General features: G+C 53.3%; 57 protein-coding genes and 3 tRNA genes (2 of these 60 running past the window's edge). 32 read left to right on the top strand and 28 right to left on the bottom strand.

Annotated features, from left to right (window positions below; genetic code table 11):
- The 5 genes from PED39_08205 to PED39_08185 form a co-directional block, all read left to right on the top strand.
- Nucleotides 1-1316, top strand: partial view of a helicase-related protein gene (locus PED39_08205; protein ID WII07563.1) — the 3' portion only. It extends 235 nt beyond the left edge of the window; only the last 1316 of its 1551 coding nucleotides appear in the window; its start codon lies off the left edge, out of view; the stop codon is at nucleotides 1314-1316.
- Nucleotides 1317-1351: 35 nt separating this feature from the next.
- Nucleotides 1352-3118, top strand: coding sequence for an ATP-dependent DNA ligase (locus PED39_08200; protein ID WII07562.1), 1767 nt, complete (start codon nucleotides 1352-1354; stop codon nucleotides 3116-3118).
- A gap of 146 nt (nucleotides 3119-3264) precedes the next feature.
- Entirely contained in the window at nucleotides 3265-6051 is a 2787-nt protein-coding gene (gene mgtA, locus PED39_08195) for a magnesium-translocating P-type ATPase (GenBank protein WII07561.1), read from the top strand.
- Between the two features lie 64 nt (nucleotides 6052-6115).
- Complete coding sequence (locus PED39_08190) at nucleotides 6116-6343, top strand: KEOPS complex subunit Pcc1 (protein ID WII07560.1); 228 nt, start codon at nucleotides 6116-6118, stop codon at nucleotides 6341-6343.
- A 34-nt stretch (nucleotides 6344-6377) separates the two neighbouring features.
- Nucleotides 6378-6450, top strand: a tRNA-Pro gene (locus PED39_08185).
- Between the two features lie 52 nt (nucleotides 6451-6502).
- On the opposite strand, the gene PED39_08180 is transcribed toward PED39_08185, so the two are convergent.
- Nucleotides 6503-7000, bottom strand: coding sequence for a hypothetical protein (locus PED39_08180; GenBank protein WII07559.1), 498 nt, complete (start codon nucleotides 6998-7000; stop codon nucleotides 6503-6505).
- 59 nt (nucleotides 7001-7059) lie between these two features.
- On the opposite strand from PED39_08180, the gene PED39_08175 reads away from it, so the two are divergent.
- Together PED39_08175 and PED39_08170 are read left to right on the top strand one after the other, a co-directional pair.
- The gene (locus tag PED39_08175; GenBank protein ID WII07558.1) at nucleotides 7060-7404 is read left to right on the top strand and encodes a hypothetical protein; all 345 of its coding nucleotides are present in this window, start codon (nucleotides 7060-7062) and stop codon (nucleotides 7402-7404) included.
- Between the two features lie 149 nt (nucleotides 7405-7553).
- Nucleotides 7554-8399, top strand: a complete 846-nt coding sequence (locus PED39_08170; protein ID WII07557.1) for a DUF6293 family protein — start codon at nucleotides 7554-7556, stop codon at nucleotides 8397-8399.
- A gap of 65 nt (nucleotides 8400-8464) precedes the next feature.
- On the opposite strand, the gene PED39_08165 is transcribed toward PED39_08170, so the two are convergent.
- The 5 genes from PED39_08165 to PED39_08145 all read right to left on the bottom strand — a co-directional run bounded on the left by PED39_08165 (nucleotide 8465) and on the right by PED39_08145 (nucleotide 13229).
- Nucleotides 8465-9976: a bifunctional UDP-sugar hydrolase/5'-nucleotidase gene (locus tag PED39_08165; protein ID WII07556.1), complete on the bottom strand. Its 1512-nt coding sequence runs from the start codon at nucleotides 9974-9976 to the stop codon at nucleotides 8465-8467.
- Between the two features lie 82 nt (nucleotides 9977-10058).
- Nucleotides 10059-10145, bottom strand: a tRNA-Leu gene (locus tag PED39_08160).
- 45 nt (nucleotides 10146-10190) lie between these two features.
- Nucleotides 10191-11243, bottom strand: coding sequence for a uroporphyrinogen decarboxylase family protein (locus PED39_08155; GenBank protein WII07555.1), 1053 nt, complete (start codon nucleotides 11241-11243; stop codon nucleotides 10191-10193).
- Nucleotides 11244-11290: 47 nt separating this feature from the next.
- On the bottom strand, nucleotides 11291-12271 hold the full coding sequence (locus PED39_08150; protein ID WII07554.1) for an isocitrate/isopropylmalate family dehydrogenase: 981 nt from the start codon (nucleotides 12269-12271) through the stop codon (nucleotides 11291-11293).
- 4 nt (nucleotides 12272-12275) lie between these two features.
- On the bottom strand, nucleotides 12276-13229 hold the full coding sequence (locus PED39_08145) for a deoxyhypusine synthase (GenBank protein ID WII07553.1): 954 nt from the start codon (nucleotides 13227-13229) through the stop codon (nucleotides 12276-12278).
- Nucleotides 13230-13381: 152 nt separating this feature from the next.
- Between PED39_08145 and PED39_08140 the strand changes: the two genes are divergently transcribed.
- From PED39_08140 to PED39_08070, 15 genes are all read left to right on the top strand, one after another.
- A complete protein-coding gene (locus PED39_08140) occupies nucleotides 13382-15592 on the top strand; it encodes a sodium-translocating pyrophosphatase (GenBank protein ID WII07552.1) in 2211 nt (736 codons plus the stop codon).
- Nucleotides 15593-15708: 116 nt separating this feature from the next.
- The gene (locus PED39_08135) at nucleotides 15709-16281 is read left to right on the top strand and encodes a DNA-directed RNA polymerase (GenBank protein ID WII07551.1); all 573 of its coding nucleotides are present in this window, start codon (nucleotides 15709-15711) and stop codon (nucleotides 16279-16281) included.
- The gene (locus tag PED39_08130) at nucleotides 16281-16472 is read left to right on the top strand and encodes a DNA-directed RNA polymerase subunit E (GenBank protein ID WII07550.1); all 192 of its coding nucleotides are present in this window, start codon (nucleotides 16281-16283) and stop codon (nucleotides 16470-16472) included. The genes PED39_08135 and PED39_08130 overlap by 1 nt, the downstream gene beginning before the upstream one ends.
- Entirely contained in the window at nucleotides 16472-16975 is a 504-nt protein-coding gene (locus PED39_08125) for a DUF359 domain-containing protein (GenBank protein ID WII07549.1), read from the top strand. Before PED39_08130 ends, PED39_08125 begins: the two co-directional genes overlap by 1 nt.
- Complete coding sequence (locus PED39_08120) at nucleotides 16972-17301, top strand: 30S ribosomal protein S24e (protein ID WII07548.1); 330 nt, start codon at nucleotides 16972-16974, stop codon at nucleotides 17299-17301. Before PED39_08125 ends, PED39_08120 begins: the two co-directional genes overlap by 4 nt.
- A gap of 5 nt (nucleotides 17302-17306) precedes the next feature.
- Nucleotides 17307-17492, top strand: a complete 186-nt coding sequence (locus tag PED39_08115) for a 30S ribosomal protein S27ae (protein WII07547.1) — start codon at nucleotides 17307-17309, stop codon at nucleotides 17490-17492.
- A 96-nt stretch (nucleotides 17493-17588) separates the two neighbouring features.
- A tRNA-Arg gene (locus PED39_08110) sits at nucleotides 17589-17662 on the top strand.
- A 120-nt stretch (nucleotides 17663-17782) separates the two neighbouring features.
- Nucleotides 17783-18007 carry a DUF6290 family protein gene (locus PED39_08105; GenBank protein WII07546.1) on the top strand — a complete coding sequence of 75 codons (225 nt, stop codon included), beginning with the start codon at nucleotides 17783-17785 and terminating at the stop codon, nucleotides 18005-18007.
- Nucleotides 18004-18270 (top strand): type II toxin-antitoxin system RelE/ParE family toxin, encoded by a 267-nt coding sequence (locus tag PED39_08100; protein ID WII07545.1) that lies wholly within the window; start codon nucleotides 18004-18006, stop codon nucleotides 18268-18270. The genes PED39_08105 and PED39_08100 overlap by 4 nt, the downstream gene beginning before the upstream one ends.
- Nucleotides 18271-18442: 172 nt before the next feature.
- Entirely contained in the window at nucleotides 18443-18946 is a 504-nt protein-coding gene (locus tag PED39_08095; protein ID WII07544.1) for a GNAT family N-acetyltransferase, read from the top strand.
- A 149-nt stretch (nucleotides 18947-19095) separates the two neighbouring features.
- Nucleotides 19096-19557, top strand: a complete 462-nt coding sequence (locus tag PED39_08090; GenBank protein WII07543.1) for a hypothetical protein — start codon at nucleotides 19096-19098, stop codon at nucleotides 19555-19557.
- Nucleotides 19554-20666 carry a histidinol-phosphate transaminase gene (locus PED39_08085; GenBank protein ID WII07542.1) on the top strand — a complete coding sequence of 371 codons (1113 nt, stop codon included), beginning with the start codon at nucleotides 19554-19556 and terminating at the stop codon, nucleotides 20664-20666. Before PED39_08090 ends, PED39_08085 begins: the two co-directional genes overlap by 4 nt.
- 4 nt (nucleotides 20667-20670) lie before the next feature.
- Nucleotides 20671-21678, top strand: coding sequence for an adenosylcobinamide-phosphate synthase CbiB (gene cbiB, locus PED39_08080; GenBank protein WII07541.1), 1008 nt, complete (start codon nucleotides 20671-20673; stop codon nucleotides 21676-21678).
- Nucleotides 21679-21735: 57 nt separating this feature from the next.
- Nucleotides 21736-22572 (top strand): adenosylcobinamide-GDP ribazoletransferase, encoded by an 837-nt coding sequence (locus PED39_08075; GenBank protein ID WII07540.1) that lies wholly within the window; start codon nucleotides 21736-21738, stop codon nucleotides 22570-22572.
- Nucleotides 22572-23177, top strand: coding sequence for an NTP transferase domain-containing protein (locus tag PED39_08070; GenBank protein WII07539.1), 606 nt, complete (start codon nucleotides 22572-22574; stop codon nucleotides 23175-23177). Before PED39_08075 ends, PED39_08070 begins: the two co-directional genes overlap by 1 nt.
- Here the strand turns inward: PED39_08070 and PED39_08065 are convergent, their stop codons facing one another.
- The 3 genes from PED39_08065 to hypF form a co-directional block, all read right to left on the bottom strand.
- Entirely contained in the window at nucleotides 23178-24290 is a 1113-nt protein-coding gene (locus PED39_08065) for a TIGR00303 family protein (protein WII07538.1), read from the bottom strand.
- 5 nt (nucleotides 24291-24295) lie between these two features.
- Complete coding sequence (locus PED39_08060) at nucleotides 24296-25306, bottom strand: phosphoglycerate mutase (protein WII07537.1); 1011 nt, start codon at nucleotides 25304-25306, stop codon at nucleotides 24296-24298.
- Nucleotides 25307-25419: 113 nt separating this feature from the next.
- The gene (hypF, locus tag PED39_08055) at nucleotides 25420-27582 is read right to left on the bottom strand and encodes a carbamoyltransferase HypF (GenBank protein WII07536.1); all 2163 of its coding nucleotides are present in this window, start codon (nucleotides 27580-27582) and stop codon (nucleotides 25420-25422) included.
- Between the two features lie 92 nt (nucleotides 27583-27674).
- On the opposite strand from hypF, the gene PED39_08050 reads away from it, so the two are divergent.
- Nucleotides 27675-28142, top strand: a complete 468-nt coding sequence (locus tag PED39_08050) for an aminoacyl-tRNA deacylase (protein WII07535.1) — start codon at nucleotides 27675-27677, stop codon at nucleotides 28140-28142.
- 40 nt (nucleotides 28143-28182) lie between these two features.
- Here PED39_08050 and PED39_08045 read toward each other — a convergent pair whose 3' ends face one another.
- The 5 genes from PED39_08045 to PED39_08025 form a co-directional block, all read right to left on the bottom strand.
- Nucleotides 28183-28968: an ABC transporter ATP-binding protein gene (locus PED39_08045; GenBank protein ID WII07534.1), complete on the bottom strand. Its 786-nt coding sequence runs from the start codon at nucleotides 28966-28968 to the stop codon at nucleotides 28183-28185.
- Complete coding sequence (locus PED39_08040; GenBank protein WII07533.1) at nucleotides 28965-29759, bottom strand: ABC transporter permease; 795 nt, start codon at nucleotides 29757-29759, stop codon at nucleotides 28965-28967. The genes PED39_08045 and PED39_08040 overlap by 4 nt, the downstream gene beginning before the upstream one ends.
- Nucleotides 29759-32032, bottom strand: a complete 2274-nt coding sequence (locus tag PED39_08035) for an ABC transporter substrate-binding protein (GenBank protein WII07532.1) — start codon at nucleotides 32030-32032, stop codon at nucleotides 29759-29761. Before PED39_08035 ends, PED39_08040 begins: the two co-directional genes overlap by 1 nt.
- Before the next feature lie 176 nt (nucleotides 32033-32208).
- Nucleotides 32209-33015 (bottom strand): hydrogenase nickel incorporation protein HypA, encoded by an 807-nt coding sequence (locus PED39_08030; GenBank protein WII07531.1) that lies wholly within the window; start codon nucleotides 33013-33015, stop codon nucleotides 32209-32211.
- A complete protein-coding gene (locus tag PED39_08025; GenBank protein ID WII07530.1) occupies nucleotides 33012-33614 on the bottom strand; it encodes a GTPase in 603 nt (200 codons plus the stop codon). The genes PED39_08030 and PED39_08025 overlap by 4 nt, the downstream gene beginning before the upstream one ends.
- Nucleotides 33615-33781: 167 nt before the next feature.
- On the opposite strand from PED39_08025, the gene PED39_08020 reads away from it, so the two are divergent.
- Entirely contained in the window at nucleotides 33782-34192 is a 411-nt protein-coding gene (locus tag PED39_08020) for a universal stress protein (GenBank protein WII07529.1), read from the top strand.
- Nucleotides 34193-34243: 51 nt separating this feature from the next.
- On the opposite strand, the gene PED39_08015 is transcribed toward PED39_08020, so the two are convergent.
- Genes PED39_08015 through PED39_07995 form a run of 5 tightly spaced genes read right to left on the bottom strand, consistent with a single transcriptional unit; the run spans nucleotide 34244 to nucleotide 42978 of the window.
- A complete protein-coding gene (locus PED39_08015) occupies nucleotides 34244-35815 on the bottom strand; it encodes an Hsp70 family protein (protein WII07528.1) in 1572 nt (523 codons plus the stop codon).
- On the bottom strand, nucleotides 35812-36672 hold the full coding sequence (gene grpE / locus PED39_08010) for a nucleotide exchange factor GrpE (protein ID WII07527.1): 861 nt from the start codon (nucleotides 36670-36672) through the stop codon (nucleotides 35812-35814). Before grpE ends, PED39_08015 begins: the two co-directional genes overlap by 4 nt.
- Entirely contained in the window at nucleotides 36669-37931 is a 1263-nt protein-coding gene (locus PED39_08005; GenBank protein ID WII07526.1) for a zinc ribbon domain-containing protein, read from the bottom strand. The genes grpE and PED39_08005 overlap by 4 nt, the downstream gene beginning before the upstream one ends.
- Nucleotides 37932-40934, bottom strand: coding sequence for a hypothetical protein (locus PED39_08000; protein ID WII07525.1), 3003 nt, complete (start codon nucleotides 40932-40934; stop codon nucleotides 37932-37934). It lies immediately after the preceding gene.
- A gap of 13 nt (nucleotides 40935-40947) precedes the next feature.
- A complete protein-coding gene (locus PED39_07995) occupies nucleotides 40948-42978 on the bottom strand; it encodes an Hsp70 family protein (GenBank protein WII07524.1) in 2031 nt (676 codons plus the stop codon).
- Between the two features lie 181 nt (nucleotides 42979-43159).
- Here PED39_07995 and PED39_07990 point away from each other — a divergent pair, with 181 nt between their 5' ends.
- Nucleotides 43160-43312 carry a hypothetical protein gene (locus tag PED39_07990; protein ID WII07523.1) on the top strand — a complete coding sequence of 51 codons (153 nt, stop codon included), beginning with the start codon at nucleotides 43160-43162 and terminating at the stop codon, nucleotides 43310-43312.
- An 86-nt stretch (nucleotides 43313-43398) separates the two neighbouring features.
- Complete coding sequence (locus tag PED39_07985) at nucleotides 43399-44328, top strand: tetratricopeptide repeat protein (protein ID WII07522.1); 930 nt, start codon at nucleotides 43399-43401, stop codon at nucleotides 44326-44328.
- Here PED39_07985 and PED39_07980 read toward each other — a convergent pair whose 3' ends face one another.
- Nucleotides 44329-44466 (bottom strand): rubredoxin, encoded by a 138-nt coding sequence (locus PED39_07980; protein WII07521.1) that lies wholly within the window; start codon nucleotides 44464-44466, stop codon nucleotides 44329-44331.
- 130 nt (nucleotides 44467-44596) lie between these two features.
- Here PED39_07980 and PED39_07975 point away from each other — a divergent pair, with 130 nt between their 5' ends.
- Complete coding sequence (locus PED39_07975) at nucleotides 44597-45763, top strand: hypothetical protein (GenBank protein WII07520.1); 1167 nt, start codon at nucleotides 44597-44599, stop codon at nucleotides 45761-45763.
- Between the two features lie 163 nt (nucleotides 45764-45926).
- Here the strand turns inward: PED39_07975 and PED39_07970 are convergent, their stop codons facing one another.
- The 6 genes from PED39_07970 to PED39_07945 all read right to left on the bottom strand — a co-directional run bounded on the left by PED39_07970 (nucleotide 45927) and on the right by PED39_07945 (nucleotide 50429).
- A complete protein-coding gene (locus PED39_07970) occupies nucleotides 45927-46118 on the bottom strand; it encodes a hypothetical protein (protein WII07519.1) in 192 nt (63 codons plus the stop codon).
- Nucleotides 46115-48277 carry a ferrous iron transport protein B gene (gene feoB / locus PED39_07965; protein WII07518.1) on the bottom strand — a complete coding sequence of 721 codons (2163 nt, stop codon included), beginning with the start codon at nucleotides 48275-48277 and terminating at the stop codon, nucleotides 46115-46117. The genes PED39_07970 and feoB overlap by 4 nt, the downstream gene beginning before the upstream one ends.
- Nucleotides 48278-48305: 28 nt before the next feature.
- Nucleotides 48306-48527: a ferrous iron transport protein A gene (locus PED39_07960; GenBank protein WII07517.1), complete on the bottom strand. Its 222-nt coding sequence runs from the start codon at nucleotides 48525-48527 to the stop codon at nucleotides 48306-48308.
- Nucleotides 48528-48536: 9 nt separating this feature from the next.
- Complete coding sequence (locus tag PED39_07955; GenBank protein ID WII07516.1) at nucleotides 48537-48815, bottom strand: FeoA family protein; 279 nt, start codon at nucleotides 48813-48815, stop codon at nucleotides 48537-48539.
- 573 nt (nucleotides 48816-49388) lie between these two features.
- Nucleotides 49389-49829, bottom strand: a complete 441-nt coding sequence (locus tag PED39_07950; GenBank protein WII07515.1) for a transposase — start codon at nucleotides 49827-49829, stop codon at nucleotides 49389-49391.
- Nucleotides 49830-49838: 9 nt separating this feature from the next.
- Complete coding sequence (locus PED39_07945; GenBank protein WII07514.1) at nucleotides 49839-50429, bottom strand: transposase; 591 nt, start codon at nucleotides 50427-50429, stop codon at nucleotides 49839-49841.
- A gap of 293 nt (nucleotides 50430-50722) precedes the next feature.
- Between PED39_07945 and PED39_07940 the strand changes: the two genes are divergently transcribed.
- The gene (locus PED39_07940) at nucleotides 50723-52399 is read left to right on the top strand and encodes a formate--tetrahydrofolate ligase (protein WII07513.1); all 1677 of its coding nucleotides are present in this window, start codon (nucleotides 50723-50725) and stop codon (nucleotides 52397-52399) included.
- 47 nt (nucleotides 52400-52446) lie between these two features.
- Here PED39_07940 and PED39_07935 read toward each other — a convergent pair whose 3' ends face one another.
- The gene (locus PED39_07935) at nucleotides 52447-53124 is read right to left on the bottom strand and encodes a tetratricopeptide repeat protein (GenBank protein ID WII07512.1); all 678 of its coding nucleotides are present in this window, start codon (nucleotides 53122-53124) and stop codon (nucleotides 52447-52449) included.
- Between the two features lie 171 nt (nucleotides 53125-53295).
- On the opposite strand from PED39_07935, the gene PED39_07930 reads away from it, so the two are divergent.
- From PED39_07930 to PED39_07915, 4 genes are read left to right on the top strand one after another with little or no spacing between them, the layout of a single operon-like run.
- Complete coding sequence (locus tag PED39_07930) at nucleotides 53296-54705, top strand: tetratricopeptide repeat protein (GenBank protein ID WII07511.1); 1410 nt, start codon at nucleotides 53296-53298, stop codon at nucleotides 54703-54705.
- A gap of 19 nt (nucleotides 54706-54724) precedes the next feature.
- Nucleotides 54725-55450, top strand: coding sequence for a tetratricopeptide repeat protein (locus PED39_07925; protein ID WII07510.1), 726 nt, complete (start codon nucleotides 54725-54727; stop codon nucleotides 55448-55450).
- On the top strand, nucleotides 55447-56682 hold the full coding sequence (locus PED39_07920; GenBank protein WII07509.1) for a phenylacetate--CoA ligase: 1236 nt from the start codon (nucleotides 55447-55449) through the stop codon (nucleotides 56680-56682). Before PED39_07925 ends, PED39_07920 begins: the two co-directional genes overlap by 4 nt.
- 5 nt (nucleotides 56683-56687) lie before the next feature.
- Complete coding sequence (locus tag PED39_07915; protein WII07508.1) at nucleotides 56688-57479, top strand: inositol monophosphatase; 792 nt, start codon at nucleotides 56688-56690, stop codon at nucleotides 57477-57479.
- Here PED39_07915 and PED39_07910 read toward each other — a convergent pair.
- A protein-coding gene (locus PED39_07910; protein WII07507.1) for a replication factor C small subunit crosses the window boundary here: on the bottom strand, nucleotides 57454-57671 show its final stretch. Its footprint extends 742 nt past the window's final position; the window shows 218 of its 960 coding nt (coding positions 743-960); its start codon lies off the right edge, out of view; its stop codon occupies nucleotides 57454-57456. The two genes, PED39_07915 and PED39_07910, sit on opposite strands and share 26 nt — an antisense overlap.

The raw sequence follows: 57671 nt of genomic DNA, 5'->3' as shown, positions 1-57671 counted from the left end.
TCATGGTCGGGCATTCCCTGTGCATCATAAGCGGAGAGACGGCCCCGGAGAAGAGGGCAGAGATGATGGCTCAGAACGACGTCATAATCGCCACCCCCCAGACAGTAGCCAACGATCTGAAGGAGGGGAGGTACAGCATGGACCCGTTCTCCCTGGTCATCTACGACGAGGCTCACAGAGGAGTGGGGGATTACGCTTACGTCACCGTCGCCGAGTACTGTTCTAACAGCATCCGCTCGATAGGCATGACCGCATCTCCCGGAGCGAACATCAACAAGATCAAGGAGGTCTGCGGCAACCTGAATCTCAGGAGGATCGATGCCAAGACTGAGGACGACCCCGATGTGTCGCCTTATGTTCATGATACATACATCACCGAGGTCAGGTTGAAGCTCCCGGAGGACCTTCTCAAAATCGATTATCTTCTGAAGAAGCAGCTAGGAGTCTATGTCAACAATCTAGTAGCCTTGAAGCTCATGAATCCGGCCAGACCTCCCACCAGAGGGCATTTCCTGGATGTGCAGAGGATGCTGCAGGCGAGGCTGAACTCCGGAGAGAAGACATCCACGGTATACAGAGGCCTGTCCCTGACCGCCAAGGGGATCAAGATCCTGCACGCCATGAAGCTGGCAGAGACGCAGGGTATCACCCCTTTGAGGATCTATCTGGAGAAGATCGAAGCGGAATCCGAGCAGGAGCGCGGCGGCAGGAGCGCCAAGGAGATCATCGGTACTCCAGAGTACCAAGAGATGAGGAAGATCGTGGACACCACGAACGTGGAGCATCCGAAGGTGTCCAAGACCATGTCCATCGTAAGCAGGACCATCAATGACGATCCCGGTTCCAAGGTGATGGTCTTCACAGAGCTCAGGGACACCTGCGAGATGATGGTCGCCAAACTATCGACCATCCCCGGAGCGAAGGTCGCCAAGCTCATAGGCCAGTCCAAGGAGGGGATGTCGCAGAAGGAACAGGTTGCCCTTCTAGACAAGCTCCGCAGCGGAGAGGTCAACGTCATCGTGGCCACATCTGTCGGAGAGGAGGGACTCGACATTTCCAGCACCAATGCCGTCATCTTCTATGAGCCGGTGCCTTCAGAGATAAGGACCATCCAGAGAAGAGGGCGTACCGGCAGGAAGAACGACGGTGACGTTTACGTGCTGATAGTCGAGGATACCATGGACGAGGGTACCGAGGCTGCAAGCAAGCGCAAGGAGCAGACCATGCGCGATAACATCGAGAGGCTCAACGAGGAGCTGAAGAGGGGCAGGCCCATAAACCCCCATGGGACTCAGCGCGGTCTCGACGATTTCTGAAAAGTCTTATTACGTTACCGCCCGATTAGGCGGGCATGTTGTATTCCGAGCTAGCGGACACCTTCGACAGACTGGAAGCTACAGGCAGCCGTCTGGAGATGACCACGATCCTTGCGGATTTCATCCGTACGGTGGACAAGTCCGAGCTCAGGAACATCATCTATCTCTCCCAGGGAAAGCTCCATCCGGACTTCATCGCGAAGGAGCTCGGGATGGCAGATAGGCTGGTTCTGAAGGCGATATCCTTCACATCCGGAACACCCGAATCCGTGGCAGAGGAGCTGTGGATCAAGACCGGCGATCCCGGGGAGGTGGCTGAGAAGCTGATCTCCAAGAAGAAGCAGATGACGCTGTTCGCCGAGGAGCTCACCGTCGATAGGGTCTACAAGGGGCTCACAGCGATCCAGGATGCCGAAGGTAAAGATTCCCAAGACAAGAAGATGAAGCTCTTGGCCAACATGCTACACGACTCCGGACCAGTAGAGGCAAGGTACCTTTGCAGGATCGTCACAGGAAGGATGAGGGTCGGTGCAGGAGACATGACGATACTCGACGCTCTGGCGGAGGCCTTCGCCACGAAGGAGGACAGGCCTGCCATAGAGAGAGCGTTCAACATCACATGCGACATAGGATTCGTAGCGGAAACCATCGCCGAAGGCGGAATGGACGCGGTCAACCAGATCAAGGTGACAATCGACAATCCGATCAAGGTCATGCTCGCGGAGCGTCTCCCCTCGGTATCCGAAGTCGTGGCAAAGATGGGCGGTAAGTGCGCCATCGAATACAAGTACGACGGCATCAGGGTCCAGGCACACATCGGGAAGGATTCCGTCAGGCTGTATTCCAGAAGACTGGAGAACCTCACCACCAATTTCCCTGATATCGCAGAAGCCCTCAGGGAGAGGTGCAAGGCAGGGGAAGCGATCATCGAGGGCGAATGCGTGGCCATCGATCCCGAGACAGGATACATGCTGCCCTTCCAAGCTGTCACCCACCGCAGGAAGAAGCACGGAATGGACGAGGCGGTCAAGGAGGTCAGCGTCAGGATATTCATGTTCGATATCCTCTACCGCGACGGTCAGGACATGACCAACATCCCCTATCTGGAGAGGAGATCCGAACTGGAATCGACCTTCGACATCGGGGACAAGATTCAGATGACCACCATGAGGCTGGTCAACAGTCCCGAGGAGGGAGAGGAGTTCTTCGCCCAGGCCGTGGCGGCAAGGTGCGAGGGAATCATGGCCAAATCCGTGGCTCCAGAATCCATATACAGAGCAGGATCGAGAGGATTCCTGTGGATCAAGTACAAGAAGGACTATCAGCAGGCACTCACGGATTCATTCGACCTTTCCGTCGTGGGAGCGTTCTACGGAATGGGAAAGAGGGCCGGGAAGTACGGCGCTCTCCTGATGGCCGCGTTCAACGAGGACACGGGAAGGTTCGAGACCGTATGCAAGCTCGGTACCGGATTCGACGATGCCTTCCTGGACTCCATGCCAGAACTCCTCAACTCAGGACTGTCTGAGAAGAAACCCTCCATGGTCGATGCAGAGATGATACCTGATGTTTGGTTCAATCCCACCACAGTTCTTGAGGTCGTGGCCGCAGAGATAACCCTCAGTCCGATCCACACCGCTGCCAAAGGCATCCTCAAAGAGGATTCAGGTCTCGGGATAAGGTTCCCCAGGTTCACCGGAAGGGTAAGGGACGACAAGTCCCCGGAGCAGTGCACAACAGTCGGCGAGATCATCGAGATGTTCGAGATGCAAGCTCACGATTCTGACGGCCTAGCGGAGTGATGTGTCTCCACACTTTCGGTTTGTTTCCCTAGGGACATGGATGAGCTCTAAGAAACAAATAGTAACACATTCCAAAGGTCACATTTAAGAACAGAACATGATACGAGTTTTTTGTGGCAACGGATATGCTCTCACCAGAGCAGAGAATGAAGGATGCAGCGTCCAAGGATGTGGATGCTATCATCGAGCAGTACAACACCAGGATCGAAGGTCACTACAACGAGGAACTGACAACATCCCGTATCAAGTACGGGGAGAATTTGGTCTCTAACCACAACACCCACGTGGTCCTCAAAAGACTGTATCATTCATTCTGCAACGTATTCATAATCGCACTGGCAGTCATAGATGTCCTGTGGATGATTTTGGATCCCGATATCATCTACTGCATCATCCTGACCACTCTGATCATGATCAGCGGAACCATGACCTTCATCCAGGAGACCCGCAGTGGTAAAGCTGCGGCGAAGCTGGTGAACATGGTCACGACCATTATCACAGTCCGCCGTGAGGGCGTCGAGACAGAAGTCGATTCTTCAGATCTAGTGGCAGGAGACATACTTATCCTCGATATGGGGGACGTCATCCCTGCGGATGTCAGGATCATCAAATCCCATCATATGAAGGTGGACCAGTCGGCTCTCACTGGGGAGTCCGAGGCTGCCACCAAATTCTCGGAGCCCGTGAAGTGTGACGGGAGCATCCTGGAATGCAACAATCTCGCATTCATGGGCACCAACGTGATGGCTGGATCCGCCGAGGCCGTCGTCATCGCAGTCGGTGACGACACTGTCATAGGATCCATGGCCGAAAAGCTCTCGACAAAGGCCACCAAGACGACATACGACAGGGGCAGCAAGGACATCGTCAACGTTCTGCTCAAGCTGATGATCTACACGGTTCCCCCTGTGTTCATCATAATGGTCCTGAAGGCCTATTTCAACGCAGGAGCGTTCCTGATGGAGGATGTGCTCGAGGCCCTGATCTTCGCCATCACCTTGGCCATCGGCCTTATGCCAGAGATGCTGGCCACAATAGTCTCGACCAATCTGGCCAAGGGTTCCATCGACATGTCCAAGAAGAAGGTCATCGTCAAGGACGTCAACGCCATTCAGAACTTCGGAGCTATGGACATCCTCTGTTCCGATAAGACCGGTACCCTCACGGAGAACAGGATCTCAGTCGAGGAGAGCTGCGACATCTACGGGGTTCACAGCTCATTGGTCGAGAAGCTCGTGTGCCTGAACAGCACCAAACTCAGTTCCGCCACCAATCAGATAGATTGGGCCATCCAGGAGCATGCGGAGAGAGAGTACCTCATGGAGGAGCTCGACGAGTATGAGCTCATAGGAGACGTCCCCTTCGATTTCATCAGGAGAAGGGCCACCGTCGTGGTCAGAAGGAAGAACGATGTGAACCTTATGATTACGAAGGGGGCAGTCCCCGAGATACTGTCCATCTCCACAAGGTATCTGGATGAGGCAGGGGAGATGAGGGATCTCGACGAGGAGACAATCCACAAGACCCTCGGTCTCGTAGAGTGGTACAGCAAGAAGGGAATGCGCGTTCTCGGTGTGACTCACAAGTACTTCCCCGTGGGGAAGACAGACTACTCTCCGTCCGACGAGATGGATCAGATCTTCGCAGGATTCGTGGTGTTCACGGATCCGGTCAAGAAGACCGCCAAGAAGGCGATCGAGGACCTGGCCGAGTACGGCATAAAAGTCAAGGTGCTGACCGGTGACAACGAATACGTATCGCGTTTCGTCTGCGATCAGATCGGTATCAACTGCAAGGTGTGCGAGAAGGATGTGTCATCCGTCGAGGATTTTGAGCCGGAGACGGGCAAATCGCTGATCTTCACCGGACCACAGATTGATGAGATGGACGATGAGACCCTCCGCAGCGTGGTTGAGGACAACGATGTGTTCGTGAGGCTCACCCCTGACAACAAATCCCGTATCGTAATGGCGCTCCGTGACAATGGGCACTGCGTCGGATTGATGGGAGATGGAATCAATGACGTATTGGCGATGAAGAACGCCGACGTCAGCATCTCTGTCGACACCGGAACCGACATTGCGAAGGAGACCGCCAGCATGATCCTCCTCGAGAAGGACCTAGGCATCCTGAAGGATGGGGCAATCGAGGGAAGGAAAGTATACGCGAATTCGATCAAGTACGTCAAGATGATCGGTTCCATCAACCTCGGTTACATGTTTTCGATCATCATAGCGACCATGCTGTTCAATTTGGAACCGCTGGGAGCGATCATGGTCCTGATATTCAACCTGATCAACGACTTCGCATGCATGATCATCCCATGGGATACGGTCGAGGATGAGTTCGTGAGAGAACCCAGGAATTGGGACGCGAACAATCTGAAGAACGTCATGTTGCATTACGGTATGATGTGCCCTCTGACGGATCTGTGCACATGGGCATTCATGGTGTTCGTGGTGTTCGCATCCCTTTCGCTATCGGATATCACCGTGTTCAACGCAAATGGAGAAGCACTCACGTTCGCTGGTTACTCCACCGTATCTGATCTGATACTGGCCAGGGAGAATCTTAGGGGAACGAACGTGGAGGCCTGGTTCCAGGCGATCTGGGTGATAGAGCAGTATTGGATGCAGGTATGGGCCATCCACATCGTGCGTACCAACAAGCTACCATTCTTCCAGACATGGTCCTGCAAGGCACTGGTCGTCTCGGCAATAGTGGCGCTCATAGTCGGAACCATTCTGCCGTTCAGCGGAGGGCTCTGGGAGGTCATATCGACATTCCCGACGGTACTCTTCCAGGGCGTGTTCATCAACAACATCGCAGGAATCGCAATGATCTGGATGCCGTTCATCGCCGTCGTGTACTTCTTCGGTAGCCATCTGGTGAAGAAGCGCATGCTGAGGAAGTACGGATATTTCGCCTGTTGAAACCTTTCAGCCGGGGACATCCCCGGCATCATTATTTTATGGTCTTTCCCGATACTCAGGAATCATGCTCTCATTGGAACTGAGGTTCGATTATCCCGATGCGGAGACTGCCAAGACAGTCATGGATGCCTTGGGGCCGGACAACGACGGATATGTTGATTCCAGGATCGAGGGCAGCAAGCTTATCTTCTCTATGGAAGCGGAGAACGCAGGTACCCTGAGGAACACCGCCGATGATCTTCTGGCCTGCATCAAGACCGCTGAAGAGGCCATCGGTATCGGCAAGCATTAAGGTTTATATCCGACGATTATTTGTCAGACCCTGTGGGCCTGTGGGGTAGCTTGGTATCCTTGTGGCTTCGGGAGCCATTGACTCCGGTTCAAATCCGGGCAGGCCCACTCATCATTCTAGAACGGATGCAGATTCAGCTCATGCTGAATTTCTCGGCTCTCATTCTAAGATCGGGAATCTTTTCACTATCGACAGTCCCTTCCACTTCTCATACAACGAGAAGTGCTCGAATCCTCCCAGGTAGTAGCATGCTATCAGACCCGTTACCAAGACAATACGGTGATCGATGATCGGATTGTCTGCAGGCGGGACGCATAACAAATACATCACTATCAGGAACACGGATGTTCCGATGGTGGAGATCTTGGAGGCAATCCCCAGAATAAGGGCCACTCCTCCCAAAAGGAGCGCAGCCAGCAGAATTATGTCGATGACAAAGTTACCAGCAAGGCTGTTGAATAGGTCCGCGAAGATTCCTGTGGTCACATAGCTGACGAACGATGAGGGCGAACCGCCATCAATGAATCCGCTCCCGGCAGGTGTTTGGAATCCAAGTCCAAACATCTTGTCCAGGAAAGGCCAGAATAACAGCCACCCCAAGAGTATACGGAAGATGGCCAGCATCTTCTCCCCCACGATCCTCTTCTCTGCTTCCATGGATGTCACCAGATAACTGTCCCGAATACCTTTTTGATGGATATAGTCATTACCAATCGATGACAGCGAATCCAGCGGACATCATGAGGTCTTACATCATCGATGCGGAGACATACAGCCTGGCCGAACAGGCAGGGAAGTTCTGTGAGGTCCTTCGGGAACAGCTGTCCGATCTATCGCTCTTCGAGGATTTCGAGTTCACATTCTATTCGGACGAGCCTTACGAGCTATCATTCATTTGGGATCGCGGCGATATCAGGTCCAAGCTGACATTCCTCGGGGACAAGGATGATTCCACTTGGTCGGTAACGTCTTCGAGAAAGAGGTTCAGAGGAGCTATCGGAAACGACATGGCTTCATCGTGTAGAACCTTCCTTTCGTCAATGAACGAAATCATGCAGTAACGTATGAATAGGTGTATCCATGCATCCAGATGCATTTAGTTGGATGGATTATCTGTCATCCATCACTATTTATATGTTCTTCTATTATTTATTAAGTTAAACATTACTTTTTTATACCTAACAGGGTGCTGTTATTAACGGTGATATCAATGAATCAGACCGGTAAGAAGGAAAGGGTCTTGATATGCTGCCTTACAACGGAGGTCGTGAAGGTTGTCAAACCGATCGATTTCTATGAGGCCACTCGCGTGCATATCATAGCCTATCCGAACACCAACGAGTCGGATCCCACGGCCAGGTTCTATAACACCTTCCTGAAGGAGGCGAGGGCCAGGATCGAGGCGAGCGGAAAGGTCGAAGTGATCGTGCATTACGCCAACATCCTCGATTATCAGGAGATGCTGCGCACGATCGTCCGTACGGTGGCCGAGGAGAAGTCCAAGTCCGGCGACTTTGTGGACATCTATGTCAACATCTCATCAGGTACGCCCGAGTACATCGCCGGTGCGATGCTGGCCTCGATGCAGGACGAATCTCTGATATCATTCAGCGTCAGGACCAAGACCAGAAGCATGAACCTCGAGCAGGCCATGGAGGCCTACACCGTTGACGGGAGACCCGTCGGAAGGACTTCTGAAGTCTACGATCCTGCGATGATTATGACCTTCGGAGCCGAAGCTCCCGATGACAGGCTGGTCGCCTGCTTGGGAATCCTGAAGGGGATGAACGAGAACAAGCGCTACCCCTCGTTCAACGATGTCATCCTTGCGTTGAAGAACGACAACGAATGGGATTACGTTCCCGAGTCCAAGAAGACACGCACGGACGACGCCCAGAAGGAGCGCATGTACTTCAGGAGGAACTACATCGACCCGATGCTGAACAAGGGCTGGATCGTGGAGGACCACATCAAGAGAAACCGTTACATACTTACGAGGAAAGGGGAAGCCGTCGTTTCGGTATACTCGAAGGAGGGATCGGTCGTTCTCGACTGACCCTCCAACCCCCACTTTTCTTTCACTCGGGGAGTCGCCCAGAGTTTCTCGTAAATATTCCATTTTCATGAAATAGGGACGATTCTGCCTCCATCGATGGTCGATTCGGTGATGTTCCCGATCTCCGTGATGTATTGGATTAGCGCCTCGATATCGGCACACACCATCTGCGTCGGATAATCCGCGAAGTAAATGTTCCCGTCTCCACCCTGAGCGATGAAGTTGACGGTGGCAAAGGTGTATGTTCCGTTCTTGTCAAGTTCGGAGCCGTTGATCATTATCGAAACGACCCTCGAACCAGCTTCCTTAGAGGGGTCGTAGGTGACCGTTATTCCCGAGACCTGCACGAATCCTCCGAAAGGAGTGGGTTTTCCAAGGGAGAATTCTATCGAGTCATAGATCGAGGATCCTGAGACCGTCATCACAACCATATCATTCAGGAACGGAAGGAGGTCGAAAGCGTCCTTCAGAGTGATGTCTCCCTCCTCTATCGATGTGCGGATACTGCCTCCGTTGATGAAAGCGATGTCTGTTTTGGCGCACCATCTGAAGCTGTCGGTTATCAGGTCAGCGAGATTGGTCTCTTGAGAGCGAACCTTCGAACGCTCCCCTTCCAGATAGATGTCTGTATGGCCGATGACCTCCATTAGTTTGGTATTCACGTCCTCCTCCACAGCTTCGATCAGATCTTCTATGGTTCCGTTATAGAGCTTATCGCGGTGTAATTTGGCGGTTATGTCCCCATCTGCGGTAACTGTGATGACCCCCACAGTATTCAGGTTGCTGCCTGTGCTGGCGATGATCGTATCGCTTGGGATCAGGTCTATCGAACCATCACACAACTTGCCGTCCTCCATCTCAACGTGGCTGTGTCCGTCGATGAATATGTCTATTCCCGGTACTTTGCTGCATATGTAGTCCGATGTGACCGGCAGGGACCTGGCGACCCCTATGTGGCCGATGGCGACGATGTAATCCACATCCATAGTGCTGAGCAGAGATACCATGCGTTCGGCCGCCTCCACGGCATCCGTTACAGTCGTGTTCTCCATTTTTCCCTGCGAAGTGGCCACCGGAGTTTCCGGAGTCAGGATGCCGAAGCATCCCAATCTGATGTTGCCTTTCTCAAGTATCATGTACTGGGGGAACACGCTCCCGCCCTGGTCAGTGTAGTACAGGTTGGCGCATATCAAAGGGAAGTTGAGTTGGGATACTCTGTCCATCATCACCGTGAATGTGTAATCGAATTCGTGGTTGCCGGGCACACCCACATCGTATCCGATGCTGTTCATGATCCCAATGGAGGATTCCCCTTCAGTCATGGTTCCGTAGGCATTGCCCTGCAGGAAATCCCCGGCATCTATGGTGAAGACAATCTTTCCGTCAGCCTCCATCTGATCCTTGAGCGATTTCAAGGTGGCGAATCCGAGTTGGTCATCATAATGGCAGTGGGTGTCGTTCGTATGGAGTATCACGAATTCCTGAGGCTCATCCGAGCTGTTCGATAATACAAAGGAGCACCCCAATATCAGAACGATCGACAGTGCCGCAATGACGAGGACCTTCGATGTGCGCATGCAGAGGTATCGGCGGAATCGGATTTAATGCTGAGTCCAGACATCACGAGAGCCTTCGCTGAAGAGAAATCAATGGAATAAATGGTGCAAGGGACGAGATTTGAACTCGCGGACCACTAAGGACTAGCCCCTCAAGCTAGCGTCGTTGGCCATGCTTGACTACCCTTGCACTCAGTACCCCAGAGATATAGATGATGTTAATAAAGATTGTCCTTCAGTGGGTCCAGTAGGTCCTAGCAGCTTCTCCCATCGCCAGCACGTTCTCGTCCTTGGTGGATATGGGGGTCTCGCATCCGGGAGCCAGAATGAATCCTCCGCTGTCGTTGCCCGCGGCATCGATGACTCTGTAGCATTCGTCCCTTATCGTATCGGGGTTGCCCATCATCATGGTCTGCACGGGATCTACGTTTCCCATGATCGAGATGTTCCTTCCAGCGGTCTCTTTGGCCTTGGCTGGATCCACCGCATGGTCGAAGCTGAGGCAGTCAGCTCCGGTACCGGGCATCTGCTGGAGTATGTTCAGAGTCTTGCCGCATATGTGAACGAAGGTCGGGACATCAGAATCCATCGCGTTGACGTCGCTCACCACCCTCTTGATGTAAGGTGCCGAGAACTCGGCGAACATATCAGGGGATATCAGGTCCTCGGACGATGTGGGGTCCGCCATCCACATGACTGTAGCTCCCGCCTCGATCATGCGCTTCTGCATGCCGGATACGAATCCGGTGATCTTAGAGATCAGTTTCTTTACGGTGTCGGGCTCGACGAGAGTTCCCATGACCATGTTCTCTACGCCCATCACGTATCCCGCGGATGTGACCGGCCCCCAGGACAGACCGCAGATGTGCAGGTCCTCAGGAAGGATCCTTGCTGTCTCTTCAAGAGCATCCACGAAAACTTTCTGGAAGTTAGGGCATTCCGATGCTACGCTTGGGTCGAATATGGCGAGATCATCAATCTGCTGTGCATCGGTAGCGATGGGTTTCATGATCTGTCCGTAATCATCCTCGGGGAAACGGACCTCCATGCCCAGGTCGATGAAGGGGACCTGGGAGTCGAGTACGGGTTTGACGAAATCCGATTTTGTCTTCACCGCATGGTCGACCGACACCTTGGCCGAGATCTCAGGGTTCCATCTGGCCGTCTCTACGCTGACGCCGGCGCTGCGTGCGGCCGTTGCCAGAACGAAATTGTTGACGGGTGTCCTGTCAGTCTTCTCATGGTTGAGCGCTGCTTCGACGCAGCTCCTGTGCCCGGCATCGATCATGAGCACTGAAATCCGATAAAGGGATAAAAGGTCTATCTAGGAAAAGCTCAGACACGGCTGATGATCTTCTCCACGAATTCATCGGTGGTCAGGTTCCCGCCTACGTCTGGGCATCTCTCCCCGGCCACATAGGTTTCCTTGACTGCGTTGACGATAGATTCCGCCTCATCCTTCAGTCCGAGGTCCCTGAGGATAGTGGCCGAGGAAAGTATGGATGCTGTGGGGTTGATGTATTTGTCCTCAAGACCTTCGATTGTGGCCTTGTGACGGGGCTGGTAGAGTCTGTACTCGTCACCGATGTAGCAAGTGGGGCAGAGGTGGTCGTAGCCTGTGAGTCCGCCCAGTATGCCCGATACCACGTGGCTGTACATGTCCACGCAGATTATGCACTGGTCCAGTGAAGGGGTCTTGAGAAGATGGGATGCCCAGTCCTTGACGTTCAGAATCCTTGTTTCGTATACGTCCGCCGGGAACATGGTCTGGAATGTGTCCGCGAACATCCCGCTGCTGATGGGGAAGAAGTCGGGCCTTGTCAGGCAGGTCACCCTTTCGAGCTTGCGGATCTCCACGTCTGACAGCGCGAGGCTCATCATCCTGCTGTAAGAGGTGCTCTTGATGTATTTCGATATGGTGACCCCATCGAGTTCGGTGACCTCGGTTATCTCCGAGGAGACGTTGTTGTTGCTTCCCCAGAGTACCATCTCAAGGCCGTCCACGCCCAGGTCGGGTGCGAGTGTCCTGAAGTACCTGGCCCTTGCGTAAAGGTCCAGCTGGACCTTGAGGGTCTTCAATGGGTCGACGCCGGATTCAGGAGTGAAGACGGGACCGCTTAGGATTATCTTGCATTCATCCAGGAGGTCCATGGTCTCGTGCGGAAGGTACTGTCCCGTCTCCTCGAATGCGGATTTGCCGATCATGCCGTGAACTATCTCAACGGAGTCGGTTGCCATGCTGAGCACCTTCTCCGCAGCCGCAGTCACAATCGGGCCGATCCCGTCACCGGGCAGGAGCAGTACCTTCTCGCTCATTCACTCACTCTAGCCTGTCTACCAAGGATGCGTAGATCATTGGGAGGGTGATGGTGGCATCTCCCTCGACCGTCATCTTCTTCGCTTCGGGCTTGACCTTTCCCCAGGAGATTGCTTCTCTGAGCCTAGCTCCCGAGAGGGATCCGTCATATTCCTCGGCGGTCGTCAGGTAGACCGCGTAGTCCAGTCCTCCGCGGAACTGGTTCCACCAGATGACGTGGTGCTTGGAGATTCCTCCGCCGATCATCAGCGCGCCGGTGTTGGTGGCGTGGTTCGTCATCTCGGACAGCATCTGCTCATCGCCGAACAGGTCGATCCTGAATTTCCTGTGCGTCTGGTAGTACATCCAGAGCTGGCATCCGAACGAACCATCCGTGATACCGGGGACGACGATGGGGATCTGGTTCTTCCAGGCCCAATACATGAGCGAGTTCTCATCGTTCATCCTCTTACCGACCTCCCAGATGATCTCATGGGTGGTCATGGAATCTGTATTCTCGAAGATCTCGTCGAACATCGGAAGGATCTCTCCCTCGAGGACCTCTCCGTAGCAGTCGTCGGGGACCAGGACGTTACCGAGCCTGGAGATCTCGTACTCCTCCCTCAGTTTCGCATCGTCCATCATGAAGTCGCCGTGGTAGTAGTGCTCGTAGGTCCTGGAGATATCATGGTCCAGGCATCCGCAGGTGGTGATGATCAGGTCGACTCTCTTGTTCTTGACCATATCGACCAGCACACCGCGGGTTCCGGTGGCCATGATGCATGCGGGGAACGAGAGGATCTTGAGACAGTCCTTGTCCTTCTCCATCCTCTCGAGGATGTCAGTGGCATCGGCCAGCTTCTGTGCTGTGAATCCGCCGGCTCCGCTCATGTATCTCATGAGTTCGTCCACTGTCATGCCTTTCTTGACCTTTATGTCCTCAACTTCGATGAGTTCGAGTTCTGCTTCCTTCGACATTGTATCGTCTCTAAGCCCCGGCTAGAGGGGACGGGGATTAAAAGGGTATTGCTGATCGGGACTAAGCTGACCCTTATTTTCTAGTACTCTTTTTACGCACGTCATTATATAGGACTTCGAGCATGGGTCGGTCAACAAATGGAGTTATGATCATGATTGACATGTTCAATTTCGACAATCTGCTGTTCATGATTCCGATTGCAGCAATTGTAGCGCTGATCTTCGCAGCATACTTCTACAAGAGCGTCTGGTCTGTTGACAAGGGCACTCCTGAGATGCAGAAGATCTCCAACGCCATCGAGACAGGTGCAATGGCCTATCTCAGGCGCCAGTACAAGACAATCGGTATTGTGATCATCGTATTGGCGATCATTATTGCAATTGTTGGATTCGCGGTGGAGGATTTCGCCGAGTATCTCAATTGGAAGGTCTCGATCGCCTTTATCATCGGAGCAGCATTCTCGATCCTCTCTGGATACATCGGAATGAAAGTCTCCGTCAACTCGAACATCAGGACAGCTTCCGCTGCAAGGAACAACCTCAACGACGCCTTCAAGACCTCGTTCAGGGGAGGAGCCTTGTCCGGAATCGCAGTGTCCACACTGAGCCTTGTTGGACTCTTCATCGTCGTCTTCGTCTACAACATCTGTTTCGGAGCTGACGATGAGTCACTGAAGTCCACACTCCGTCTCGTTGTCGGATACGCATTCGGAGCTTCGTTCGCAGCCCTCTTCGCCCAGCTGGGTGGAGGAATCTACACAAAGGCCGCGGATGTCGGAGCTGACCTCGTAGGAAAAGTCGAAGCAGGAATCCCTGAGGACGACCCCAGGAACCCTGCGGTAATCGCCGACCTTGTCGGAGACAACGTCGGAGACTGCGCTGGACGTGGAGCAGATATCTTCGAGTCCACCGCCGCCGAGATCATCGGATCGATGGTCATCGGTACAGCCGTCGTCGCGACCGGAATGAGCACGAACTGGGTTTTCCTCCCTCTCGTCCTCATGGCATTCGGACTCATCGCGTCACTCGTCGGAATCCTCATCGTGAGGCTCAAGGACGATAACGCTGACGTCTGCGGATCGCTCAACGTCGGATACTACCTTACAATCGCACTCAACCTCGTGTTCCTCGGAATTACAACATACATGCTTCTCAGTCCCGAGACTGACAGCTGGTTGAACTTCTTCGGAGCAGGAGTAGTCGGAATCGCACTCGGTCTCGCGATCGTTTACATCACACAGTACTACACTGGCGACCACAAGCCTGTCAAGGGAATCGCAGCAGCATCCCAGACCGGAGCCGCCACCAACGTCATCGAGGGAATCTCCATCGGTATGGAGTCCACGGTTCTGCCCGTCGTCTGTATCGTCATCGCAATCATCTCGACATACCTGCTCGGATTCTCCGCAGCACCCACTGTCGATGACCAGATGATCTACGGATTCTACGGAACCGCTATCGGAACCATCGCCATGCTCGCTTCCTCAGCCTTCATCCTCGCAGAGGACACATTCGGACCCATCACCGACAACGGTGGAGGAATCGCTGAGATGTCCAACCAGCCCGAGGAGGTCAGGAACAGGACCGACAAGCTCGATTCCGCCGGTAACACCACCAAGGCCCTTACCAAGGGATACGCAATGGCATCTGCAGCTCTCGCAGCATTCCTGCTCTTCGCAAGTATCGCGGAGGTTATCGCTGACGTCAAGAACGTCAACGAGGGACTCTTCCCCGGAGACGCTGGATACCACACCATCACCGAGATCTTCAACATCAACATCGGTGACCCCCTCATCTTCGTCGGAGCGCTCGTCGGAGCGGTCCTTGTGTTCTTCTTCGCATCTCTCGCAATCCGTGCCGTCTCCAAGGCTGCCGGTGAGATGATCGAGGAGGTCCGCAGGCAGTTCCGTGAGAAGAAGGGAATCATGGAGGGAACAGAGGAGCCCGACTACGCAAGCTGTGTCGACATCGCAACCCGCGGTGCACTGCGCGCAATGGTCGTTCCTGCACTCTTGCCTATCCTTGTCCCCATCGCGTTCGGTCTCATCTACAAGTTCGCACTGTCCGGAATGGACGGCTTCGAGAACATCGCATACACCGGTGTTCTGGCACTTGTGATCGGTGGTACCATTGTCGGTATCCTGATGGCTAACTTCCTCAACAACGGAGGAGGAGCTTGGGACAACGCCAAGAAGTACATCGAAGAGGGTAACTACGGCGGAAAGAAGTCGCCTGCACACGCAGCGGCAGTCGTCGGAGACACCATCGGAGATCCCTTCAAGGACACCGCAGGACCTTCAATCCACGTTCTGGTCAAGCTGCTTTCGACCATCTGTTTGGTCATGGCAGTCCTGTTCGTGTGAAAACAAGTTAATCAGGGAGGGGGAGACCCCTCCCATCCAGTATTTTATCCTTATATTACGCGTGGATATAATTTATATAAGAGTCCTCACTAACGTGGGTTATCAGAGGGCACGCTATGTACATGCTTACAGAAGTCGAAAAGGTCGTCCGCATCCCGCCGGTTGAACTCAAAGAGGACATCGATGACGTCATCGACAGACTCACATGGGACGCATACGAGGGCAGATTCGGAGAAGACAAGACCTTCACGGTACTGATCAGGAACGTCAGGACGGAAGGCCCGGGACGCATCGTCCACGGTGACGGAGCAGTCTACCAGACAGTCAAGTTCGATCAGATCGTCTTCAAGCCCAGAGAGAACGAGGTCGTCGAGGGAGTGGTCGTGGAGATCCTCAAGTTCGGCGCATTCGTCAGGTTCGGACCCCTTGACGGACTCCTGCACATCAGTCAGGTAATGGATGATCGTGTGGATATCGATGAGTCCAACCAGAGGCTCGTAGGCAAGGACAGCGGAAGGTTCCTGGCAGTCGGAGACATCGTCAGGGCCAGGGTCGTCAGCATCGATCTCAACGAGAAGAACCCCCAGGACAGTAAGATCGGACTCACCATGAGGCAGCCCGGACTGGGAAAACTCCAGTGGATCGAGGAGGACGCCAAGAAGCACAAGGATTCGGATGGTGATGAGTGATGGCAGTTATCGTGCAGAAAGCATGCAAACAGTGCAGTTTCATCTCCGAGGAGGATGTGTGCCCCCGCTGCGGCGGTCAGACCTCTAAGGAGTGGCAGGGATACCTCGCGGTTCTGGACTTCGAGAAGTCCGAGATCGCAAAGAAGATGGGAATCTCCGCCAACGGAAAGTACGCTCTCAAGGTACGCTGATGTTCGAGAGGGACCTTGTGCTGCCCGAGAAAGACAGGCAGCTGTTCAAGGAACCGATAGGAATCGAACTGTACGACAGTGACCTCGAAACGTTTCACGCTCAAACAACCTTAATCACCGTCGGGGACGTGGTATCCCTGACGTTCAGGAAACGCGGAATGACACCGTTCCTGTCTATCTATGACGGGATGACGGAGCGCCGCGAGATGACCGAATTCGCCAAACTCGTGGAGAACGAGGAGAAGAAGGAGGTCGTCAACCCCGCAGGCAGGATAACCAGGGAACTGGTGGAATGCATCCGCGGGTGCATGGAAGGGTCCGGTGGACTGATAAAGGTCGACGGAGAAGAGGATCTGGCGTTGTTGCCGGCAATCCTCCTGGCTCCGATCGGTGCCGATATCATCTACGGGTGGCCAGGGAAGTGCATGATGCGCGTCACCACGGACGAAGGTATCAGAACCAAAATCGAACAGCTACTGTTCAAGATGGAGGAAGAAGAATGAAGATGGAAATCACAAAGAAGAAAGAGAACCCTCTCTCCAAGAGGGTCGAGGTGTACTTCACACTCAACCACGAGGGCGAGAGCACACCCGGAAGGAACGCAGTCGCAGAGGCTATCGCAAAGGAATGCAAGTCCAAGAGGGAGTGTGTCGTCGTCGACAACATCGAGTCCGTCTACGGAAAGGGCATGTCCAAGGGATACGCAAAGGTCTACGACAGCAAGGAAGCAGCACTCGAGTTCGACAGAGAGTACCTCCTGAAGAGGAACGGAATCGAGGCAAAGGCCCCTGAAGCACCTGCAGACGCAGAGGCACCCGCAGCGGAGTGATTACGATGGCAAAAGCAGCAGCACCCAAGGCGGCAATCAAGAAATCTAACGCTTATCAGGTCGACGGAGACAAGATCTCCAGGACCAAACAGTTCTGTCCCAAGTGCGGACCCGGAACATTCATGGCAGTCCACAAGGACCGTGTGTCCTGCGGTTGCTGCGGATACACCGAGTTCACCAAGAAGGACTGAGAAAGGTAACTCTTCATTCGCCTCCTCCCTCTCAAAAGGAGGCACAGGATCGCCGGGGAGTATCTAACCCCGGCAAATACCTTCCTTTCCCATCCTGGGCCCGTAGTATAGCTTGGATAGCATAGGGGCCTCCGGAGCTCCGGACTCGGGTTCGAATCCCGACGGGCCCGCGTAATTTTATATATTATAGCAATAAGATTATTCAATGTTTTGAAAGTTGGGTTTATATTTAATATATAAATAAACCGACAATCGTTAGCTTTATATGTAGTACAAATGTATTACTACACATGGCAGTTTCAGTCAGATTCAACGACTCTGAGCTTGGATTACTCAAGGAGTACGCATCCCTATACAATGTGAGCGTTTCAGATGTCATCCGTAAGGCCACCATGGATATGATTGAGGATTCTATGGATGTGGCAATTTTAGAGGCTGCTATGGAACGCATATCTAAGGAAGGTTCCAAGATGTATACCTTCGAAGAGGCCGGGAAGGAACTTGGATTCCTATGACGTATCGCGTTATTATCTCTCAGGATGTCATTGACACTTTGAAGAAGATGGATCGGCCGATGGCCGCTCGCATATATTCGTGGATAGGTAAGAATCTTGAGGGGTGCAGCAATCCCAGGAGGACGGGAAAGGCACTTCAGGGGAACCATGTTGGTGAATGGAGATATCGTGTCGGTGATTACAGAATCCTGGCAAGAATCGAGGATGAGGTCGTTACCATATACATTATTGAAGTTGGTCACAGATCAAAAGTATATGATTGAAACTCAAGAAAATCATCAATGCAATGTACCATATCCTCTCTCATAAAGAGGCATAATGTACCATTTTTCAAAGTGTCTGGCTGGCGTTTTAAGCTAGTCCCGACGGGCCCGCTCGTACAACAATTGATTTTTTGGGCTTTGTCCTTATAGTATAGAGTAATAAGGAGGGCCGATGTCGAACATAGCTCTTGAGAAGTTGAAAGATTCTGACCGTGATCAGTTTGTTAGAGACAATCAGGAAGCTTTCAGATATGGGGCCACTGAAGAGTTCGGTCTTCGCGATGACCATTTCGAGGAGCCGGGCGAGATAATCTCCAGGGATACGATAGAGAAATCAATAGACAGCGGTGAGGCCTACAGGATCGTTTCAGACGGGAGATACGTGGGCGGCGTCATCGTATCTATCTCAGACGACCGCGGCGATTTGGAGATTCTTTTCGTATCGCCGAAGGAACATAGCAAAGGGATTGGCTACGAAGCTTGGTGTTCTGTTGAGAAGATGTTCCCACAGGTCAGAGTGTGGAGCACGTGTACTCCTTATTTCGAGAAGAGAAACATCCATTTCTATGTGAACAGGTGCGGTTTCCATATCACCGAGTTCTTCAACGAACATCACCGTGACCCGAATGACCCTGAAGATAGCGAGATGTTCCATTTCGAGAAGGTCATGTTCTGATTCAATACGATTGTATTATTGAGGATATGGTCATTAGACGAGTAGTTCGATGGCCAGCTACATGTTTAATCAAATCAGCTTGTAGCTTCCATAATCGATCCATTGTCTTCTGTAATTCAAACTATATAGAGTCGAAATGATAGCGATTCATGGACTTCGGCAGTGAGAATGAGACAAGGGGGTTTGTCAGCGGCATGGACGAGCTAGACGCTGCCGTGAAGATGATGACCGCCATGCTCAACCGTTTCAACAAGGCCGAGATCTACATTGGCGTTGGAAAGGACGGCAAGATCCTGGATAGGGAATTCTCAGAGGAAGACGTGTCCAAAGTTTCCCAGAGGATGGGTGAGCTGATCAATCACATGCCGCAGACCGCCGTATCATTGGAAAGGACGGAGGATGGGAAGGGATACATACGCATATCCGCCACGGGGTTCGAGACACCCTATTCCTTCGGCAGTTGGTTCTACGTCAGGAGGTACCGCTACGTTGACCGGGATGGCTCCAAGTCTGTGGAATGGGTAGAGAACCTCACCTGCGGTATGAAGAGGCACCGATCGTTCTCGCCCGTTAAACGTATTATACTGTATAGCGATACTGGAACATTATGAAAGGTCGCATACTACCCCGCAAGGAACTGTCCGAATTGCCGAAGACCGTCCATGGCGGTCAGGCCTGGAGGATGGAGGGAATCGAGGACTACAGCCATAACCTCAACCCGTTCGGACCTCCGGAGAACCTCGCGGAGATCGTCGCGACCGCTATCGCCGAAATAGGTCATTATCCCGACGACACCTGTGCTGAGCTTAAGGACACGGTGTCGAAGACATTCAACATCGATCCCGAATGCATCACGATAGGGGCGGGGTCGTCTGATATCATCAGGAACGTCCCCAACACCTTCTTCTCACCGGGGGACAAAGTCATAATCAACAGACCGAGCTTTGCCGAATATGCCCAGCAGTGCAGGCTCGTCGGAGCTAACATAGTTTGGAATGAATTGCTTCCGGAGAATGATTTCCGCATCGATCTGGATTCGCTGATGTACAACGTCGGTGACGACACCAAGGCGCTGTACATCTGCAACCCGAACAATCCTACGGGAAGAGTGGAGCCCAGAGACAAGATCGTCAGCATAGTGAGGGAATGCGAGGACCGCGGAGTCCTTGTGTTCCTAGACGAGACCTTATTGGAGCTCGTTCCCGGATACGCCGACATAACCTTGACCGGAATGGTCGACAAGTTCACCAACCTGATCATTGCCAATTCCCTGACGAAATCCTTTGCCATACCCGGCATCAGGATCGGTTTCGGTCTCTCGAATCCCGACATCATCTCCGAGATGGAGAAGGTCAGGATGACATGGAATGTCGGCCAGATCGAACAGACGGTGGCCAACATCCTCATCAGAGATTATCTGGACTATGTAGACCAGGCAGCAGCAGTGATGGGCGAGGAATCGGAGATAATGAACTCGTCGCTCAACAACGTGGGATTCCCCGCTGGACCGGTATCGGATTCGTTCTTCTACTTCAACGACCTGAGCCCGCTGGGGATGGACTGTGCGCTCTTCCAGAAGAAGATGCTCTCCCATGGTATAATGGTCCGCGACTGCTCGTCTTTCGGGCCCGAGTTCAAAACGTATGTGAGGTACAGTGTGAAGGACAGGGAGCGCAACTGCAGATTCCTGGCCGCTGTGGATTCGGTTATCAATGGGTGATCCGATGGAGCTCTGGATGGATGCGCTGTCGATAATCGTTCTGGCCATCCTGATAGACCGTTTCATAGGCGATGTCCCCAATTCAATACACCCTCTGAGGTGGATGGGAAATTTACTGGATGCCATAGATCGCAGGATCAAGAACAGATCCACTGCATGGACATCCGTGCTAGGATTCCTTTCATACCTTCTGGTCTTCCTGCTGTTCGGAGGCATCGCGATCGTCATCATCACTGCCGTACACTACTTCGTATCGCAATATGACGAGACATGGGGAGAGATCGCATGGATCGTCGTCACTGCATTCATCTTCAAGGTGCAGTTCGCGATATTCTCGTTCAGACACCACTGCGATCCGATATGCGAGGATCTAGACGCAGGCAGGATCGAGGATGCTGCCTCCAAGGTCCAGATGATCGTCAGCAGGAACACGAAGGGGATGGATGCGGAGCATATAGCATCATCATGCTGCGAGACCGTCTCCGAGAATCTGGTGGACAGCATAGTGTCCCCTACATTCTACTTCGGACTGCTGGGCATAGCAGGATCGATCATGTTCAGGTGTTCCAATCTCATGGATGCCATGTGGGGATACATCAACGACATGTACGGGAGGCTCGGATTCTTCCCTGCCAAGTTCGACGATGTTCTCGGGTGGCTCACATCCAGGGCATCCCCGTACTTCGTAGCATTGGCCGCTTTGATCCTACGTATGGATTGGAGGGCAGCCGTTCCTGCTGCCAAGGAGGAGCACACGAAGACCCCCAGCCCTAACAGCGGTTGGCCCATGACGGCGGTTTCCGCGGCACTCGGGATATCGATGGAGAAAAAAGGAGTCTATGTTATGGGCAAGGGGCCGATGCCGACGACCAAAGATGTTCAGCGCTGCATGAGGCTCGTAGAGCTCACCTCGATACTGTTCATGCTGCTGATATGCTTCCCATTGTTCGCATTCCTGGGGATCCACGTTCAGCTCTGGCTGGAGGGTTTCCTCCTTACTCTGTTTTTATAACTGAATACGACATATTGCTCAAGTGGTTAGAGCATCCATCCACGGGAGAGGACAGATTTGGGAGCATTGAAGGCTTTGGTTTCATTCTACACCATATTCCATATGAACATCACGCAGGATGACATGGACAGCATGGAGAAGAAATTCTACCTCACTCCTCTTGTTGGCCTCGTGTTCGGATTCATAGCTCTTTTGGCCATATCCATCTTGGATTTCCTGGAAATCCGTTTCGGGTTCGGGAATGTTCTGGTGATGGCAGTGATCCTGCTGCTCATCCCATATGTCGGGAGCAAATTCCTCCATTTCGACGGACTCACCGATTTCGGGGACGGAATGATAGTGTCTGGAGAGCAGAGCGACCACATTCGTGCCCTCAAAGACACCCTCGTCGGTGCCGGAGGAATCGGGGTGGCGTTGATCACGGTCCTGTGCTCTTTCGCATGCTACACCATGTATGATGCCAGGGCAAGTGCGATCCTTCTTCTCCCTGCGGTGGAGATCCTTGTGAAGAACGCGATGGTCGTGGCCGCATCCTTTGGAAAACCCGGTAACGGCATGGCTGCCAGACAGGTGGAGAAGACCACCGGTAAATCAGCCGTTCTAGGATGCATCGTTACCATAGCGGCGGTCCTTTTGCTGTTCGTAGTCACCGGATTGATTCTCATGTTGGTGCCTGCGTCTTTCTCGTGGGAAGGGATGCTGATGCTCTGGGCACCGCCGATAGTAGCAGGATTCATCGTATCCATCATCGTCGGTTTCATCATGGCAAGGACTGCCAACAGAGTATTCGGAATGGTGAACGGGGATATCCTGGGCGCTACCAATGAGGTCGCCAGACCGTTCCTGCTGTTCTTCATGATCCTAGTGTTCGCAATGGTAACGGAGATGCTCTGATGGAAGCCTTGGTCCATGCCGGAGGGAAAGGAACCCGCATGGGCCGCTGCGGTATCGAGAAGCCGATGATGAAGGTCGGCGACAAGTGCACCGTGGAAAGGGTCATAGATGCCCTAAAGGGCACGAAGGAGATCGATCGCATATTGGTGTCCGTGAGCGATAACACCCCTCAGACAGAGGAGTACCTCAAGAGCATCGGTATCGAGACGGTGAGGACGTCCGGGGACGATTTCATGGGCGATCTGCACCAGGCACTCGAATGCCTAAATGGAGATTATGTTCTGACAACTCCCTCGGATCTCCCGCTGATAACATCCGAGGTCTTCAACCAGATCATCGATTATTTCAATCCGGGCGTCATGGATTCCCTCTTGGCGGTCATCGATGAGGAGACTGTCCGCAGCATAGGGATCACACCATCCTATGTCCGCGAGGAGGGGGGTCACAGGTGGGTGCTTTCAGGCGTTTCAATAATCGACCGCAAGAAGACCCTAGCCGGAGAGTACCTGGGGGAAGCGATCTTCGAGACGAACTGGCCAGAGCTGTCTGTGAATGTTAATACGCAGCTGGAGCTGGGCCTCGCCCGTTCATTCTACAAGGAATGATCAGTCCAGATTCATTATCCCTTTGTAGATCTCGTGGACCTTGTCGACCAGGTCTTTGGCAGTGATCATTCCGCCGGTGGTGATTATCGCACCGACGCAGGACCCTCCGCATCCGGCACCTTCCTTGATGTATCCCCACTCGTAGGCCTGCAGTCCCTCATAGGGGCTGTCTGAGTAGTCCACATTGACGTAGACGATCGGGATCCTATCTGAGATGTTATCCATGATCTTCTTCATGTTGGAATTGGGGTCGTTCATCAGCCATCTGGTGGTCCCTTGGATGAAGTTACCTACGATCTCGGGATGAAGTTTCACCGCTGCAGCCATGACGGCTGCGAGCTGGGTTCCACCGCCGACTATGACAGGGACATGCTTGGCAGCACCGCAGAGGATACCGACGTTAGCGGGCATCATCGGGTCTCCGAAGCACTCGATGGCCTTCAGCGGATCGTTGGCGTAGTCACCAGGCTGGATGCCGGCCTTGTCTAGTGCTTCCTTGACCAGCTTGCTCTTCAGTTCCTTGGGGTTCTTGGGAGAACTGCTGCTGACGAGGTTCTCTTTCAGAACGCCCATGGCGGTCATAACGGCCAGAGCGGTGGTCGTACCTCCGGCGCAGCTCTCGCTGATGATCACGAAATCATTGTCCTTGGCGAGCTGTTCTCCGAGGGCGTGACCCTTCTCATAGATGGATCTGACGTGTTCGACCGCATGAGCTGTGGTGATCTTATCACCGCACTTGCCGCCGAGATAGAAGTAGGGGATGTTTGGCTCTACATAGCATCCGCCGTTGACGATGAATGTCTGCATATTGGATAGCTCCAGCGCAGCTTTGGTGAGGGTGGCGGGTGTCGGGATTCCTCCAGGATTGATCGGGACTCCCTTGATGCAGGTCGTCTTACCGTTGACCAGGAGCTCCGCATCCGCAGCACCGGTGTAAAGGGTCAGTTCGGGAGTGTCTCCGGCATCGGAAACCCCGGGAATGCTGGACGTCATGGTGCTGGCCACCGTGCAGGTGAACACGCCCCTTCTGCCCCAGATGCGGGACAGTATGTCCTTGGCGGTCTTCTCGTCCCCATACAGTCCTAGGGACGGAGGTATGTTGAAATCAGTCATCTTGTTCACCTCTTTTTGGCCAGCAGCGAGCTGACGATCGTATTCAATGGAAGTACCTCGTCCGGGCCCTTGCCCAGATCGATGGTGGACCACAGAGGAACGTTCATCAGGATATGCTCCCCGGTTACACATGAAGTGCCGTGGTCGACGAAATAGATTATGTTGTCCGCATCGGAGAAATACTTCTCCATCAGCCTGTCGGTCTCCTCCAGGATGGCCTTTTTCTTGAAGGGATCCTTCTGGTGGCTGTACTCATCCACCTCGTCGATGTGCAGGAAGACGTTTCCTTTGTCCAGCATATCTCTGGCGACCGGGAATCTGTCCTCGACCTCCTCTATCAGTTTGAAATCGAATCCCATTGATGCACATATGCCCAGTGCAGTGGGGCTGTTGGAAACAGCGAACAGGTTGTTAAGTCCCTCGACGGGCTCGTACTGCCTTCCGAACTTCCCGCATCCCCAAGGATAATCGGTGATCCCGTTCATGTCCTTGCGTACGCCCTCGATGAACTCGCCGAACTTACCTGGCAGCTGGACGAAGGGAGCATCCACCGGAGGTCCGGGGAGCTCGGGGACGTAATCGGAGTCCATGGTCAGGATGGCCCTTCCTCCGATGAAGTACTCGATCCTAGGGTTGTACTCTTCCAGGATGTGCAGGTTCTTGTTCACAGCCGCGATGAGCTCCTGTTTGAACTCATCGGCATGATAGGACCAGTGAACGGTGTCACCGTCGATCACAGCTGGACTGAGCCTGTAGGCGGTCCTTTTGGGATCCTTGACATCCAGCAATCCGAGCCCCATCGCTTCTATCGCGGCGCGAGCCATCTCCGGAGGATGTCCGGTGAAGAACTCGTTGAGGAAGAGATGCGTGTATCCCCTTCCGGTCGTGGTGTACCTATGGCAGGCCTTCTTTTTCAGGAACGGCATCTCAGCCACCTCGTAGGGCTTCTTCCCTCCTAGGTCTGGATGCGGATCGTCTTCCGCCCCGTCGAGGAGAACGAAAAGTGTGTTGCTCATTCCTATCGGCATTGGACATGTCGTCCAGGGATAAAGGTATATGGATGGATGTAGCCACCAACGATCTTTCAATGCTATTCCGTTCTGATATCAGCGGAATAATTGCTGGCCGATCAGGATTGCAGTCTCTTAGTCGCAATCGCAACCTGTCCTATGGACACGCCACCGTCCCCATTGGGGACGTCCTTGTGCAGAGCTATCGGATGTCCCGATTCCTTAGCTAGGTCGATGAACATGCGGGAGATCGTGTAGTTGTATGATACGCCTCCAGTGAGGCCCAGGGTACCGATGCCCATGGAATCCGCTGCTTCGGATGCAGAACGGACCAGTTCCTTCATGATGTTGTAAACAACCGAATAAGCGACATCCTCCCTTTTCTCGTTGGAAGGATGGAAAAGATGAGTTGTCTTCACGATCCCGTTGACTGTTTCCGTCTCGAATCCTTCGACGAGCTTCCCTCTTGCCAGGAGCGGTTCTAGCTTCATAGCGGGCTCTCCGTCATAGGTCCTCTGCGTGCACACGCCCAGTGAATACGACAGGGCATCCAGGACCCTTCCGAACGATGATGTCATCACGCTCTTGCCCATGAGCTTGTTCATGACAGCGGCTTCAGATTCAGTGAAGTCGTTGTTCTCCCGGCCGTTGATCGCATCTATCGCGAACCTCAGCCTCCTCAGGTCGTACAGGGCCCTTTCTGAACCAAGCAACGGGATGTTCTCAAGATGCGCTACCCTCTTGTACGAATCGAAATCCGATGCCAGGACCTCTCCTCCCCAAGCCGTTCCATCGTCCCCGTGGCCTGTTCCGTCAAGGGTCAGCGCGACACATGAATCAATGCGGTTATCGACCATCAGAGATGCGGCATGCGCCCAATGGTGCTGTACCTCTATCAGCTCGGCACCGTATTCGGATGCAAGGGTTTTGGCCAAAGGCCTATTGGAGTATCCCGGGTGGAGATCCATAGCGATCATCTCCGGTCTGCAGTTCAGGAATCCGATCTGGGTCCTGACCGCTTCTTCAAGGTATTCGGGGACGCCGATCTTCTCCCCGTTACCGATGTACTGTGTGGGCCAGATGTTCCCGTCGTATGCTACGGAGGCTGTAAGATTCTCCTGAGGACCCATTCCGACCGCACAGCCTTTGAAAGGTACCGAGATGTGGAATGGAACGTTGCCTCTGGAGCGGCGGATGAACTGAGTCCTGTCATCCAGCAGCCTAACCACGGTATCGTCGGCACGGTTCAGGATCGGCTGGTCGTGCAGCAGATACAGGTCCGCACCCAGTTCCTTGATCCTCTGATCGTCCACGATCATCGGTTCTCCCGGGACGTTGGCGGATGTCATCACCAGTGCATCATGCTTCAGTTCGGAGAACAGCAGATGGTGCATCCCGGTGTAAGGGAGGAACGATCCGATATTGTCGAGGCCAGGGGAAGCTAGCTCAGTGAATTCGTTCTGTTTCTTCTTCACGAGGACTATGGGCCTGTTTGGCGATTGGAGGAGTTCTTCCTCGTAAGGTGTGGGCTCCGCATACCTCTTGAGCGACTCCATGTCTCTGAACATTATGGCGAACGGTTTCTCCTTCCTGCCGTACCATTCTCTCATCTCCTTCAGGCGGTCGAGGGTGCAGCATATATGCATGCCACCCCAGCCTTTCACCACCGCGATGCATCCCTTGTCCAATTCCTTGGCCAGTTCACCTATGGGATCGCTGGTGTTCATCGGAGCCTTATCGTTCTCCAGCCTGTACCTCGGTCCGCATACGGGACAGCATATGGTCTGGTGATGGAATCTCCTGAAGGTGGGGTCGCTGAATTCCTTCTGACATTCCGGGCATAGTGGGAAGTCCTTCATGGATGTCAGTGGACGGTCGTACGGCATGCCGCTCAGCAGGGTGAAACGCGGTCCGCAGTTGGTGCACGTCGTGAAAGGATACTTGAAGCGCCTGCCCGGGGACATCATCTCCTTCAGGCAGTCGTCGCATACCGCGCTATCCGCAGGTATGGATGCACCGTCACCGTTCTGTTTCGACAGTGCGATGCTGAACCCTTCTCCTCCCTTGTATTCCTCTTCGATGAATTCGACAGAATCTATCCTTGCGAGCGGAGGGAGATCCCTCTTAATGGTCTCAAGAAGCTCTTCTCCCTTGTCGGTGTCGATGACGACGTCGGAACCGTTGTTCCATACCATGCCGTTGGCACCGATCTTGACTGCAGACCGGTAGACCGTGGGCCTGAATCCGACCCCCTGCACCGTTCCGCGGATGAGGAGCTTCATGCCACTGTATCAATCTCCTTTGAAATAAGTGTGGCGGGTTGACGGTGAGGCGCAGTTATTTGTATCTGACCGCCGAATCTGAGGACGATAGCATGGAAAAGACCAACCCCATGAGGCACCTCGACAGGCTGAAGATCCCTTACGAAGCCATCTTCTACGAGGGACAGGGCCTCAACGGTCTGGAGATCGCCCAGGCGAACGGACAGGATCCGGCGAGGGTGTTCAAGACCCTCATGACCATGGGGAAGGAGAAGTGCTACTACTGTTTCATGGTGCCCGTCACTGGCGAGCTGGACCTCAAGAAGGCAGCAGCCTCTGTCGGCGAGAAATCCGTATCAATGCTGAAGTCCGACCAGTTGCTTCCCCTTATGGGATACGTTCATGGCGGATGTTCACCGTTATGCACGAAACGTCCTGTCAGGATTACCGTCGACGAGTCCGCCAAGGATGCGGATTACATGTACTTCAGCGGCGGGAAGGTTGGTTGTCAGCTGAAGGTCAGCGTGTCCGATCTTCCGAAGATGATGGACTTCCAGTTTGCCGATATAGCTAGAAATTAAGGTAAAGGAGGAGGGGAAGATAATCCCCTCCAATTATTGGTCATTGGTTCATGACGTTCTCTTTCTCGAGCTCTTCAAGAATCCTCTTCCTCAGCGCAGTGAATTCGGGAGCCGAACGGTCGCGAGGCCTTGGCCAATCAAGGTCGATGACCTCTTTTATGACCGAAGGACGCTTGGACAGCAGCACCACGCGGTCGGACAGGAACAGCGCCTCATCCACAGAGTGCGTGATGAAGATAACTGTCTGTTCTGTCTTCTCGAGGATAGATACAAGCTGGGCCTGCATGATGTTCCTGGTCTGTGCATCGAGGGCACCGAAGGGCTCATCCATCAGGATCACGTCGGGATGATTGACCAGCGCACGGGCGATTCCGACACGTTGTTTCATTCCTCCGGACAATTCGTGTACCCTTGAATCCGCAAATTCTTTGAGACCTGCCAGTTCGATGTACTTCTCTGCCCTTTGGCGGCGTTCCTCCTTAGGCACACCGGCAATCTCCATTCCGAACTCGACGTTCCTTCTGACAGTTCTCCACGGGAAGAGAGCGAAGTCCTGGAAGACCATTCCTCTGTCGGATCCCGGTTCTTTGCATTCCTTGCCGGCGATGGTTATGGTTCCCTCCGAGGGCTCCAGAAGACCTGCGATCATGCGCAGTATCGTGGTCTTTCCGCACCCTGACGGGCCGACTAATGATACAAGCTCTCCCTTCTTGATGGTCAGGTCTATCCTATCGATTGCGACGGTCTCCGTCTCGTCCTTCTTGTAGACCTTGCGTATGCCATCTATGACGATGAAATCGTCTCCTTCTTTGATTTCTGGACTCATTCCATCCCCATCCTCTTTGAGATTCTCTTCTGTATGTACTCAGCAAGACTGGTGGTCAAGATTCCCAATATTGCGATGACAATCAGTACTGCGAACACACTAGGCCATAGGCTGTTCTGACACATGCTCTGCAGACAGTAACCTACTCCGATGGAGACCGGAGAGTACATCTCTGCTGCGACGATACACATCCATCCTACACCGAGACCTACTTTGATACCGTTCATCAGGTAAGGGATCGCACTGGGGACCATGACCTTCACGAAGACCTGTGTCTTATTGGCACCGAGGGTCTTGGCGGCGTCGATGAGGGTAGGGTCGATCTTCTTCACTCCGAAGATGATGTTGGTCAGCAGAGGGAAGAATATTCCGATGAAGACCACCAGTACAGGACCTACATTGTAGTTGATACCGTAGATGAAGACCGGAGCCCAAGCAATAGGCGCTATAGGCCTGAGGACCTCGATCATAGGCGTGACGAACGTGTTCAGGTTCTTGGAGTAACCCAGGAACAATCCCAGAGGGATCGCGACTAAGAGCGCGAGTCCGAATCCCTGGAGGAACAGGCTCAGTGAGGACCATATGATGCTGGCCGAAGACTGATGAGAGTAACCGTTGTTGATGAAATCAACGAATGCCCCTGCAGTCTCTGCAGGTGTCGGGAACACATTCGTGTTCGAGATCAGGGATAGGATCCACCATATCTCTACGAACATGATTAGAGATAGGGCGACGATCATCACTGTCTTGCCGAACCTGTGGTATTTGTTGTTGTCGTCGTATTTGAACATCAACTCTCACTCTCCACGACAATTATCTTCTTACCGTTGATGGTGGCGCTGGTGATCGGAGGCGCTCCCATGAATCCGAGGTCAGACTGTCCGCTCAGCAGATCCTGTGCGACAGAACCTCCGTTGGCGAGACCTCTGATCTCGACCTCGAGTCCGTAGTCCTCGAAGTATCCGAGGGATTTAGCGACCTGAACTGCGATCTGATGGATGTCACCGTCGATCGCTGCCACTTTGATGGTGCTCTTCTTGCTGTAGCTGGCAGAGCTGAGCTTAAGAGCCTTGTCAAGGTATGAATTATCGACGAAGGCCTCTGCGAATTCCGTATAGGATTTGAATCCAAGGTCCCTCATGGTCACGGTGATGCTTCCGAGTGAAGTCAGATTCTCTGCAAGGTTGGCGATGTCAGACTTCAGCGATTTGAGGTTGGATGTACCTTTCTCATCACTGTAAGTGTAAACCACAGTCTCCAACGCTTGCTTGATGACATCATCGGTAAGTCCCTTGATGTTGTCCTTGCATATCGAGACAAGGGTGTTGTACTTGTCACCGGAAACATCCTGTTTGGCGTCGTTGATGAAGTCCACAGCTTTGATGTAAGCAGCCAGGAATCTCACAGTCGCATCCTCGTTGGAATCCAGATAATCCTGGTATCCCGCGATAAGACAACAGGTGTGTCCGGGGAACAGGACGTTGGTGGTGATCATTCCCTTGTATCCCGGATCTGACAGGATGTAGTGATACTGGGGCTCCCAGAGGATTCCTCCGTCCAGAATTCCTTTGTTGTTGATAGCATGAGTGTAATTCTGGATTGTGTCGACATAGTACACGGTATCACTCGATAGTGTCGATCCAGAGTTATATTTCTCGAATTTCAGTTTCATGGTGTTCTGGACAAGGTCCATCAACTGAACATGCTGGATTGTAGATGCACCAGGTGTTCCGAAGACCTTTCCTCCCCAGAATTCTGAATGGAAGGTGACCTTACTATCGCTCGAAACGGAGATGAAGTCATCCGCATTGTATTTTGACGCGATGTAGATGCCTGATCCGTCGGTGTTGACCCTCGAGAGAAGCGAGAGCTCCTTGTCCACTTTGGTATCGGTCTTCTGATGCACGATAATCTTCTTTCCGTTTATCGTTGCACTGGTGATAGGGGGTGCACCCATGAATCCGAGGTCAGACTGTCCGCTCAGCAGATCCTGTGCGACAGATCCTCCGTTGGCGAGACCTCTGATCTCGACCTCGAGTCCGTAGTCCTCGAAGTATCCTAACGACTTTGCGACCTGGACCGCGATCTGATGGATGTCACCGTCGATAGCAGCCACCTTGATGGTGCTAGTGGCCTGCTTATCATAGGAACCGTATGTCAGTGCTCCTGACAGATATTGGTTGTCAACAAAAGCCTCTGCCAACTCATCGTAAGAACCGAACCCGAGCTCATCGATCTTCACTGTGATTCCTCCCAGTTCGGTCAGATTCTCTGCAAGGTTGGCAATATCCTTCTTAAGAGCATTCAGATTGGATTTGCCGACTTCATCGCTGTAAGTGTAAACCACAGTCTCCAACGCTTGCTTGATGACATCATCGGTAAGTCCCTTGATGTTGTCCTTGCATATCGAGACAAGGGTGTTGTACTTGTCACCGGAAACATCCTGTTTGGCGTCGTTGATGTAGTTTACCGCTTTGATGTAGGCGGCTAGGAACCTCATGGTCTCATCGCCATGTACGTCCAGATAATCCTGGTATCCCGCGATAAGACAACAGGTGTGTCCGGGGAACAGGACGTTGGTGGTGATCATTCCCTTGTATCCCGGATCTGACAGGATGTAGTGATACTGGGGCTCCCAGAGGATTCCTCCGTCCAGAATTCCTTTGTTGTTGATGGCATGAGTATAATTCTGTATGGTGTCCACGTAGTATACGGTATCCGAGGCGAGTGTTCCGCCCGAGTTATATTTCTCGAATTTGAGCCCTAGGTTATTCTGAACGATTCCCATCAACTGAACGTGCTGGATGGTGGATGCGCCAGGTGTTCCGAAGACTTTTCCTCCCCAAGCATCTGTGTTGTAAGTAACCTTTCCGCTGCTGGAGACGCTAATGAAATCGTCCGCGTTGTATTTTGATGCGATATAAATTCCAGAACCATCTGTGTTCACTCTGGCGATCAGAGACACTTCCTTTTCCACCTCTGTGGAAACGTTCTCAGAGTCCCTGTCGAGAACAACGATAATTCCTGCCGCAATGATCTCGATCAGTACGACAATGATTACCATTTGTTTTGTGTTGATGGTATCACTTCCTGGTCGTAAAATTTCAGATGATAATATAACCTTATTGGGAAATGATTTCCTTATTGTACAATTATCGAGATGTTATTCAATTAATACAATATGTTAAAAGATGTTAACAAAACCCTTCCCCATGAGCTGGGGAAGGGGATTAAAACGATTCACTCGTCGTGATGGTGGCAGTGGCATTCGCCATACTCATGCTCATGATGGTCCTCATGCTCATGGCAGTGGCATTCGTCTGAGCAACAGCAGTAGTAGTGAACGTCCTCGTAGTAGTTGTTCACAATGCATTTTCCGTGGTGCTCATGGCTGCAACAGCACTCTTCCTCATGCTCGTGCTCATGATCGCATCCACATTCGTGATGGTCATGGTGGTGATGCTCATGATCATGGTGATCGTGACCGCAACAGCACTCTTCCTCATGCTCGTGGTGGTGCTCGTGTCCGCATTTGCACTCGCCGTGCTCGCAGCAGCAGTGGTAGTACACTTTGCCGTAGTAGTTGTTCACAACGCATTCCTCTTCCTCATGCTCATGGCAGCAGCATTCTCCGTGCTCATGCTCGTGGTGGTGATGGTGATGGTGGTGATGCTCATCAATCTCGCACATGAGTCCGCTGTCATCGATCGCATGGTGCATAACGTGGTGGAGTTCCTCCTCATCAACATCGAGCACTGCGGACATGAATGTGAAATTGACCTTCTCCTGAGGCCCGAGTGTTCCGTGCTTCTCAACACCGTTACTCATGTCGGTCAGGTTGAATGTGATGCCGGATCCGTCCTCGAGAGTGACCGCGGCCTTGATGTGTCCAAGGAGCACACCTGCCTCGGAGACGACCCAATTTCCAACGGAAGTCATGGCCTTAACGAGTCTGGCCTCCGCATCCGCATTCCAGCAGTCTATGCTTCCAGTGAGTCCGGTGGCAACTCCGCCGGCCTGTTCCAATGATGTCTTCTCTCCGCTCATTTCATCATCTCGTAAACTGAATCCATGTTCTCTCCGGTCTTGGCAGAGATGACCATGACCTTTTTGTCAGGGAATTCCTTCTTGAACCATGCTTCGATGGCATCGACCTGTCCTGGTTTGGCCAGGTCCTTCTTGTTGATCAGAACGAAATCGGCTCCGACCATCTGTCTCTTAATGAACTCTTCCTTCTTATCGATCAGGATCTGGAATCTCTCGACATCGGATATGCCTATGATGAAGATTCCCTCGGCATCCACGCCTGAGCTCTCAACGAGTTCTTTCACCTTGTGGGGCAATGCCAATCCTGTCGGTTCGACGATGATGATGTCGGGATCGATGTCGTCCTCGATGTTCTTCATAGCTGTCTGCAGCGTTCCGGAAAGGGAGCAGCAGATGCATCCGTCAGGGAGTTCGATCGCATCATATCCCTCAGCTTTGAGGGTGGCGCCATCCACACCGATCTCACCGGATTCGTTGACCAGGAGAGCGGTTTTCAGTCCACGCTTGGTGTACATGGATGCTAGTTTCATCAGAAGGGTGGTCTTTCCACTTCCAAGGAATCCGCCCAATATGTATACGAACATAACTTCCTGTATCATCACCATATATAAGGAATATTCGATTAGTACTTCTATATAAAAGATAAAGGATTGTTTAATGGTTGATTGAACAAAGGATCGTTTTTCACCATCCAGTGTTGCAATGAGGGTAGGATGGTTTGTCCGAGGTCAACTTTTATACTCTCTAGGCACGATATCTAATTGCAATGACCATACTTATTGCGTACGATGGGAAACCGCACACGGAAGCCGCATTGAATTACGCCGCCAAGCTGTCGGTGGGCCTCAACGAGCCCCTGTACATACTCACAGTGGTCTCGAAGGATCAGATGGATCCCGAGGACATAGACACATCCGTGCAGGCGTACATGCAGGCCGCACAGGAGAGGGCTATGCTCAACGGTGCAACCGACGTGCATATAATCATCGAGGTCGGTAAACCCGACGACACGATCCTGGAGGTAACCGACAGGTTCCAATGCGATGCAGTAGTGGTCGGCAGGCCGGACAGGTCCCGTTTCGACAGGATGGTCATGGGAAGCGTATCTCAGAACCTCGTCGAGAATTCTTCCTGCCCTGTCATCATTGTCCCCACTCCCGAAGAGAGCAAGGACTGAATTCTGAATTATTGAAAAAAAATGGGGGCTGATGCCCCCGTTGTGGTTTTATCAGTTCGCATTGGTGACCTTGTCCATCAGGCCCTGAGACTTGGAGATCTCATCGGCGGACATGGTCATCTCGTTCTCGATCTGGTAGTCGGAGTGCTGCTCCATGCAGTCCACCGAAGCGATGAGGATACCCTCGTTGGTAGCAGTGAACTTCACGGTGATCGGGGTGCTCTTGGTGACATCCACAGGCAGCTCCATCATGAAGTTTCCGACAGGTGCTCCCTCGATGACAGGGGTCTTCTTTCCTCTGTCGTCGTTGAATGCCGCATCCTCGTAGATCTCCACCATGATGGTGTTCTGACCGTCGTCGACGGGGTAGTACGTCTTGACGTTCTCGATGGGCAGAGCCTCGTTCCTGAAGATGATGTTGGAGATCATCTCGGATCCGTCCTCGTAGACCGCTTTGATTCCGAAGGTCTTGGACAGGACGTTGTGAACGTTGATAGCTCCCTCGACCGTGGATGCTGCTCCGGCAGCGGTGGTGGCGGCCATATCAGGTGCGACCATGTTGGACTTGGCGAAGATGGCTGCTCCCTTGGCGACGGACTGGTCAGGGTCGTAGAGGTTGATCTTCGCGTCGGGGTACTTGGCGGCGATGCTGTTCTTGACCTGAGGCATCCTGGAGGATCCTCCGACAAGGACGACCTCGTCGATATCCGCCATGGTGAAGTCCTTGGAGGCGAGCACACGGTCGATGATCTCGATGGTGGTCTGGATGAGTCCGCTGGAAGCGTTCTCGAAGTCCTCCCTGGTGACGGTGAAGACGACCTTCTGGCCGTCGACGGTCATGGTTCCCTTGGTGGACTCAGCTGTGGACAGCCTCTTCTTGATGGTCTCCGAGTCGTTGACGAGGGTCTGCTTGACCTCCTCGTTCTCGTCCAGGGATTCCTTGTCGATTCCGGTCTCCTCTGAGATCTTCTGCTTGACGATGTTGGAGATGATGGCATCCCAGTCCTTTCCTCCGAGGAACCTCTCTCCGTCGGTTGCGACGGCAGTGAATGATGTTCCGTCGATCTCGAGGATGGTGACATCGAAGGTTCCTCCTCCGAGGTCGTACACCAGGACCCTCTTCTTGCCGCCATCCGCCTTTCCGAATCCGAAGGAGATGGCTGCTGCTGTGGGCTCGTTGATGACGGTGACGTCCTCCAGTCCGGCGATGGTTCCTGCCGTCTTGGTGGCGTCCCTCTCGTTCTGTCCGAAGTATGCGGGACATGTGATGACCGCCTTCTTGACCTCGCATCCGTGGTTCTCATTGAAGTCGTTGATGATCTTCCTGAGGATGACCGCAGAGAGCATGATGGGGTTGTAGGTCTCGCCGTCGATGCTGACGGTGTAGTCTGTTCCCATCTGCCTCTTGATGGACGTGATGACCCTCTCGGGCTCGTACATCATGGACATGTCCTTTGCGGGAGATCCGACGATGATCTCCCCGTTCTCGTTGAAGAGGATGACTGACGGAGTTGTGTCCTCCTGCTCGAAGTTCTTCTCAACTACCGGGTCCCCATCCTCATCGATGTAGGCTAGGCACGAGTATGTCGTACCGAGGTCGATACCGATGCAATAATCTGTCATTCTTCTTCCTCCGTTTTCTTAGCTTTTGCTTTTGTGGTTCTCTTTTTCTTCGAAGTCGTTTTGGTAGCGGGTTTGGCAGGTGCCTCCTCGGCGGCCTTGGGCTGCTCTTCAGCGACCGGCTGGCTGACCTCAGGGGTCTCCTGGACGATCTCCTGCGGCATGTTCTCGGTGTACTTGTAGACGGTGACCTTCTCCTTGAGAAGGACCCTGTCTCCCAATTTGTAACCGTCCGAAAGCCTCTCAGCTATCTGACCGTTCTTGGACTGGTCGTTCGTTGGTACAACCTCCACTATGCGCTGGTGGATCGTGTTGAGGGTATCGTATGGGAAGTGTCCGATCTCGACACCTCCGTCGTGCAGGATGTTCTCCATGTCCACTTCGTATGCCTTGAACGATGCAAGCACGTCCTTGGCCGACATGGTATCGATCTTCTTCTCCATGCCTGCGCACAGCTTGAAGAAATCCTCCCTCATGATGGCGATCTGCTCCATTGAGGATACGAGCGCCTTGTTCGTTATCTCTATGTTCTGTCTCTCGATCGTAGCCTGGAGAGCCTTGATCTGCTCTCTGGATGTCATGTACTCCGACATGTCCTGCGAAGGGCCGGCCGATGCCCTGAGGGACTCGACTGTGCTCTGCAGACCTGCGATCTGTCTCTTCAGTTCGTTCAATGTATCCTCGACCGATGTCCCGGGGGCATTCTGGGCCGGCGGTGCATCGTTGACTTGGATCCCCTGATCGTGCAGCTCCTGATCCGTGGGCACCCTGATGCTGACCCCATCGTGGGATTCAGGTTCGGGTGTGTTCTTGTTCTGGAAACTGCCTGACAGGAAGTTCTTGAAATTATAGTCGCTCATCTTAGTCCCTCCTTGTTCAGCAGCCAAATGAACGGATCCTCGACCCTCATGGGGGAGACTCCCCTAGGCAGCGAGTTGCCCGTGGGGTTGCATCCCAGGGCGGACACTGCGAAGAACGAGTGGTCTTTGAAGCTGCGAACCAGCTGTAGGAATTCGATACCGATCGTCCTCCTGATGTACTCCTCCAGCTCAGCGTTGATCTGGTCGAAGTTCTCTGCGTCGTACTTCCCGTGCTCGCGCGGGATGTGCAGCGAGGAGTTCAGTCCGAACAGTACCTTCTTCTCCTCCTCGTTCTCCGAGGATTTGTAGAGCACATCGGACTTCGTCAGGCTGACGGCGATAGGAATGTCGATCTTCTCCTTTGATTTGATCTTCTTGTTTGTGCGGATGATCTGACAGATGTTGTTCAGGATATCCGTGGCGTTGGGGCCGACCTCCGGCTTGTTGTCCACCTGTATCCTCTGGTTGATGTACTTCACCTGCAGGGGATCCACCAGGTACACTATTCCGGATGCCAGAGATATGAATGCGTTGAGGTTCACCTGCATCATCCTGTTGGTGGTAACCAGATCCTCTCCGGCTGTGTCGAAGAAGGCGAAGGTGAACACCTGGGGCTTGTCGCTGTTCAGGATCCTCAGGTAGAAGATCAGCGGCTCGCGGGAGTCCTCGGAGCTTCCGAAGGACAATGTAGGCTGCAGCTTCCTCTTCTCCTCGAAGAGCCTGCGGTAGTAGACGTCCCTGTACTTGATCGTGGTGCTGTCGTTGGCAGCGTTCAGCACGCCGTTGAACTCGCTGGAGATGGCATTCTTCAGCTGGTTGATCAACACGGCGATGTAGTGACTCTTACCCACTCCCTTGGGTCCGAGGATGACGAAGATCTTGTTGCCTTCCTCCTCCGCTCCCGGCGGGATCATGTTGTGGCAGGTGGGGCACACCCTGAGGTATACGGGCCTCTTGCATATGTCGCAGAATCCCGACGAGTTCCTGATGATGTGCTGTTTGGCGACTATCGCGTCCGGTCCGAAGGGGTCCTTTCCGTACACCAGGCTCTTCTCGCGGTCGATCTCCTTCTGTCCGTCCTTCGAGACGTACATGAGGTCCTTCTCGTTCCTCGTGGCGACCGCATTGGCCGCGAATGTCCTGGAACAGCTGGGGCTGGTGCAGACGAAGTGGATCTTCGCCATGTCCACCTTGGTGAAGCAGTAGGGACAGACGTAGTCCTTCCTGGCGACGCTGTGGGATGTCTCTTTCTTGGCCATTCAATCTTGCCTCCTGTTGTACAGCGGGTGTATGAACCTGTAGAGGTTGTAGTCCTCCTCGTTCACGAAGAACACCCTCATGTGCTCCGCATCGGTGTGACCGGCTAGGATCACATCTAGCGAGCATTTGCCGTTGGTGAAAGTCACGGGCTTGCCCGAGGACCAGAGCACTTCTCCGTCCTCCTTGCGAAGAGGAATCCCCACATCTACACGTACTATGGCGATCTCCGGGATGCTTGTAACCTCGGGACCGGCAGTCAGCTCCAGCATGGGTCTCCTCTTGGCCGGATCCAGTGTGTAGTAGACCTTCTTGCATTCAGAGGAGTAGACATCGATGACTATCCCTCTGGAGTACATTGTGTCGTTATTGATCTTGTATACCGCGAATATATTGATGCACTTCTTGGGAGAGCGTCCCATGGGTATCCTGATGAGCTTCTCCTCGTTGTACTCCTCACGGCTGACCGTTATGATCTCAGCAGTGGGGTCGTTGATGTTCTTGGCATCGGACGTGGACACGACCAGCTTGGCCGATATGGCATCCTCCGGCCAGGTCATGGTCAGGATGCAGTCCTTGTTGCTGATGATCTTCTCGACGTCGCGGAAGGGCTTCAGGTTGGCGATGAGGACCTCGGTACCTTTGATACCGACCTTGCCCATCGGGATTATGGGGTAGATGTACTCCACCGCTCCGTCGGGCAGGAAGAACCTGCATCCGTTATCGTATTCGACAACGGGCTGGATCTCGTTCATCCAGGCCTTGATGTCCTCCATCTTGACCATGTTGCCCTGAATGGTGTACTTCTTCTCGGAGGAGAACAGCATCACCTGGCTTTTGGTGGACCATGTGGCCTGATACGTTCCGTCGGTCTTCATCCACTGTATGTCGAGGTCGCGGACGGGCTTGGGTGCGTCCACAGGAGTTCCGGAGAACACATTGCCCTCCGACCTCTCGATCTTGTTCCTGGTCTGGTATTCGGCCACGAACAGGTAGTAGTACGTCTGTCCGCCCTTCAGACCTAGGTCGTCGTATACGGATTCCCCGTTGATCGGAAGCTCCACGTTGGTACCGCTGACGTTGTCGGCCCTCCATACGCGGACCTGGGTGGCTCCGCGGGGCTTGTCGTACATCAGGCGGAGACCGCCGTCGATCTGCTCGATCGTGACATTATCGACCTCGGACAGGATGATGACCGGTCCGAAGTGGGCCGCTTCCCTGGAGAGTATTCCCCAGCGTCTGGAGTACACAGAGTAGTGGTACTCGACTCCGGGCTCGAGGGACTTGTCTATGAACGCGGTTCCCGATATCTCGGTCAGCGGACGGGTCTCGTCTGTAACGTTGGGCAGGGAGTTCTTCTCCCTGTAGATCATGTATGTTACACCCTTGCTGTCCATCGGCGGCTCGAACTTCAGCAGGAAGTGACCCTTATCCCTCAGGACCTTTCCGTTGGGATCGACGGGGCCCGCGGGCGGGTACTGCTTGAGAACTCCTTTGGCTACCGGGTGGTCGGGGCATTCCTGTGCCGCACCGACATACAGCGAGAGCATCTCGTTCCTGTCCTCTGCGGACTTGGCCTTCTCGCAGTAGACATTGGCATGCTCGACGCGCTGCAGGGACTCCTCGTACTTCTGTTTGATATCCGGGTAGGTCTGCAGTTCGTAGGGGTACTTCGCGACGATGGTGTCTCCGGCGCTCTTCGCGGAGTAGAACTTGTTTGTCTTGTATCCGTCGGAGACCATGCCCCTCAGGGTGTTGAGGGTTCCCTGCTCCTTGCGGAGCTGAATCTCCATGGCTGCGATGCCGGGGAATGTAGAATACGTATCCTTCAGGAGGGTGAGCTCCTTCTCCGCCTTCGAGAGGTTTCCTCTCTGGAGGTCCATCTGGAAGCTGAGGGATAGGTTCTGAGCCTTGGTCTCCCCTTCCTTGAAGTTGAATCCGCACTTGATACAGATGTTGTTGCTGGCCATCTGTGCTGTGCTGCACTGGGGACAGACTATCTTGAAGTTCTTACCGCAGTAGGGACAGTAGATGGTGTTCTTCCCGCCGGGAACCATGTTGTTACACGTGGGGCACCTGATCATCGTGCTGTCCATCTTCGAGAAGTTGGCAGCTATCCTCTTCTTGTGGCAGAACATCTCCAGTATGAACACGCACATGTTCTGGTCCAGTCCCCTGACATAGATGTTCATCAGATCGTCTATGTAGGTCCTGGAGATCTGCTGGCCGTTGTATTCGCCCTCGATCCTGTCCATGACGGGCTCCAGGGCTTTGTAACATCTTCCGTAGTTGATGAGGTCCTTGAAGTCCTTGTCCGAATCGATGATGAGCTTCATGCTCCTCAGGACCGATATGTAGGAGTCCTGGTCCAGCAGGAGCTCCTGCCTGACGCTGTTGACCCTCTTCTCGCACAGATCGAACGCGTTCCTTATCTGGGCGAGGGAGCTGGTCTCCGTGAGGGGATCGCACCTGATCTCCAGATCAGGATTGTTGATCAGTGTGTTGAGAACCTCCACCGGCGTGTATGAATCCACGGTGGTGAGGTTCGTGAACGCGTTCAAGACCTTCTCGCTGACGATCTTCGGTATACCGCCGTCCGTCACTCCAGCCAGCTTCAGTACCTGAGCCTTGTTCACGCCATCCCAGTGCAGCCTCTTGACGAAGTTGTCCGCTATGCCGGGAAGGATGAAGTATCTGCCGTCTGAGAGTATGACGCAGTCCATCTTGAGCTTCTGACATTTGCCCTCGAGGCTCTTCTTACCGTCGGCGAAGACCTTCCTCCTGAGCACGGGGTCCGCCATGCAGCGTCTCATGTTGGGGATCTGGTCCAGCAGCTTATGGTACTTGAACCTCTGACCTGTGTCGTTCTGCTTGTTCCTGAACTCGTTAGCCCACTTGACCTCCATCTTGTCGATCTTCTCGTTGATCTTATCGAGGGAGTACTTGTTCTCGCCGAATGGGTCGAGTCCAAGGAGCTGACAGTAGTTCTCTGTCTGATTGTCCATGTTAACGACCTGTTCAGCGCACAGCTAGACCCATGTTACCAGATGAAATCGCGGTTGCGATCGTACCGAAGGTGTCTCCGAGCTTGTCGATGGTGGTGAACAGAGCACCGTCGTCGACAGTGGCGATCTGCCTGAGGAACGATGTGTCGGCCTCTCCGAGACCGACTGCGATGATCGTGATGTTCTCGGACCTGCAGGCGAGGGCCTGCTCTACGGCATTCTCCCTCTTTCCCCAGATTCCGTCCGTGAGCACTACGATGATGCCGACTCCGGGCTGTCCGCCCACGACCGCACTCGCAGTGGCGAGCGGGCTGGCGTCCGTACCCCTTCCGAGCATCTTGACCTTGAGCTCCTCAATGGAGTTCATTATGACATCCGTATCGTTGGTGAGTTCCTGGACAACCTTGATCTTGTCACCGAATCCGATGAGGGAGAATCTGGTCTCATCATCGGAAAGCGTGCGGACGAAGTTGCGTATCGAGTCCTTTGCAGCCTCGATGGGTTCACCATCCATACTCCTGGAGAGATCGACGCAAATCGCGATGTTCTTTGCGATGACAGCATCGCTGGGCTTGTCGTGCGGGTCACCGCCCATCCACCTGATATCCTCAGGGACGGGCTCAGACTTTACCTCCAGTGGCTCCTCGCCCTGGAATGCCTTGATGTTGACGATTCCGTTCTCGTCGTAATTGTACTCAATGTCGATGATCTCTCCCTTTCCGCTGTTGTAGAATCCGGAGATGACCACTTTGGCGAGGACGTTACAGTCCAAAGGCACCCTGGACTCTCCCTGGAGGGTATAGACCTCGATCTTGTCCGTGACGTTGCCGGGCTTTATCTCGAACTGCTTCCTGCAGTTGCTGGGGACCTTGGAGTTCCTCTTGATCATGATCTCGTTGACGTACTTCTTGCCGTCCTTGCTGACGGACAGTGCTCCCAGACTGTGGGCGGTGACGTCCGTGACCTGCATGGCAGCCCTGATGCCTGTGGCGCTGCTGCTGTACAGCTCGGCTGTGATGGCAGCTCCCTTGGCGACCGCAAGATCGGTGTCGCCGTGTGTGATGACCTCACGTCCGGTGAGGTCCTTCAGGAACTTGGCGACTCCAGGCATCCTTGTGGATCCTCCGACCAGGAGGATCTCGTCGATGTTGGTCCACTGCATCCCGACGGAATCCATGAGGTCCTCGCAGACCTCCTTGGTGGCGTTCATCAGGTGCTCTGTCATGGACTCGAACTCGTCCCTTGTGAGCGTGTATTTCTCGCTGCATCCGTCGTAGTTAACGGGGATGGTGACGCTCTCTGCTATCGAGAGGGTCTTCTTGTATCCCTCTGCAGCTACGATGAGCTCGTTCTTGGTAGGCAGGTCGTCCCTCGGATCCACATCGAACTCGTTGTAGAACTTGTCGCATACGAATTTGACGATCGCAGCGTCCCAGTCCTTTCCTCCAAGGATGTGGTTTCCGTTGGTACCTACGACCTCTATGTTTCCTTTGCTGATCCTGACGATCGTGACATCGAAGGTTCCTCCTCCGAGGTCGTAGACCAAGAGCGTCTTGTCAGCAGAGTGCTTGTATCCGTATGAAATTGCAGCCGCGGTAGGCTCGTTGATGATCTTGGGCACCTTTATGCCGCATGATTCGCCCGCGCGCTTGGTAGCGGTCCTCTGTGCATCTTCGAAGTATGCGGGGACCGTGATGACAGCCTCGTCGACCTTCTCGCCTGTCGCTTTCTCTGCATCCTCTATGAGGTGCTTGAGCAGCATTGCGGAGAGGTCCTCGGCAGTGTAATCCTTTCCGTTGAAGCTCACCACTACGGAGCCGTCGCCCATGTTGCGCTTGAAAGCTGCGGCGTTGACTCCTGTACCGTTCGACTGCATGTCCTTGGCATCCTCACCGACCAGGATGTCGCCGTCATCTAGGAAACAGATGACTGACGGTGTGATCTCCTTTCCGAACGAGTTGTTCAGCATGATCGGCTTGTTGGTTGCCGTGTCATATCTTGCTACTGCAGAGTATGTTGTTCCGAGGTCTATACCTACCTTCATAATCCCATCGCGGAAGCGATGGTTTTCACTCTATATAATATAAAGGTAACGGTTTTACGATATTCGTAGCTTATAAAAGGTGACGGCTTAATTTTGAAAAGTAAAGTAGTTTTGATGACGGATTTCGTAGCCATTCTGGAAGACGTTTTTCCATCATCATTCAGCACTTCTTCTGGTGCGTATGAGCATCATTATGAGCACCACGACGACCCCTAAAGCAATCAATCCGGAGGCAACCATGATGATCATTTGGTTCTCGATGAAGAAGTCCCTTGCCAAAACCATGAGAGCCGACATCGCCATGAGGGCAGCGGCTAGGATGACCGCAGCATAAACCAATGGTCCCTTGATCATGGGCTTTGGATAGACCTACGGATAGAAATGCATTGGGTTAAATCGTTGGGAGCAGTTAAGGGGGGCATGGAAGATCCTGCCGTCTACTGCATGCAGGCAGTCAACTGTTATCAGACCAATCCCGAGAGGGCGGTAGCCCTGTTCGAACGTGCCGCCGAACTCGGGTCTCCCGAGGGTTACTTCGGTTTGGCGGAGATGAAGATCAACGGAATGGGCACACCCAAGGACGTCGAGGGCGCTGTAGAGCTCTACAAGAAGTCAGCAGAAGGAGGGAACACCCCCGCCATGTTCAGGCTAGGCGGAATATACACCGGCTCATACGGATACCCCGAGGACAAGGAGCAATGCAGGATCTGGTTCGAGAAGGCTGCAGAGGGGGGTGTGGATCTAGCATATCCCGAGATCGCCGCCATCTACCTCTACGGGTACGGCACGGAGCCCGATTCCAGCAAGGCTCTCCATTACTACAAGCTCTCCGCCGACACAGGCAACGCACAATCCATGTTCATGGTCGGATACATAAAATCCGAATTAGTCGCCACGGACGAGTCCAGAAAGGACTCCGTAAAGTGGTTCGTCAAGTCTGCCGAGGGAGGGATCCCGGAGGCACAGTTCAGGGTTGCTAGGCTGACGGAGGATGGGAAGATCCCAGGAGGATTCGATGAGGCCAAGAAATGGTACGAGAAGGCAGCCGACCAGGGATTCGACCCTGCCAAGTTCAATCTCGCCACCATGTACTATGAAGGAAGGGGCACCAAGCAGAATCTGGAGAAGGCATTCGTCCTTTACGATGAGGTGGCCTCGTCCGGAGACGGTGATGCGCTGTTCATGACCGCCAGGATGCTGTATAGCGGCCTGGGCATAGCGCAGGACACTGAAGAAGCGATGGAAAGGTTCGGACGTTCCGCCGCAGCGGGAAATAAGCTGGCTGAGGAGTTCCTCACCGATATCCGCCGCAAGCAGAACGCCCAATTCGTGAAGATAGACGGACTGTGATCAGTCGTCCATTGGGACGAACTCGGATTTGGGCTCTCCGCAGACGGGGCACTCCCAATCGTCGGGAAGGTCAGCGAACTTGACTCCCTGTTCATCCTCATCATAGATGTATCCGCACATAGGGCATCTGTATTTCATGAGATCGAATCGATGAGCACATATTTAGCCCGCACCCTCAATATTGATGGAATGCAGGGTACTTTAGACTCTGGAAGTAAAATGCTGTGAACGATAAACCTTTATTTTCTAAGACAAGGATACAAAGGCTATGAAGACAGCCACTGTACTGGGAGCAGCCCTGGCGGTCGTCGTCCTCTGTCTCATCGGATCATATTTCGTGATGGAGAACAACAACAGCGATTCGCAGGACTTTCTCGGAGAATGGACCCTAGAGCACATCGCCACGGGAAAATACGTGGACGATGAGCCATGTTACGAGGTCGTCGAGATATTCGATCTCGAGATGAAGATCACAGATCGCAAGGATGGATTCTACAACATTCAGATCGGAGACGAGAAGGCTGTGTGTGCACTGGACGGTGACATCCTGACATTCAGCATGTTCAACGCAGACGTCCTTAGGGGGTTCGCCAAGGCGGACGGGGATTGGATCAAAGTGTCCACCGTGGACTACAGCACCAGAAGTGTTACCGTGCTCGACTTCGTCCGCAAGGGTGTGGATGCGGGCAACGGCGCTCCAACCGTGAAGAGCGATATGCCTGCAGACGGAACGATCCTCGACGCATTCCAGGCATATAGGATCGATTCGGACAGCACTACAGACATCATGTCCAACGAATACTCCTTCGAGATGCTGGAGAACCACGGTGATGTGGCGTTCTACATATCTCATTCCGAGGACCCCTATATCGATTTCAGGTTTGTATCGATAAAGATCGATGAAGGACAATGGTTCTCGATGGCGATCTTCAACGATGATATCCTAATGGACAACATATATCTGAGCAACGGCAACATCTACTCCTTCTCTCAGGAGGAGCTGGTTGATGAGAACCGTGTTTGGTACGTCGCATACGGGGACGCAGCGAAGCATCAGACGATCCCTGCTAAATTGGCTGGACTGTCTTTCGAAGGAAAGGAGAAGGCGATGCTGTTCGACTGCGAACCGAATCTAATTAGGGAATTCAGCAACGACATCACCCTTACGATAGATGCGCAGAGCGATGACATCATCCTCATCTCCACCGATTACGGAGGAGAGAATTTCCACGGTACTGCCCAGTGGGCGTCTTTCGTAGCCAAGTCCGACGGCGGATACATGTTCTTCATCCAGTCGCAGTTCTTCTATGAGGGGAAGCACTACTTCGGTTATTACAGTGGAACCATCGACAGCAATCTGAAGAAAGTGTCGTTCAACGGTGTCGCCGACTGCGATTATGGTAAGTATTATATCGTGGTCAGCCAGAGCTACTGATCGTCAACCATACCAGCCCCTGCATGTGCAGGGGCTAAATTATTTTCAATTCCGATTTCTCCCGATAGTTGGGGATCATTGCCGATATTTTCCGCGGATCTATCGGCAATATTGAATATGATAATAACAAAGAAAGTAAGGGGCTTGCGCCCCGTTTCTGGTTTCAGTTCTTCTTGCAGCAATCGCAGTCTTCGATCTCCACGTTCGGAGATTTGCACGTAGCGGAGCGAGGGCATCCAGAACAGTTACAGCCGCAGCTGTTTCTGCCTTTGCGATAGTTGTTCCAAAGCACCAGTATGGCACCGATCACCATGAGTGATATGACTGCAATCACTATGAGGTCGCCCGAGCTCATGCTGTCGTTTTCTCCGTGTATTTGCAGAACGGTTTCAACGGGTCCTTCGCCACCAGGAAGTAGGCGATGATCATGAAACCTAAGACTGCGAACAGATATGAATACCAGGCTACGTCGCTCAGACCGCCAATCATGGCCGCATAGATCACATAGACTATGGTCGACACGAAGTACGCCAGTATGCACTGGTAGGCGAATGCGAAGCCGGTCGCCTTCCATGTTCCCAATTCCCTGTGGATCGCACCTATGGCTGCGAAGCAGGGTGCACAGAACATGTTGAATGTGAAGAACGACAGGATCATCGCCCCAGCGGCGGTTCCGGCTGTGCTCTGGGCCATCGAAACCAATGCATCAGATATGTCTGGCATGGAATCGGTAGTTATGAGCTGCTCCAAGGTTCCTATGAGGTCCTCCTTGGCGATGAGTCCGGTGATGGACGCTGCGGGAAGCTCCCAGTTGTCGCCCCATCCGAGCGGGATGAAGATGTAGCTCAATATGCCTCCTATGGTTGCCAATATGGATTCGTCCATATCCTCGACCATCTGAAGGCTCCAGTCGAAAGTTCTGAGGAACCAGACAAGGACCATCGCAAGAAGGATGATCGTCGCCGCCTTCTTGACGAAGGCCCAGGACCTGTCGAAGACCGTCTTGGCGCTGCTGTATAGTCCAGGTGCGTGGTATGGCGGCAGCTCCATGATGAACGGGGATGGTTTTCCAGCCATTCCCTTGAACTTCTTGATTATAATTCCAGAGATGATCACGAGGACGATTCCCATGACGTATGCGAACACAGCGACCCAGACGCTTCCTGCCAATGCTCCAGCGATAGCCGAAATGACCGGCAGTTTCGCACCGCAGGGCATGAATGTACAGGTCATCGCAGTGATACGGCGGTCGGACTCGCTCTCTATGGTCCTTGTGGACATGACTCCGGGCACTCCGCATCCTGTGCTGACGAGCAGGGGTATGAACGACTTTCCGGAGAGGTTGAAGTATCTGAATACGCGGTCCATGACGAATGCGACACGGGCCATGTAACCTACCTCCTCGAGAATGACCAGACCGATGAACAGGACGACCAACTGGGGAAGGAATCCGATTACGGCGCCCACACCAGATAGGATACCCTCACACAATAGGCCGGTGAGAGCCTCGTTGACACCGTTTTCGATGCACCATTGTTCAACACCGGGAATGATCTCCTCGCCGATGAAGTCATTGAGCCATCCGGTCGCCCATGCTCCAGGGGACGTCCCCAGAGGTCCGTCGTACATCGCGAGGAAGTAAACGAGTGCTATGATGCCCACGAATATAGGCAGACCGAGGATCCTGTTGGTAACTATCCTGTCGATGCGGTCTGACAATGTTCCCTTCTCATCCCTGGGGGCCTTGGAGCATGCATCTCCGACGATCTCTCCGATCTTCTCGTACCTACTGTCGGCTATGATGGAGTCGGCATCGTCGTCGAACTCCTTCTCCAGCGCCTCGATGGCATCCGATATGGATTCTCTCGCACCGGGAACGTCTTCCATGACGGCATTGTCGCCCTCGATCAGTTTGAAAGCATAGAATCTGATGCTCTGATCGGGGACCTTTCCCTTCAGTGCCGATTCTGCAGCGACTTCAACCTTCTCTATGGAATCGCTGTACTTCACGAAGGAGACTTTATCCTTCTTCTCCGCTGCTTCCTCGATCTTGCTGACCAGCGTGTCGATGTTCCTCTTCTCCTTTGCGGAGATGGGGACCACGGGGACGCCCAATCCAGCGGAAAGCTTCTCGATATCTATCTTGTCCCCGAGCTTCTCAATCTCATCCATCATGTTCAGCGCCACGACGACGGGTTTACCCATGTCGATAATCTGGAGTGTGAGGAAGAGGTTCCTCTCCAGGTTCGTGGCATCGACGATATTGATGATCGCATCGGGGTCATCGTTCACTATGAAATTCCTAGACACTATCTCCTCGGGGGAATAGGGCGACAGTGAGTAGATGCCGGGAAGATCTACGAGCTCCGAATCCGTGCCCTTGATCTTACCGACCTTTTTATCTATCGTTACGCCAGGCCAGTTACCTACACGCTGCGACGCCCCGGTCAATGCGTTGAACAGGGTCGTTTTGCCGCAGTTAGGGTCCCCAGCCAAAGCTATTGTAAAACTCATTTCAATCCCTCCTGATAATGATGATCAGTCACTCGACTTCAATCATCTCAGCGTATTCCTTTCTGAGACTCAGCTCGTATCCGCGGACGGTGATCTCTACTGGATCCCCCAGCGGTGCGACCTTACGTACATAGATCTCGACACCTTTCGTGATGCCCATATCCATGATGTGTCTCTTCAGGCCTCCTTCCCCATTGATCTTCTTCACCTTGACGGTGGATCCAATGGAGACTTCCTTCAAATTCGTCATGCTATCAGCTCATTGGGTGATGTGGATCTTCTGTCCCATTACCTTGTCAAGTGCGACCCTGGAGCCTCTGACATCCAAGATCAGACCGGTATTGTTGTTGCAGACAGCCTTCACCACAGTACCCTGCACAAATCCGAGCCCAGCGAGGAACTTCCTGACTTCGTCGTTGCCTGATATCTTCAGGACCGTGCCTGATTCTCCTTCTTTGAGGAATGAAACGGGCAGCGACGGACCGACGCTTTTGGAAACTGCACCCGGAGGGATGTGCATACTGTTCGCTAGACTCATAATTAGGACAACCTAAATTATCTATTTATAATTTGGCAAGACTAAAATTAATTCGCAAAATCGAAAAATTAAGCATCCAGATAGTTGGATGTATGGGAACAAAACATTCAATAGATATTGGCCGGGGATCCTTCGACCCCCGGCCAGAGGTTACTAATTATGGCCACATCCCATCCCTCGGGCTAAGCATTGGTTACATCCTACAGAGGTTATGCCCTTGTTCAGGTTTCTGCTGCCGTAAGAGGTTTCCCTCATTAAAAGTGGCCTCTTGCGATTACATCCTCTGGTTGTGAGAAAAAGCTTTCGCTGATGCGAAGGTTTTTCGAACTACGATCGTAAACCTTCCGTAGATGAGTCTTCAGAATGCCATTTTCCCTACCCCGCGGTCATTGCCGCACAACGATGTCGACCTTGGTCCTGTCCGAACTGCCTAAGTTTGATGAACGCGGTCTATGCCTGCAAAACCTCTTCGCGGTCACGTCGGACGGACCTCCCGATTCCCTCATCTCAGGACAGAATACGATCTGTCCTCATTGGACTGGCTCCGGTACCCGGAGCCTAAATCGAGCTTCATCAAGATTGCATCATGGGGTGGAACTTGTAAGGTTGCTTCTTAGTCAGCATCGCCCAGATGATGGAGGTGAGCTTCCTCATCGCCGCCGTTACGGCTTTCCAATGTGGCATGGATTCTGCTTTCTTCCTAAAGAATTGCGAAAGATCGCTGTCCTTGCACCACATGTTCTGCTGTATTACGACATTGGCCAGATACTTCCTGACCAGCGGATCGCCTTCCTTGGTGATCACGCCCACCTTCTGCTTCTTGTGAGCGGACTCCTTGTGAGGAACGGCCAGACCGAAGAAGGATACCAATTTCTCCGGGGTCTCGAATCTGTAGATGCCGTCGATGGCAGTCACGACCGTGACTGCTGTCAAAGCCGAAACACCCTTGATGGTCATCAGCAGTCTGGCATCCTCGGATTTCCTTGCATATCTCTTGATTTCCTCATTGGCCACATTCACTTGCTAGATAGCAGAACACATCATATTCACCATCGCTGAAAGCGCAGGATCCTTCATATCCAGAAGATACTGGCTGTACCCCTGTCCTTTGACATCCTTGTATCTCGGATGTTCCGGGATGTTGTGAAGGCTCATATATTCAAGAATGCGGAGATACATCTCGTCCCTGATGTTCGCACATTCGTTATGGATCCTAACGAGACCCTTCATCCTCATCACATCGTCTTTCGACAGATGCGCACGCCTGATGAACTTCCTTCCTGACCAGATGTCCTTGCAAACAAGCGCCAGCTTGTATGCGTCAATGCGATCGGTCTTGAAATTGCAATTGGCAATTTCCTGCATCGAACCGTGTCCAGTATGTGCTACATCGACCGCGTACCCCCTATCCCAAAGATAATGGAACACGAAATGGGCTCTTCCGAGGTTCTCAAAAACGATACGACAATCCTCAGGAGGATACTGCTCGATGAATTCATCGAGTCCTTTCTCAGAAGTTTCTGCGTCGATAATCTCTCCGACGACCTTCTCATTCTCATCCAAAACACAAGCTGTGAAGATGCGTTTATGTACATCAATTCCTATGAATTTCATGGCCTCTTGCCTCTTTGTTTTACTTCACTTCAAACGAAGCAAGAGGCCACTTTTAATGAAATCGTTTGAGGTCATTGCCGGCCCCCCGACCGGCAATGTTGGTGTAAGGTGTTTGATCCCAAAGGACCATCATAAGGCCGCAATCGCTCGCAGTCTTTGATGTAGCTCATGGCTCAGTGCTTGATTTTAGGAATGACTAAATTCTATTTAAATTTTTAGGAATACCAAAATTTACTTACTAATTTTGCCTTGTTAAGCGTATCCTTATTAGCGCAAAAGAACTGCCATCACTCATGCAAGCAGATATCGATATCGCATATGATGCGAAACCGAAACCAATCAAGGAAATCGCGGCTAAGATCGGACTCTCAGAGGACGACATCAGCCCTTATGGAAAGTACATCGCAAAGGTACCCATCGAGAACCTTGAGAGGCTCAAGGACAAAAAGGACGGAAAGCTCGTCATGGTGACCGCTATCACACCCACTCCCGCCGGAGAGGGAAAGACTGTCACTTCCATCGGACTCATGGAGGGTCTCGGTGCACTGGGCAAGAACGTCGTCGGAGCGCTCAGGGAGCCTTCCCTCGGACCTACATTCGGAATCAAGGGTGGAGCAACAGGAGGAGGATACGCTCAGGTCTACCCCATGTGGGATATCGATCTCCACTTCACAGGAGACATCCACGCGGTCGCAGCGGCTCACAACCTGCTGTCCGCAATCGTAGACAACGAGCTCGTCAGGGACAACCCCCTGCAGATCGATCCTGCACGTGTCGTGTGGAGGAAGACCGTGGACATGAATGTCCGTGAGCTCAGGAACATCGTCACAGGTCTCGGAAAAGACAAGATCAAGGGAGGAGTCCCCCACGAGTCCGGTTACATCATCACATCCGCCTCGGAAATCGCTGCCATCCTGTGTCTGGCCAAGGACCGTGCAGACCTCAGGGCGAGACTCGAGAGGATCGTCGTTGCATACACATACGACAACAAGCCCGTCACTGTCAAGGATCTGAAGTGCGTCGGAGCCATGATGGTCCTTCTGAAGGATGCCATCAACCCCAACCTCGTCCAGACACTCGAGGGACAGCCCGTGTTCGTTCACGGATTCCCCTTCGCGAACATCGCTCACGGAAACAATTCCATCATCGCCACCAGGACTGCGTTGAAGCTTGCCGACTATGTCATAACGGAATCTGGTTTCGCTTCCGATCTGGGAGGAGAGAAGTTCATGGATATCGTGTGCAGGGAGTCCGGCCTAAGGCCCTCATGCGTCGTCATCGTCGCTACCGTCAAGGCACTCATGACACACGGAGGAGGAGTGCTCGAGGACGAGTCCACACTCACAATCGAGGCCCTCGAGAAAGGAATGTGCAACCTCGACAAGCACATCGAGAACATGAGCTCCTACGGAGTGCCCGTGGTCGTTGGAATCAACCACTTCGTACAGGACACCCAGGAACAGATGGACTACATCCGCGACCACTGCAAGAAGATGGGCGTCGCCGTCGCATTCAACGACGGATTCATCAAGGGAGGAGAGGGAGCCAAGGAACTGGCCCAGACAGTTGTTGACACGATCGAGAACTCCAAGACCGACTTCAAGTTCCTGTATGAGCTCGACCAGCCCATCAAGGACAAGATCGAGATCATCGCCAAGAAGATCTACGGAGCGGACGGAGTCACATACGACCCGCTGGTCGACAAGAGGATCGAGGGATACGAGAAGGACGGATTCGGAAAGCTGCCCATCTGTATCGCGAAGACACAAGCATCACTGTCCGACGTGTCCACCCTGAAGGGAGTCCCGAAGGGATGGAAGCTCCACGTAAGGGAGATCAACATCTCCGCAGGAGCGGGATTCATCGTCCCCGAGTGCGGAACATTGACTCTGATGCCCGGTCTGCCCAAGGTCCCCGCCGCCATGAGGATGGATCTTCAGGACGACGGAAGGATCGTAGGTCTCAAGTGAATCAAAACCATTCAGAGGGGGGCAACCCCCTTCACCTTTTTTGAAAATCAGAATCTGGCGGCATTCCTGTTGCTGTCCGCCATATCGTACCAGCGGTCTGCTTCGTCATCGTCATGAGGGACGTCGTCCCCAGTACGATACATGTTGCCGAGGAGCACCTGCGCCCCCTGATGACCGTTGATCGCAGCCGTCATAAGCCATTTGACGGCCAACGGTGCATCCTTCTGGACTCCGGCACCTGTCTTGTAGAACTGTCCAAGGATGAACTGTGCCTCCACGTGACCGTGCTCTGCAGCCTGCTTCATCCAGTGTGCAGATACCTCAAGGTCTCTGGGGATTCCCTCATCCTTGAAATGGAGGAGCCCCAGCTCATACTCGGCGCGCACATCGCCTTTGCCCGCTGCCATCAGGAAATACTCCTTGGCCTTCTCCAGGTCCTTCTCAACATGCAGTCCGTTGAGGTAGATCATCCCCAGATAGTAGTTGGAACTGGGATGGCCTCCGTCTGACCCTTTCTCGAACCATATGCGGGCCGATTCGTAGTCTTTGGTGACACCTTGTCCTCTGGCGTACATGAGTCCGAGGTAGTAATTGGCCTCCGTGCTGCCCTTCTTCGACTCGCGCATCAGTATGTTGTATGCGTCGAGATAATCCGAATCGGTGCCGTTGCGGATGATGAACTTCGCCCTCTCGAGAGGCTCCATCACATCCGTGTCGGAGAACATATTGCTGAAATGTTCCTCCTTCGATATAAGCGATTGGCCACTAGTTCCGGAATACTTACTAGCTTTGAGTCATCCTCAGTACTTGTCGTAATCGTGATATATCGCGCGTTACTAACCAGTAGCAGGTAAGTTCACATGGCTTCCGAACAGTCCCTAAAAGTACGGGCCCTCATGGACCGTCATTCAGACTCCTTCGACCTATCCAAGGCAGCCTCGGCCGCATCTTCTGCTTCATCCGATGCGGATGCAGGATACCTGTTCGCTCTCTTCCAGTATCTTGGAGAGGGCGGGGTCACCCAGGATAAGGAATCGGCCAAGAAGAGATTCATCGACGCAGCGGCAGCGGGATCCAAAGAGTCCGAGATCGTCGCCAAGGAATTCGAGAGGAATCCTCCAGAGGTCATGGATAGTCTTCTGGCGAAGAGGTTCCTGGGAGAGCAAAGGGACACAGTAGCATCCGAGGAACTCTTCAGGATGTATGACAAAGGGGACGACAAGGTCAAGAAGAGTCATGCGGAGGCCGTCAGATTCTACACCGCCTGCGCTGAGCAGGGGGATTCCGAGGCACAGGCCAAGATCGGATTCATGTATCTGATGGGAAAGGGGATCCCGAAGGACAAGGATCTCGCCCTGAAATGGCTCACCAAGGCAGCTGATGCTGGCGACGGCACCGCCATGTACCGTATCGGTCAGATGTACGACCAGGGATTGTGCAACACAGAGCCTGACGAGAAGAAGGCATTGGAATGGTACGAGAAGTCGGCTGAGGCGGGAAACAAGGATGCTCAGTTCGCCTGCGGTTGCATGTACATCGTCCCCAAGAAGAAGTACACCGATGTCAGGAAGGCGGCCGTCATGTTCGAGAAGGCCGCGGAACAGGGTCACGCCGAGGCCCAATACCAGATCGGGATGTCCTATGCATACGGTCAGGGAGTCGACAGGGACCCTTCCCAGGCCGTGAAATGGTTGGAGAAGTCTTGCGAGAACGGATACCAGCAGGGAATGGTGGACTTCGCGAACATGTGCTTCGAGGGACAGCTGATCCCCAAGAGTTACGAGAAGGCGGCACATTGGTTCACAGAGGCCGCAAACAGGTGCAACGGATACGCGCAGTATGCGTTGGCATGCATGTACGGCAATGGTTACTATTACGAGCAGAGCGACGAGATGGCTCTGAAATGGTTCAAAGAAGCGGCGGAGATGGGCGAGGTCAACTCGCAGTACTGTCTCGGATGCTTCTACTACGAGGGAAGAGGAACGGAGAGGAACCTCGACGAGGCCGCCATATGGTACACGGAGGCCGCCGAGAAAGGACACCCCGCTGCTATGGCGTTCCTAGGGATGTTCAAGGTCACCGGCTCGGGTGTCAAGCAGGATGTCCAAGAGGGACTGGAGCTGCTGGAGGCTTCTGCTGAGAGCGGCTACTACGAGGCTCAGTTCTATCTCGGAAAGATCTACTACGAGGGCAAGTACGTGAAGAAGAACGACATCCGTGCGAAGAAGTACCTCAACCTTGCGGCCAAGCAGGGCGATCCGGATGCCGCTGCTCTTCTGAATCTCATCAAATCCAAGAGAAGGTGATTCCACGGGATTCGAGGATGTGCTCAGGGCCGCCCAGGACGGAGATCCTGATGCACAGGTCGCCATGGGCTATCTCTTCTACAAGGGCGATGGAGTCGTCCAAGACCGCAGGGAGGCAGCCAGATGGTTCGGTCTGGCAGCCGATCAGGATCATGCCGAGGCCATCTGCAACCTCGGTCATATGCGTGCCCACGGAATCGGTATGAGACTCGATCTGGAGAAGGCCATGGATCTCTACAAGAGAGCTGCGGACCTCGGCGATGCCAGAGCGATGTTCAATCTAGGATTCATGTACTCAGACGTCGAAGGCATCCAGCAGGATTGGGAGCAGGCGTACTTCTGGTATTCCAAATCGGCCGAGGCGGGCAATGTGCTCGCATTGTACAGGATGGGCGTCATGAACGAGGAGGGCAGGGGCATACCCGTCGACTATGACAAAGCGATGGATTGCTACAGCAGATGCCTCGATGCAGGCTACCCCAAAGCAGGCTACCGTCTGGGCCTGATGTACCTGGAGGGCAGGGGAGTCCAGGATAATGCGGATAAGGCCTCCAAGCTGATGATAAAGGCGGCAGACCTGGGTTCAGAGGATGCCATGTGCGAGCTTGGGAAAATGCATATTTCAGGTCACGGAATGACACACAGTTTAACTAATGCAAAGAAGTGGTTAACCAAGGCAGCGAACCGCGGCTCACAGGAAGCCACGGAATTGCTGGAGAAGATCAACAGCGGTGAGATAAGATGAGGATGAACGAGTATCAGAAGGAGATGATCTTCAACGAGCTGTCGACCATCAAGGCCCACAGCAAGTTCTATGCCCAGAAGTACAAGGACATAGACGTCGAATCCATAAGGACGCAGGAGGACTTCGAGAAGCTCCCCTTCACCGACAAGGCAGATCTCCGTGAGGCATATCCGCTGGGCCTCGCCGCTGTGCCGGAGAAGGACATCGTCAGGATCCATTCCTCTTCGGGAACCACAGGCACTCCGGTGGTCATCCCTTACACGAAGAAGGATGTGGAGGATTGGGCCATCATCTTCGAGCGCTGCTACGTCATGGCAGGCGTCACCAACAAGGACCGCATCCACATCACTCCCGGATACGGTCTGTGGACCGCCGGAATAGGATTCCAGGCGGGATGCGAGAGACTCGGCGCGATGGCCATACCGATGGGCCCGGGCAATACCGAGAAGCAGCTCCGCATGATGGAGGATCTCCGTTCCACCGTTCTGTGCGCCACATCATCATACGCACTTCTCCTTTCAGAGGAGATCAAGAAGCGCGGCATCAGGGACAAGCTTTGCTTGAAGAAGGGAATCATCGGTTCCGAGCGTTGGGGAGACAAGATGCGCCAGAGCATCGCCCAGGAATTGGGTGTCGACTTCTATGATATCTACGGGCTCACGGAGATCTACGGCCCCGGAATCGGAATCAGCTGCGATTACCGCAACGGTATCCACATGTGGGATGACTACATCTATTTCGAGATCATCGATCCGAAGACCGGCAAGAACCTCCCTGACGGGGAGGTAGGTGAGCTGGTCATCACCACACTGAAGAAGGAGGGAGCACCCCTCATCAGGTACAGGACGCATGACCTCACAAGGATCATCCCAGGAGACTGCCCATGCGGATCCAGGTTCCCCAGGATAGACATCATCATCGGACGCACGGACGATATGATCAAGGTCAAAGGGGTCAACATGTTCCCTGCTCAGTTCGAGGAGGTGCTGGCGACCATGAAGGACGCGACCAGCGAGTATCAGATCATGATAGATCACCTCGAGGGAAGGGATATGATCACCGTCTACTTCGAGACCAAGGCCACGGGTGAGGAACGCGAGGCTGCGGAGAAGGAGCTGGTCGAGAAGGTCAAGGCCAAGATCAACGTCACCGTTGTGCCGAAGGCCGTGGACATAGGATATCTGCCTAGAAGCGAGAAGAAGACAAACCGTATCTTCGACAACCGTTACTGATTATCATGACTGGCGAACTCAAGGTATTGACGGATGCCATAAGGAAGGCATCGGAGATAGTCCTCAACGGCGACCGTTCAGCGAAGGACAAATCCACCGTTATCGGCATGTACGATGTCGTCACAGGTTCGGATATACTGGCGGAGCAGTCCATCATCAAAGACATAACCGCAGCGTTCCCCGAGGATACGATCATCTCCGAGGAGACCAATCCAGACAAGGAGCTTTCCGAACGCTGCTGGACTATCGACCCCATAGGCGGGACCATGAACTACAGCAGAGGGATACCATTCTTCGGCATCCAGGGCTGCTTCATGGAGAACGGAGAGGCGAAGGCCTCAGCGATCTACCTTCCGGTGTTCGATGAGATGTTCACCGCAGACGAGAACGGCGCATATCTGAACGGCGAGAGGATCCACACATGCGAGCCCAGACCGTTGAAGCAGTGCCTCGTCTCCACAGGGGATTTCAGCAGGCGCTCCCAGGAATTCAGGGATGCCCAGGCGGCGATCTTCCACGACTGTTACTCCGACATCGCCAGATTCAAGGTGTTCGGAGCATCATCCGTGGATTACACCTATCTCGCAGCCGGGAGGATAGACGTCCACGTTAGGTTCCTCAACAAGATATGGGATTTCAAACCTGGGATGCACATAGCGGAGAAGGCCGGTGCCGTCTACGATCACGGATTGGCAGATGAGCACGGCATCCTGGTGATGTGTTCCTCGCAAGAGGTATTGGAAGAGGCCGTAGGGACGCTTGTCCCGAAGTTCATCTCGATTTTCCGCCGAGCATGACCAGGTAGGCCAGCAGGGCTTCGAGCTGAATCCTTTCGTTGCTTCCTTCCACGATACGGAACTCTATCTCACCGGTCTTGTCCATGAACCTGACCTTCTCTGCATCCGTGATGCTCAGGTCGAAGAATGTAGAATGGATCTGCTTGATGATGTCCTGTCCGGAGAGTCCGAAGGTGATCATGATGTCGTCCA

Source organism: Methanomassiliicoccales archaeon LGM-RCC1, assembly GCA_030168575.1.
In the GTDB taxonomy this organism is placed as follows: Archaea; Thermoplasmatota; Thermoplasmata; order Methanomassiliicoccales; family Methanomethylophilaceae; genus Methanoprimaticola.
The sequence above is the reverse complement of the archived record's forward strand: the minus strand, read 5'-3'. Positions and strand labels throughout refer to the sequence as shown.

Bases quoted from the DNA above. Each gene is read 5' to 3' on its own strand.
- PED39_08135 (WII07551.1), top strand. From the start codon at position 15,709: ATGTACATGCTTACAGAAGTCGAAAAGGTCGTCCGCATCCCGCCGGTT.
- PED39_08150 (WII07554.1), bottom strand. From the start codon at position 12,271: ATGAGCGAGAAGGTACTGCTCCTGCCCGGTGACGGGATCGGCCCGATT.
- PED39_08000 (WII07525.1), bottom strand. From the start codon at position 40,934: ATGGACAATCAGACAGAGAACTACTGTCAGCTCCTTGGACTCGACCCA.
- PED39_07955 (WII07516.1), bottom strand. From the start codon at position 48,815: ATGAGTCTAGCGAACAGTATGCACATCCCTCCGGGTGCAGTTTCCAAA.
- PED39_08070 (WII07539.1), top strand. From the start codon at position 22,572: ATGGAAGCCTTGGTCCATGCCGGAGGGAAAGGAACCCGCATGGGCCGC.
- PED39_08170 (WII07557.1), top strand. From the start codon at position 7,554: ATGAATCAGACCGGTAAGAAGGAAAGGGTCTTGATATGCTGCCTTACA.
- PED39_07920 (WII07509.1), top strand. From the start codon at position 55,447: ATGAGGATGAACGAGTATCAGAAGGAGATGATCTTCAACGAGCTGTCG.
- PED39_08050 (WII07535.1), top strand. From the start codon at position 27,675: ATGGAAAAGACCAACCCCATGAGGCACCTCGACAGGCTGAAGATCCCT.
- feoB (WII07518.1), bottom strand. From the start codon at position 48,277: ATGAGTTTTACAATAGCTTTGGCTGGGGACCCTAACTGCGGCAAAACG.
- PED39_08085 (WII07542.1), top strand. From the start codon at position 19,554: ATGAAAGGTCGCATACTACCCCGCAAGGAACTGTCCGAATTGCCGAAG.
- PED39_07970 (WII07519.1), bottom strand. From the start codon at position 46,118: ATGAGCTCGGGCGACCTCATAGTGATTGCAGTCATATCACTCATGGTG.
- PED39_08115 (WII07547.1), top strand. From the start codon at position 17,307: ATGGCAAAAGCAGCAGCACCCAAGGCGGCAATCAAGAAATCTAACGCT.
- PED39_07930 (WII07511.1), top strand. From the start codon at position 53,296: ATGGACCGTCATTCAGACTCCTTCGACCTATCCAAGGCAGCCTCGGCC.
- PED39_07975 (WII07520.1), top strand. From the start codon at position 44,597: ATGAAGACAGCCACTGTACTGGGAGCAGCCCTGGCGGTCGTCGTCCTC.
- PED39_07980 (WII07521.1), bottom strand. From the start codon at position 44,466: ATGAAATACAGATGCCCTATGTGCGGATACATCTATGATGAGGATGAA.
- PED39_07995 (WII07524.1), bottom strand. From the start codon at position 42,978: ATGAAGGTAGGTATAGACCTCGGAACAACATACTCTGCAGTAGCAAGA.
- PED39_08005 (WII07526.1), bottom strand. From the start codon at position 37,931: ATGGCCAAGAAAGAGACATCCCACAGCGTCGCCAGGAAGGACTACGTC.
- PED39_08140 (WII07552.1), top strand. From the start codon at position 13,382: ATGATTGACATGTTCAATTTCGACAATCTGCTGTTCATGATTCCGATT.
- PED39_08145 (WII07553.1), bottom strand. From the start codon at position 13,229: ATGTCGAAGGAAGCAGAACTCGAACTCATCGAAGTTGAGGACATAAAG.
- grpE (WII07527.1), bottom strand. From the start codon at position 36,672: ATGAGCGACTATAATTTCAAGAACTTCCTGTCAGGCAGTTTCCAGAAC.
- PED39_08020 (WII07529.1), top strand. From the start codon at position 33,782: ATGACCATACTTATTGCGTACGATGGGAAACCGCACACGGAAGCCGCA.
- PED39_08045 (WII07534.1), bottom strand. From the start codon at position 28,968: ATGAGTCCAGAAATCAAAGAAGGAGACGATTTCATCGTCATAGATGGC.
- mgtA (WII07561.1), top strand. From the start codon at position 3,265: ATGAAGGATGCAGCGTCCAAGGATGTGGATGCTATCATCGAGCAGTAC.
- PED39_08130 (WII07550.1), top strand. From the start codon at position 16,281: ATGGCAGTTATCGTGCAGAAAGCATGCAAACAGTGCAGTTTCATCTCC.
- PED39_08030 (WII07531.1), bottom strand. From the start codon at position 33,015: ATGAGCGGAGAGAAGACATCATTGGAACAGGCCGGCGGAGTTGCCACC.
- PED39_08105 (WII07546.1), top strand. From the start codon at position 17,783: ATGGCAGTTTCAGTCAGATTCAACGACTCTGAGCTTGGATTACTCAAG.
- PED39_08015 (WII07528.1), bottom strand. From the start codon at position 35,815: ATGACAGATTATTGCATCGGTATCGACCTCGGTACGACATACTCGTGC.
- PED39_08165 (WII07556.1), bottom strand. From the start codon at position 9,976: ATGCGCACATCGAAGGTCCTCGTCATTGCGGCACTGTCGATCGTTCTG.
- PED39_08035 (WII07532.1), bottom strand. From the start codon at position 32,032: ATGGTAATCATTGTCGTACTGATCGAGATCATTGCGGCAGGAATTATC.
- PED39_08100 (WII07545.1), top strand. From the start codon at position 18,004: ATGACGTATCGCGTTATTATCTCTCAGGATGTCATTGACACTTTGAAG.
- PED39_08120 (WII07548.1), top strand. From the start codon at position 16,972: ATGAAGATGGAAATCACAAAGAAGAAAGAGAACCCTCTCTCCAAGAGG.
- PED39_07935 (WII07512.1), bottom strand. From the start codon at position 53,124: ATGTTCTCCGACACGGATGTGATGGAGCCTCTCGAGAGGGCGAAGTTC.
- hypF (WII07536.1), bottom strand. From the start codon at position 27,582: ATGAAGCTCCTCATCCGCGGAACGGTGCAGGGGGTCGGATTCAGGCCC.
- PED39_08180 (WII07559.1), bottom strand. From the start codon at position 7,000: ATGGAAGCAGAGAAGAGGATCGTGGGGGAGAAGATGCTGGCCATCTTC.
- PED39_08065 (WII07538.1), bottom strand. From the start codon at position 24,290: ATGACTGATTTCAACATACCTCCGTCCCTAGGACTGTATGGGGACGAG.
- PED39_08200 (WII07562.1), top strand. From the start codon at position 1,352: ATGTTGTATTCCGAGCTAGCGGACACCTTCGACAGACTGGAAGCTACA.
- PED39_07990 (WII07523.1), top strand. From the start codon at position 43,160: ATGAGCATCATTATGAGCACCACGACGACCCCTAAAGCAATCAATCCG.
- PED39_08175 (WII07558.1), top strand. From the start codon at position 7,060: ATGACAGCGAATCCAGCGGACATCATGAGGTCTTACATCATCGATGCG.
- PED39_08190 (WII07560.1), top strand. From the start codon at position 6,116: ATGCTCTCATTGGAACTGAGGTTCGATTATCCCGATGCGGAGACTGCC.
- PED39_07985 (WII07522.1), top strand. From the start codon at position 43,399: ATGGAAGATCCTGCCGTCTACTGCATGCAGGCAGTCAACTGTTATCAG.
- PED39_08060 (WII07537.1), bottom strand. From the start codon at position 25,306: ATGAGCAACACACTTTTCGTTCTCCTCGACGGGGCGGAAGACGATCCG.
- PED39_08095 (WII07544.1), top strand. From the start codon at position 18,443: ATGTCGAACATAGCTCTTGAGAAGTTGAAAGATTCTGACCGTGATCAG.
- PED39_08155 (WII07555.1), bottom strand. From the start codon at position 11,243: ATGATCGATGCCGGGCACAGGAGCTGCGTCGAAGCAGCGCTCAACCAT.
- PED39_08040 (WII07533.1), bottom strand. From the start codon at position 29,759: ATGTTCAAATACGACGACAACAACAAATACCACAGGTTCGGCAAGACA.
- PED39_07945 (WII07514.1), bottom strand. From the start codon at position 50,429: ATGAAATTCATAGGAATTGATGTACATAAACGCATCTTCACAGCTTGT.
- PED39_08125 (WII07549.1), top strand. From the start codon at position 16,472: ATGTTCGAGAGGGACCTTGTGCTGCCCGAGAAAGACAGGCAGCTGTTC.
- PED39_07960 (WII07517.1), bottom strand. From the start codon at position 48,527: ATGACGAATTTGAAGGAAGTCTCCATTGGATCCACCGTCAAGGTGAAG.
- PED39_08090 (WII07543.1), top strand. From the start codon at position 19,096: ATGGACTTCGGCAGTGAGAATGAGACAAGGGGGTTTGTCAGCGGCATG.
- PED39_08025 (WII07530.1), bottom strand. From the start codon at position 33,614: ATGATACAGGAAGTTATGTTCGTATACATATTGGGCGGATTCCTTGGA.
- cbiB (WII07541.1), top strand. From the start codon at position 20,671: ATGGAGCTCTGGATGGATGCGCTGTCGATAATCGTTCTGGCCATCCTG.
- PED39_07940 (WII07513.1), top strand. From the start codon at position 50,723: ATGCAAGCAGATATCGATATCGCATATGATGCGAAACCGAAACCAATC.
- PED39_07915 (WII07508.1), top strand. From the start codon at position 56,688: ATGACTGGCGAACTCAAGGTATTGACGGATGCCATAAGGAAGGCATCG.